At 68.5% G+C, this 46,899-nt stretch carries 50 protein-coding genes and 1 tRNA gene; 30 read left to right on the forward strand and 21 right to left on the reverse strand.

What is annotated here, in order from left to right; genetic code table 11:
- The 5 genes from AC07XS_RS10105 to AC07XS_RS10125 all read left to right on the forward strand — a co-directional run.
- Positions 1-784: metallophosphoesterase (locus tag AC07XS_RS10105; RefSeq protein WP_321208067.1), on the forward strand; the 784-nt coding region annotated here is incomplete at its 5' end.
- A gap of 65 nt (positions 785-849) precedes the next feature.
- Complete coding sequence (locus AC07XS_RS10110) at positions 850-1,332, forward strand: translation initiation factor IF-2 (protein WP_152949346.1); 483 nt, start codon at positions 850-852, stop codon at positions 1,330-1,332.
- Positions 1,333-1,409: 77 nt separating this feature from the next.
- On the forward strand, positions 1,410-2,027 hold the full coding sequence (locus AC07XS_RS10115; RefSeq protein ID WP_152949345.1) for a hypothetical protein: 618 nt from the start codon (positions 1,410-1,412) through the stop codon (positions 2,025-2,027).
- A gap of 60 nt (positions 2,028-2,087) precedes the next feature.
- Complete coding sequence (locus tag AC07XS_RS10120) at positions 2,088-2,726, forward strand: LysE family translocator (protein WP_182714335.1); 639 nt, start codon at positions 2,088-2,090, stop codon at positions 2,724-2,726.
- A 114-nt stretch (positions 2,727-2,840) separates the two neighbouring features.
- On the forward strand, positions 2,841-3,428 hold the full coding sequence (locus tag AC07XS_RS10125) for a CC0125/CC1285 family lipoprotein (protein WP_054764525.1): 588 nt from the start codon (positions 2,841-2,843) through the stop codon (positions 3,426-3,428).
- A gap of 45 nt (positions 3,429-3,473) precedes the next feature.
- On the opposite strand, the gene AC07XS_RS10130 is transcribed toward AC07XS_RS10125, so the two are convergent.
- On the reverse strand, positions 3,474-4,241 hold the full coding sequence (locus tag AC07XS_RS10130) for a DUF6065 family protein (RefSeq protein WP_152949343.1): 768 nt from the start codon (positions 4,239-4,241) through the stop codon (positions 3,474-3,476).
- Between the two features lie 53 nt (positions 4,242-4,294).
- Here AC07XS_RS10130 and AC07XS_RS10135 point away from each other — a divergent pair, with 53 nt between their 5' ends.
- On the forward strand, positions 4,295-4,804 hold the full coding sequence (locus tag AC07XS_RS10135) for a prolyl-tRNA synthetase associated domain-containing protein (protein ID WP_182714336.1): 510 nt from the start codon (positions 4,295-4,297) through the stop codon (positions 4,802-4,804).
- A 339-nt stretch (positions 4,805-5,143) separates the two neighbouring features.
- Here the strand turns inward: AC07XS_RS10135 and AC07XS_RS10140 are convergent, their stop codons facing one another.
- Positions 5,144-5,488, reverse strand: coding sequence for a hypothetical protein (locus AC07XS_RS10140; RefSeq protein WP_182714337.1), 345 nt, complete (start codon positions 5,486-5,488; stop codon positions 5,144-5,146).
- A gap of 115 nt (positions 5,489-5,603) precedes the next feature.
- On the opposite strand from AC07XS_RS10140, the gene AC07XS_RS10145 reads away from it, so the two are divergent.
- From AC07XS_RS10145 to AC07XS_RS10175, 7 genes are all read left to right on the forward strand, one after another.
- Positions 5,604-6,368, forward strand: coding sequence for an electron transfer flavoprotein subunit beta/FixA family protein (locus tag AC07XS_RS10145; RefSeq protein ID WP_182714338.1), 765 nt, complete (start codon positions 5,604-5,606; stop codon positions 6,366-6,368).
- A gap of 1 nt (position 6,369) precedes the next feature.
- Complete coding sequence (locus AC07XS_RS10150; protein ID WP_182714339.1) at positions 6,370-7,299, forward strand: electron transfer flavoprotein subunit alpha/FixB family protein; 930 nt, start codon at positions 6,370-6,372, stop codon at positions 7,297-7,299.
- A gap of 74 nt (positions 7,300-7,373) precedes the next feature.
- Positions 7,374-7,667, forward strand: coding sequence for a DUF167 domain-containing protein (locus tag AC07XS_RS10155; RefSeq protein WP_054764520.1), 294 nt, complete (start codon positions 7,374-7,376; stop codon positions 7,665-7,667).
- 110 nt (positions 7,668-7,777) lie between these two features.
- Positions 7,778-8,968 (forward strand): alkaline phosphatase, encoded by a 1,191-nt coding sequence (locus AC07XS_RS10160; RefSeq protein ID WP_182714340.1) that lies wholly within the window; start codon positions 7,778-7,780, stop codon positions 8,966-8,968.
- Positions 8,969-9,040: 72 nt separating this feature from the next.
- Positions 9,041-9,208: a hypothetical protein gene (locus tag AC07XS_RS10165; RefSeq protein WP_156314143.1), complete on the forward strand. Its 168-nt coding sequence runs from the start codon at positions 9,041-9,043 to the stop codon at positions 9,206-9,208.
- A 174-nt stretch (positions 9,209-9,382) separates the two neighbouring features.
- On the forward strand, positions 9,383-10,042 hold the full coding sequence (locus AC07XS_RS10170; protein ID WP_182714341.1) for a peroxiredoxin: 660 nt from the start codon (positions 9,383-9,385) through the stop codon (positions 10,040-10,042).
- Positions 10,039-10,458 carry an ArsR/SmtB family transcription factor gene (locus AC07XS_RS10175; protein WP_054764517.1) on the forward strand — a complete coding sequence of 140 codons (420 nt, stop codon included), beginning with the start codon at positions 10,039-10,041 and terminating at the stop codon, positions 10,456-10,458. The genes AC07XS_RS10170 and AC07XS_RS10175 overlap by 4 nt, the downstream gene beginning before the upstream one ends.
- A 61-nt stretch (positions 10,459-10,519) precedes the next feature.
- Here AC07XS_RS10175 and AC07XS_RS10180 read toward each other — a convergent pair whose 3' ends face one another.
- The 3 genes from AC07XS_RS10180 to AC07XS_RS10190 are packed head-to-tail and all read right to left on the reverse strand — an operon-like array spanning position 10,520 to position 15,133.
- Positions 10,520-13,741: an efflux RND transporter permease subunit gene (locus AC07XS_RS10180; protein ID WP_182714342.1), complete on the reverse strand. Its 3,222-nt coding sequence runs from the start codon at positions 13,739-13,741 to the stop codon at positions 10,520-10,522.
- A complete protein-coding gene (locus tag AC07XS_RS10185; protein WP_182714343.1) occupies positions 13,738-14,763 on the reverse strand; it encodes an efflux RND transporter periplasmic adaptor subunit in 1,026 nt (341 codons plus the stop codon). The genes AC07XS_RS10180 and AC07XS_RS10185 overlap by 4 nt, the downstream gene beginning before the upstream one ends.
- A gap of 31 nt (positions 14,764-14,794) precedes the next feature.
- A complete protein-coding gene (locus AC07XS_RS10190; protein WP_054764514.1) occupies positions 14,795-15,133 on the reverse strand; it encodes a rhodanese-like domain-containing protein in 339 nt (112 codons plus the stop codon).
- A gap of 117 nt (positions 15,134-15,250) precedes the next feature.
- Here AC07XS_RS10190 and AC07XS_RS10195 point away from each other — a divergent pair, with 117 nt between their 5' ends.
- The 3 genes from AC07XS_RS10195 to AC07XS_RS10205 are packed head-to-tail and all read left to right on the forward strand — an operon-like array spanning position 15,251 to position 17,774.
- Positions 15,251-16,528 carry an FAD-dependent oxidoreductase gene (locus tag AC07XS_RS10195; RefSeq protein WP_182714344.1) on the forward strand — a complete coding sequence of 426 codons (1,278 nt, stop codon included), beginning with the start codon at positions 15,251-15,253 and terminating at the stop codon, positions 16,526-16,528.
- 27 nt (positions 16,529-16,555) lie between these two features.
- A complete protein-coding gene (locus AC07XS_RS10200; protein ID WP_054764512.1) occupies positions 16,556-16,759 on the forward strand; it encodes a YgaP family membrane protein in 204 nt (67 codons plus the stop codon).
- Positions 16,760-16,778: 19 nt separating this feature from the next.
- Positions 16,779-17,774 carry a TolC family protein gene (locus tag AC07XS_RS10205; RefSeq protein WP_321208068.1) on the forward strand — a complete coding sequence of 332 codons (996 nt, stop codon included), beginning with the start codon at positions 16,779-16,781 and terminating at the stop codon, positions 17,772-17,774.
- 102 nt (positions 17,775-17,876) lie between these two features.
- Here AC07XS_RS10205 and AC07XS_RS10210 read toward each other — a convergent pair.
- The 3 genes from AC07XS_RS10210 to AC07XS_RS10220 all read right to left on the reverse strand — a co-directional run bounded on the left by AC07XS_RS10210 (position 17,877) and on the right by AC07XS_RS10220 (position 19,245).
- Positions 17,877-17,953 (reverse strand) — tRNA-Arg (locus tag AC07XS_RS10210).
- Between the two features lie 189 nt (positions 17,954-18,142).
- Positions 18,143-18,943: an SDR family oxidoreductase gene (locus tag AC07XS_RS10215; protein ID WP_054764511.1), complete on the reverse strand. Its 801-nt coding sequence runs from the start codon at positions 18,941-18,943 to the stop codon at positions 18,143-18,145.
- Positions 18,940-19,245 carry a 4a-hydroxytetrahydrobiopterin dehydratase gene (locus AC07XS_RS10220; RefSeq protein ID WP_182714345.1) on the reverse strand — a complete coding sequence of 102 codons (306 nt, stop codon included), beginning with the start codon at positions 19,243-19,245 and terminating at the stop codon, positions 18,940-18,942. The genes AC07XS_RS10215 and AC07XS_RS10220 overlap by 4 nt, the downstream gene beginning before the upstream one ends.
- Positions 19,246-19,411: 166 nt before the next feature.
- Between AC07XS_RS10220 and AC07XS_RS10225 the strand changes: the two genes are divergently transcribed.
- From AC07XS_RS10225 to AC07XS_RS10240, 4 genes are read left to right on the forward strand one after another with little or no spacing between them, the layout of a single operon-like run.
- Positions 19,412-20,170 (forward strand): Crp/Fnr family transcriptional regulator, encoded by a 759-nt coding sequence (locus tag AC07XS_RS10225; RefSeq protein ID WP_321208069.1) that lies wholly within the window; start codon positions 19,412-19,414, stop codon positions 20,168-20,170.
- A 10-nt stretch (positions 20,171-20,180) separates the two neighbouring features.
- Positions 20,181-20,969 carry a class I SAM-dependent methyltransferase gene (locus tag AC07XS_RS10230; protein ID WP_182714346.1) on the forward strand — a complete coding sequence of 263 codons (789 nt, stop codon included), beginning with the start codon at positions 20,181-20,183 and terminating at the stop codon, positions 20,967-20,969.
- A complete protein-coding gene (gene ubiB, locus AC07XS_RS10235; RefSeq protein ID WP_152949327.1) occupies positions 20,957-22,537 on the forward strand; it encodes a 2-polyprenylphenol 6-hydroxylase in 1,581 nt (526 codons plus the stop codon). Before AC07XS_RS10230 ends, ubiB begins: the two co-directional genes overlap by 13 nt.
- Positions 22,538-22,550: 13 nt before the next feature.
- On the forward strand, positions 22,551-23,030 hold the full coding sequence (locus AC07XS_RS10240; RefSeq protein WP_182714347.1) for a hypothetical protein: 480 nt from the start codon (positions 22,551-22,553) through the stop codon (positions 23,028-23,030).
- 7 nt (positions 23,031-23,037) lie between these two features.
- On the opposite strand, the gene arfB is transcribed toward AC07XS_RS10240, so the two are convergent.
- The 3 genes from arfB to AC07XS_RS10255 are packed head-to-tail and all read right to left on the reverse strand — an operon-like array spanning position 23,038 to position 25,300.
- Positions 23,038-23,442, reverse strand: coding sequence for an alternative ribosome rescue aminoacyl-tRNA hydrolase ArfB (arfB, locus tag AC07XS_RS10245; protein WP_054764507.1), 405 nt, complete (start codon positions 23,440-23,442; stop codon positions 23,038-23,040).
- Entirely contained in the window at positions 23,439-23,897 is a 459-nt protein-coding gene (locus tag AC07XS_RS10250; RefSeq protein ID WP_152949325.1) for a YaiI/YqxD family protein, read from the reverse strand. Before AC07XS_RS10250 ends, arfB begins: the two co-directional genes overlap by 4 nt.
- Before the next feature lie 44 nt (positions 23,898-23,941).
- On the reverse strand, positions 23,942-25,300 hold the full coding sequence (locus AC07XS_RS10255; RefSeq protein ID WP_182714348.1) for a PAS domain S-box protein: 1,359 nt from the start codon (positions 25,298-25,300) through the stop codon (positions 23,942-23,944).
- Positions 25,301-25,404: 104 nt separating this feature from the next.
- Between AC07XS_RS10255 and AC07XS_RS10260 the strand changes: the two genes are divergently transcribed.
- Positions 25,405-26,814, forward strand: a complete 1,410-nt coding sequence (locus AC07XS_RS10260; protein ID WP_182714349.1) for a coniferyl aldehyde dehydrogenase — start codon at positions 25,405-25,407, stop codon at positions 26,812-26,814.
- 62 nt (positions 26,815-26,876) lie between these two features.
- On the opposite strand, the gene AC07XS_RS10265 is transcribed toward AC07XS_RS10260, so the two are convergent.
- A complete protein-coding gene (locus AC07XS_RS10265) occupies positions 26,877-28,217 on the reverse strand; it encodes an amidohydrolase family protein (RefSeq protein WP_182714350.1) in 1,341 nt (446 codons plus the stop codon).
- Positions 28,217-29,686 (reverse strand): amidohydrolase, encoded by a 1,470-nt coding sequence (locus AC07XS_RS10270; RefSeq protein ID WP_182714351.1) that lies wholly within the window; start codon positions 29,684-29,686, stop codon positions 28,217-28,219. Before AC07XS_RS10270 ends, AC07XS_RS10265 begins: the two co-directional genes overlap by 1 nt.
- Before the next feature lie 193 nt (positions 29,687-29,879).
- Here AC07XS_RS10270 and trxA point away from each other — a divergent pair, with 193 nt between their 5' ends.
- The 7 genes from trxA to AC07XS_RS10305 all read left to right on the forward strand — a co-directional run bounded on the left by trxA (position 29,880) and on the right by AC07XS_RS10305 (position 37,825).
- Positions 29,880-30,785: a thioredoxin gene (gene trxA / locus AC07XS_RS10275; RefSeq protein ID WP_182714352.1), complete on the forward strand. Its 906-nt coding sequence runs from the start codon at positions 29,880-29,882 to the stop codon at positions 30,783-30,785.
- Between the two features lie 13 nt (positions 30,786-30,798).
- Entirely contained in the window at positions 30,799-31,455 is a 657-nt protein-coding gene (locus tag AC07XS_RS10280) for an LON peptidase substrate-binding domain-containing protein (protein WP_182714353.1), read from the forward strand.
- Positions 31,456-31,534: 79 nt separating this feature from the next.
- Entirely contained in the window at positions 31,535-31,729 is a 195-nt protein-coding gene (locus AC07XS_RS10285) for a Trm112 family protein (RefSeq protein WP_054764499.1), read from the forward strand.
- An 88-nt stretch (positions 31,730-31,817) separates the two neighbouring features.
- A complete protein-coding gene (gshB, locus tag AC07XS_RS10290; RefSeq protein ID WP_182714354.1) occupies positions 31,818-32,774 on the forward strand; it encodes a glutathione synthase in 957 nt (318 codons plus the stop codon).
- 60 nt (positions 32,775-32,834) lie between these two features.
- The gene (locus tag AC07XS_RS10295) at positions 32,835-34,439 is read left to right on the forward strand and encodes a YifB family Mg chelatase-like AAA ATPase (RefSeq protein ID WP_182714355.1); all 1,605 of its coding nucleotides are present in this window, start codon (positions 32,835-32,837) and stop codon (positions 34,437-34,439) included.
- A 71-nt stretch (positions 34,440-34,510) separates the two neighbouring features.
- Complete coding sequence (locus tag AC07XS_RS10300) at positions 34,511-36,031, forward strand: response regulator (protein ID WP_182714356.1); 1,521 nt, start codon at positions 34,511-34,513, stop codon at positions 36,029-36,031.
- A 39-nt stretch (positions 36,032-36,070) separates the two neighbouring features.
- Positions 36,071-37,825, forward strand: a complete 1,755-nt coding sequence (locus AC07XS_RS10305) for an AmpG family muropeptide MFS transporter (protein WP_182714357.1) — start codon at positions 36,071-36,073, stop codon at positions 37,823-37,825.
- Positions 37,826-37,870: 45 nt separating this feature from the next.
- On the opposite strand, the gene AC07XS_RS10310 is transcribed toward AC07XS_RS10305, so the two are convergent.
- The gene (locus tag AC07XS_RS10310; protein ID WP_054764494.1) at positions 37,871-38,008 is read right to left on the reverse strand and encodes an entericidin A/B family lipoprotein; all 138 of its coding nucleotides are present in this window, start codon (positions 38,006-38,008) and stop codon (positions 37,871-37,873) included.
- Between the two features lie 112 nt (positions 38,009-38,120).
- Here AC07XS_RS10310 and trmD point away from each other — a divergent pair, with 112 nt between their 5' ends.
- Both trmD and rplS read left to right on the forward strand, forming a co-directional pair.
- Positions 38,121-38,840, forward strand: coding sequence for a tRNA (guanosine(37)-N1)-methyltransferase TrmD (trmD, locus tag AC07XS_RS10315; RefSeq protein WP_182714358.1), 720 nt, complete (start codon positions 38,121-38,123; stop codon positions 38,838-38,840).
- 68 nt (positions 38,841-38,908) lie between these two features.
- Complete coding sequence (rplS, locus tag AC07XS_RS10320) at positions 38,909-39,331, forward strand: 50S ribosomal protein L19 (protein ID WP_054764492.1); 423 nt, start codon at positions 38,909-38,911, stop codon at positions 39,329-39,331.
- A 75-nt stretch (positions 39,332-39,406) separates the two neighbouring features.
- Here the strand turns inward: rplS and AC07XS_RS10325 are convergent, their stop codons facing one another.
- From AC07XS_RS10325 to infB, 7 genes are all read right to left on the reverse strand, one after another.
- Positions 39,407-39,892, reverse strand: coding sequence for a PA2169 family four-helix-bundle protein (locus AC07XS_RS10325; protein WP_182714359.1), 486 nt, complete (start codon positions 39,890-39,892; stop codon positions 39,407-39,409).
- Between the two features lie 92 nt (positions 39,893-39,984).
- Complete coding sequence (locus tag AC07XS_RS10330) at positions 39,985-40,782, reverse strand: tryptophan 2,3-dioxygenase (RefSeq protein WP_054764490.1); 798 nt, start codon at positions 40,780-40,782, stop codon at positions 39,985-39,987.
- Between the two features lie 40 nt (positions 40,783-40,822).
- Positions 40,823-41,353: a CHAP domain-containing protein gene (locus AC07XS_RS10335; protein ID WP_054764489.1), complete on the reverse strand. Its 531-nt coding sequence runs from the start codon at positions 41,351-41,353 to the stop codon at positions 40,823-40,825.
- Between the two features lie 48 nt (positions 41,354-41,401).
- On the reverse strand, positions 41,402-42,553 hold the full coding sequence (locus AC07XS_RS10340; protein ID WP_182714360.1) for an acyltransferase family protein: 1,152 nt from the start codon (positions 42,551-42,553) through the stop codon (positions 41,402-41,404).
- 82 nt (positions 42,554-42,635) lie between these two features.
- Entirely contained in the window at positions 42,636-44,114 is a 1,479-nt protein-coding gene (locus AC07XS_RS10345) for a carotenoid oxygenase family protein (protein ID WP_182714361.1), read from the reverse strand.
- A 41-nt stretch (positions 44,115-44,155) separates the two neighbouring features.
- A complete protein-coding gene (locus AC07XS_RS10350) occupies positions 44,156-44,572 on the reverse strand; it encodes a DUF2141 domain-containing protein (RefSeq protein ID WP_321208070.1) in 417 nt (138 codons plus the stop codon).
- Between the two features lie 230 nt (positions 44,573-44,802).
- On the reverse strand, positions 44,803-46,899 hold a 2,097-nt coding region (infB, locus tag AC07XS_RS10355), incomplete at its 5' end, for a translation initiation factor IF-2 (RefSeq protein ID WP_182714362.1).

Below are 46,899 nucleotides of genomic sequence, written 5' to 3' on the forward strand. Positions count from 1 at the left end.
ACCCCCTTCCTCCGCGCCTTCCCCCGCCTCTGGACAGACGCCCCAGCCGGGGCTGGAGCCGGGACCGGCCAAGAAGATGCGCGTCGCCGCCGTGGGCGATCTGCACGTCGGCGAGGACGCGCGCCGCCCCTATCGCGATCTGTTCGAACGTGTGTCGGAGGAGGCCGACGTGCTGTGCCTGTGCGGCGATCTGGTCAACTACGGCAAGACGGCCGAGGTGGAGCGGCTGCTGGAGGATCTGCGGCTGTGCCGCATTCCGATGGTGGGCGTTCTGGGCAATCACGAACACGAATGCGGCCAGCCCGATCAGGTCGCCAGGATGCTGGCGGACGCCGGGGTCCGCATGCTGACCGGCCAGGCCTATGAGATCGACGGAGTGGGCTTCGCCGGGGGGAAGGGGTTCGTCGGCGGCTTCGGCCGCTATATGTTGAGCGCCTTCGGCGAGGCGGCGGTCAAGACCTTCGTCCAGGAGGCGGTCGAGGACGCCAATCTGATCGAAAACTCCATCCGCATGCTGCGCACCGAGCGGTCGGTCGTCCTGCTGCACTATGCGCCCGTGGTCGAGACGGTGATGGGCGAGCCGCCCGAAATCCACGCCTTCCTGGGCTCGTCGCGCCTGGCCGAAACCATCGACCGATACGACAACATCAGCCTGGTGGCGCACGGCCACGCCCATCGCGGCGGGCCGGAGGGGCGCACCAATCGGGGCGTGCCCGTCTATAACGTGGCTCTGCCGGTGTTGCGGTCTCTGGGGGAAAAGCCGTATCGGGTGTTTGAAGTCTGAGCCTCACAGGCGACGGCCTCGTCCCTGCGGCGATCCCGCCGCCTCCAGCCCAAAGGTCCATGGCCATGCGTCTTCTGTCCTCCGTCGCGGCCCTGGCCGTTTTGACCCTCGCCGCCCCGGCGCTGGCCGCCGCCCAAGCCGCTGCGCCTGCCCCTGCACAGGCCCAAGCGGAGACCCAAGCGGAGGCCCAGAGCCCGGAAGAGGCGGCCCTGGAGGCCAAGGCTGAGGCCTTTGAGGCCGATCTGGAGCAGATGAACACCGAACTCGAGGCGATTCTGGGCGACGCCACGAAGGACGCCGCCGCCAAGACGGCCGCCGCCTACGCCGTGATCGACCGGCACGCGCCGGGGATGAACGCCTTCGCCGCAGAGGTGGAGGCCTTTTTCAAGGCCGAGGCCGAAAAGCCCGAAAACGCCGCGCGCAAGACGGAGCTTCTCACGGCGTCGACGGCGGCCGGCCAGTCGATCCGCGCCATTCCCGAACAGTTCCGCGAGGGTGTCCAGCAAGCCGTAGCCGGTAAGACCGAGCCGGCGCCTGCGGCCCAATAGTCGCCTTACCGCGATTTCACTTGAGACGGGGCGGCCGACGGCGGAGTTTGCGCGGGTCATTCAAAGGGAGATTTCCCATGATCCGCCTGCTCAGCCTGACCGCCGCCCTGGCCCTGTCGCCCCTGTCCTGCGCATTCGCCGGCGCCTTGGCCTCCCCTCAGGAAGACCGGGCCGAGGCCGCCGAGTCGAAGGCTGAAGCCCGTCTGGAGACGGCGGCCGCCGCCTTCGAGGCGCGGATGGAGGCCTTCGGCAAGCGCGCCGAAGCGATTTCCGAAGACGAGAGCCTGGACGAGGCCGTGCGCGGCCAAAGGATCGCCGCCCTCTGGTCCGAATATGCGCCGGACGTGGCCGCCTTCACCGCCGAGGCCACGCGCCACGCCTCCGAGGCGGCGGCCGAGGCCTTGAAGGACATCGACGTCGACGCCCTGGTTCAGGAGGCGCTGAACGATCCCGAGGTGAAACAGGCGATGGAGCAGGGTCTGGCGGCCGGAACCGGCATCGCCCGCAACAGCGCCTGGACCAATCCCGATCCCGAACAGATGGAGACCTATGGGCTGATCGCCCAATATGCGCTGGACCAGGCCCAAGACGCCGTGCTGACCGAGGCGGACGAAGCGCCGGAAGAGGCCGAAGCGCCCGAGGCCCCCGAGGCGCCTGAACCGCCCGCCCCGCCCAAGGCGCCTCGCGCACGATAGGACGCAAGGCGCGCCTCACAGGCCTTGACCACTGGTGCCGATGCAGCGACACGACGCCGCATGTCCGCCCTGCCCGTCGACCCGCACCTCTATCTGACCTTTCTGGGGGTGATGGTGGTGATGGCGATCACGCCCGGCCCCGCCAATCTGTTCGCCGTCGCCGCCGGGGTGGAGCGGGGGCGCGCCCCGGCCCTGATCGGCGTGGTCGGGATGAATACGGCGACCCTGGTCTGGTTCGGCGCGGCGGCCCTGGGCCTGGGCGCCCTGGTCAAGGCCTTCCCCCAGGTCTTTCACCTGATCGCCGTCCTGGGGGCCCTCTATGTGGCCTGGCTGGGGCTGAAGGCTCTGCGCGGCGCCTTCGCCACGGCCGCCGAGCCCGAGGCCGTCGAAATCCACAAGAGCCGCAACGCCTTTCTGGACGGTTTCATGGTCCAGATCGCCAATCCCAAGGCCATTCTGTTCTTCACCGCCGTCCTGCCGCCGTTTCTGGACATCTCCCGCCCTGTGGCGCCGCAACTGGCCCTGTTCGCCCTGGCCGTGATCGGCATGGACCTGACGTCGATGAGCGCCTACGCCCTGTCCGGCGCCGCCCTGTCGCGGCGGATGCAGACGCCCCGGTTCCGCCGCGGCTTCGGCCTCTTCGTCGGCCTCTTGCTGCTGACCGCCGCGGTCCTGATCGTTTCGCGCCTGCAAGCCTAGCTCCTGCAGGTCTGGACGCGGTCGAGCTTCGGTCTAGAGTGCCGAGGGAACAGGCTCGTTCATGCCCCGTTCAGCCGGCAGCGCGCCCGAATGGGCGATCAAGGAGTTGATTTCATGAAAGCCCCCTCAAGAACGACGTCCGCGCTCAAGGTGCTGGCGACGACGGCCGTCGCCGGCCTCGTCCTGGCCGCCTGCGCCACCGCCACCCCCTATCAGCCCGCCGGCTACAACGGTCAGCGCGGCGGCTATTCCGAACAGCGCGTCGAGAGCAACCGCTATCGCGTGACCTTTGCAGGCAATTCGGTGACCTCGCGCGAACAGGTGGAAATGTCCCTGCTGCTGCGCTCGGCCGAGCTGACGGTCGAAAGCGGCTATGACTGGTTCGCCACCGTCAACCGCGCGACCGAACGCGACACCCGCTTCGTCTCGACGCCCGACCCCTTCTACGGCCCCTATTCCCGCTTCTACGGCCCCTACTGGGGTCCGTCCTGGCGCTATTACCGGAGCGGTTTCTGGAGCCCCTGGGATCGCTGGGGCCCCTGGGGTCCGCAGGACATCGACACCCGCCAGATCGACCGCTACGAGGCCAGCGCCGAAATCATCATGGGTCGCGGTCCCAAGCCCGCCGGCGATCCCAACGCCTTCGACGCCCGCGAGGTGATCCAGAACCTGGGCTCGCGCGTCACCCGGCCCGGCGCCTGACGTCGAACCGCCCCGTCCGCCGCGCGGATGGGGCGGGCCTTTCGGTCAGCCGACGCGGGGCGATTTGAGCCGGCGCTTGTTGGAATGGGTGGCCGGCGCCGCGCCCAGATCCTCGGGCACCTCGCCCTTGAAATAATAGCGCTGCCACGCCTCCTTGGCCGCGTCCGGGTCGCCGCTGGCCAGACGCTGGTTGAAGTCCGTCCGGGCGCGGTTCCAGGCCTCGAACTGACCCTTCATGACGGGATTGGACTGCAGGGTCCGGATCACCGGCTGGAACTGTTCGACCTTCTTGTGCTCGATCAGATTGATGAAGCAGAAGGGTTCGCCCCGTTCGAAGGTCACGCGGCCCGGCCGGGTGAAGATCCAGTTCATCGTGAAGGGGAAGGGCAGCCAGTCGGTTTCGATCAGCCCGACCAGGGGCTGGATTCCGTCCTTCACATGGTTGGGCGAACCCGAACACATCATGCCCCAGCCCGGCGGGGTGCGGAACAGATACTGGGGATGCATGGTCAGAACCCCCCGCGAAAAGTGGGAGGTGACGAAATGGTCCAGGTCGTGCTGGGGCCGATCGGGCGTGATGACGATGTCTTCCTGACGCGGCCCGCCGTTCCATTCGGCCGAGAAGCCGAACGGGCACAGGATCTCCCAGCCCGTGGTGTTGGCCATGTTCAGCGGCAGGCACCGATAGGGATGGCGGCTGATGAAGGCGTCCATCCAGTTGCGCGACTGGCGGCCCGGAACGAGGTCCGGCGGCCGGGCCGTCATCGGATAGCATTCCAGTTCCAGTTGGCGGGCGGGCGCTGTATCGACCATGGCCCTGTTCCTAACGCCCGATCGGCGGCCACTCAACCATGAGAACGACCGAGATGAACGACCCGGCTTTCGACCGCCACCGCCTTCTGGCCTGGTTCGCCGAAAAGGGCGTCGCGCATCAGACCCACGACCATCCGGCGGTCTTCCGCGTCGAAGAAGGTCTGGAGCTGAAGGCCGCCCTGCCCGGCGCCCACACCAAGAACCTGTTCCTGAAGGATCATAGGGGCCGGCTGTGGCTGATCTCGGCCCGTCAGGACACGATGATCGACCTGAAACGCGCCGCCGCCGCCATGGGATCAGGCCGGCTCTCGTTCGGAAACGAAACCCTGATGTTCGAAACCCTCGGGGTCCGCCCCGGCTCGGTCACGGCGCTGGCGCTGATCAACGACGCCGAGCGGCGCGTGACCTTCGTCCTGGACCGGAGGCTGTGGGAGGCCGAGATCGTCAACTTCCACCCCCTGACCAACACCGCCACCACGGCGCTGGATCAGGCGGCCTTTCGCCGCATCCTCGCCCTGTTGGAGCGGGAGCCTCTGGTGGTGGACTTCGCCGCCCTGCCCTAGGTTCAATCGACATTCAGCCTACTGCGGTCAGGCCGCTCTTCCCGCGTCAGAGGCCTTGATGCGGCGACCGGGTTCATCACAGCGATCACGGCGGATTCACAGCGGTCACGACGCCGTCGGAACGCGCCGTGTTCGCCGTGACCTCGTCGTGCCCCGTTGTGATGAACCCGCCCTCAATCAGCGTTCCGCCGCCAGACGTTTTCCCTTCCGCTGACGCGGGAAGGAAGACCGACACTCAATGGAATAGTCTTCAACGCCCGAGGCGCCTCTCTTGGGTTGGCGGCTGCGCGCCGCCCGGCAGGACGGCGGCAGGCCCAATGTCGATTGGCCCTTAGGCCGTCAGTTCGCCGGACGGGCGGCGGCCAGGGCGGCCTTCTGGCGGGCGATTTCGGCGTCGCGGGCGCGGTCCTGGGCGGCGAGTTCGTGTTCGATACGGACCAGTTCGCGATTCTTTTCGGCCGAGGCCTGGGCGCGCGAGACGCCGTTGGGCCGGCCGGTGATCTGGGCGATGGAGATGGGCTGGGCGCAGATGCGGTTGTCCATATCGTACCATTTGCCCGCCGCCTCGCAGCGTTCGCCCGGCGTGACCCAATAGGCCTGGACCGCGAAAACGCCCGCCACGGCGACGCCGAACAGGCCCAGAAAGATCATCGACAGGCGGGGAAAGGTCAGAAAACGCTTCATCTCAGCATCCGTTAGGCGGGTTTTGCACGGGAGCTTGACCCCGCGTTACGTTGACAGGCCTTCGCGACCGCTCCATGTCCTGCCCCTACATTCAGGCGAATTCACGGATAGACCCATGAAGGTTCTCGTCCCCGTCAAACGGGTGATCGACTATAACGTCAAGGCCCGCGTCAAGGCTGACCAGTCGGGCGTCGACTTGGCCAACGTCAAGATGAGCATGAATCCCTTCGACGAGATCGCCGTCGAAGAGGCGGTTCGTCTGAAGGAAGGCAAGGAACACCACGCCGCCGGCACGGCGAGCGAGATCGTCGTGGTCTCCATCGGCGTGACCCAGGCCCAGGAAACCATCCGCACCGCCCTGGCCATGGGCGCGGACCGGGGCGTGCTGATCCAGTCGGACTCCGATCTGGAGCCGCTGGCGGTCGCCAAACTGCTGAAGGCCGTGGTCGAGGAAGAAAAGCCCGACCTGGTGCTGATGGGCAAACAGTCGATCGACGGCGACAACAATGCGGTGGGCCAGATGCTGGCCGCCCTGCTGGACTGGCCCCAGGCGACCTTCGCCGGCAAGCTGGTCATTGACGGCGGCAAGGCCACGGTGACGCGCGAGGTCGACGGCGGCCTGCAGACGATCGCGGCGGAACTGCCCGCGGTGGTCACGGTGGACCTGCGGCTGAACACGCCGCGCTACGCCTCCCTGCCCAACATCATGAAGGCCAAGAAGAAGGAGATCGCCATGAAGGCGGTCGCCGACTATGGCGTCGACGTGGCCGACCGTCTGAAGGTGGTCAAGGTCACCGAGCCGCCCAAGCGCGCCGCCGGGGTCAAGGTCGAGAGCGCCGCCCAGCTGGTCGAATCCCTCAAGTCCGCAGGAGTGCTGTAAGATGGCCGTCCTCGTCATCGCCGATCACGACGGCTCGGCCGTCCGCGACACCACCCACAAGACCGTGACCGCCGCCCTGGCCCTGTCGTCCGAGGTGGACGTTTTGGTCGTGGGCCAGGGCGCGCAGGCCGTCGCCGACGGCGCCGCCAAGATCGCCGGGGTCCGCAAGGTGCTGCTGGCCGAGAGCGCCGGCCTGGGCAAGGTGCTGGCCGAGGCCGTCGAGGCCACGGTCCTGCCGCTGGCCGGCGGCTACGACGCCATTCTGACGCCCGCGACCACGGACGGGAAGAATTTCGCCCCCCGGATCGCCGCCAAGCTGGACGTGGCCCCGATCTCGGACATCGTCGAAGTGGTCTCGGCTGATACCTTCGTGCGCCCGATCTACGCCGGCAATGCGCTTGAGACGATCCAGTCGGGCGACGCCAAGAAGGTGATCACCGTGCGTCCGACCGCCTTCGCCGCCGCCGCCGAAGGCGGCTCGGCCCCGGTCGAGAGCGTCGCCGGCGCCGAGGCCCCCAAGACGACCTTCGTCGCCGAGGAAATGGTCAAGTCGGACCGTCCGGAACTGGGCGCCGCCAAGATCATCGTCTCGGGCGGTCGCGCCCTGGGTTCGGCGGAAGAGTTCCACACCGTGATGGAGCCCCTGGCCGACAAGTTGGGCGCCGCCATCGGCGCAAGCCGCGCGGCGGTCGATGCGGGTTACGCCCCCAACGACTATCAGGTCGGCCAGACCGGCAAGGTGGTCGCCCCCATGCTGTACATCGCCATCGGCATCTCGGGCGCCATCCAGCACCTGGCCGGGATGAAGGACTCCAAGACCATCGTCGCCATCAACAAGGATCCGGACGCCCCGATCTTCCAGGTCGCGGACTTCGGTCTGGTCGCCGACTACAAGACCGCCGTGCCGGAACTGATGTCCGCCCTGGGCTGAGGCTCGGAGCGACGATCCGATAAGGAAAGGGCGCGACGCCGGACGTCGCGCCCTTTTGGTTTGGCGCAGGACCCATGGCCCGACTTCCGATCAAACTGCAGCCCGGCGCCTCGGGCGACCGGATCGACGGCTGGGACGCCGATCCCGAAGGCCGGTCCGTGCTGAAGGTGCGGGTGCGCGCCCGGCCGGTGGACGGCGAGGCCAACGCCGCCCTGGTGAAATTCCTGGCCAAGGCGCTGGGGGTGTCGCGGTCCTCGGTCGTGCTGGAGCGGGGCGGGCAGTCGCGGCTGAAGATGATCATGGTCGAGGGGCTGGACGAGGCCGGGCTGAAGGCGCGGATCGACGCGGCCACGGGCGAGGCGGGCTGAGCCGTCCGGAGCCGTGGCGGGCGACGGCGACTGTCACAGGTTCGCGGTAGACAGGCGGGGGCGGTTCGGGGGACGCGGGCGGCCTTGTCTGATTTGCTGGACCGACGCCCATGACCCCTGCCTCTCTCCGCCTGGTTTCCGCCCTCGCGCTTGCGATCGGTCTTTGTGCTTCGGGGGGGGCCTCTGGGGGCGCCTCGGCCCAGACGGCGGCCCGTCCGCCTGTCGAACAGGCCCAGAGCCGGGCCCGTGCGAAGAATGTGATCCTGTTCCTGGCCGACGCCGGGGGCGTGGCCTCGGTCCATGCCGCCAGCGTGCTGGCCTATGGCGAGCCGCTGAGGCTGCACGTCCAGCAGTGGCCGAACCTGGGGCTGAGCGAGACCTCGCCGGTCGACGCCTTCGTCTCGGACTCGGCCAACGGCATGAGCGCCATCGTCACCGGGGTGAAGACCCACAACGGGGTGATCAGCCAGGGGCCGGACGGCGAACGCGGCCGGCGCGACGGGACGCCGACCAAGACGGTGCTGGAATACGCCGAGGAGCACGGCCTGCTGACCGGGGTGGTGACCGACCGTCCGATCACCGACGCGACCCCGGCGGCGACCTACGCCCATTCCAATGATCGCGGCAAATGGGGCGAGATCTTCCCCCAGGCCTTTTCGCCGCGCTTCGGCGACGGGGTGGACGTGCTGATCGGCTCGGGCCGGGCGGAGATCGCCGAACAGATGGCGGCGAACGGGGTCAGCTTCGACAGCCTGGCCCGGGCGCACGACCGGCCGATCTATGCGACCCTGGAGGCGGCGCCGGCGGGGAACCGGCGGCCCGTGGTCGTGGCCGAAGAGGTCGACGTGCGGGCGGCGACCCTGAGGGCGCTGGACCTGCTGCAGGCCGGGGACAAGGGCTATCTGCTGGTGGTGGAATGGGACGCCCATACCGACGACCCGCGCGAGGGTCTGCAGAACATCGCCAATCTGGACCGGCTGATCGCCGAGGTGCAGGCGCGCGTCGATCTGGACGAGACCCTGATGATCTTCACCGCCGACCATTCCTTCGGCCTGCAGGTCGACGGCGGGCGGCGCGGAGAGCCCCTGCTGGAAGGCTATGAGGCCTGGAAGGCGCGGGACGGCGACGAGCGCGTGGTCCGGCTGGAGAATGTTACGGTCAACCGCACCCATACGGCCGAGGAAGTCCCGGCCCTGGCCGTCGGCGTCGGCGCCGAGCGGGTGCGGGGCTATTTCCCCAACACCCACCTGTTCGACGTCATGATGAAGGCCTTCGGCTGGACGCCCTCGTCCGGCGAGTGAAGGCTTCGCTTCGGGCGGGTTCAGAGACCGACCTCGGACGGAACGGAGCGGCGGCTCGCGGGTTGCCTTGGCATGCAGCCCGCCGACACCCCTGCGCCCGAGGCGCCCCGCCCCGAAGACATCGACGCCGTTGGCGACGAGGCCAACCGCCTGGAAGAGCGGGCTGAAGACGACGGCGTCCTGCCCAAGCCGGCTGAAGACGACGCGGGCGTCGGTCCGCAGACCGGGGTCGTCCCCTAGGTCGATCGCCGACAGTCTGCCGTCTTGGGCCAACCAGCCGCGTCCGGCCGAGGTCTTGGGTTCGGAAACAGCGCAGGCCGCTGTTAAACAGGCGCCGTGTTGATACCTTTATAGTTGACGAAACTATGTATCACAGGGTGGCGAGAGGGGCTGGGAATCGCTAGCGTAGGGTCCATGAATTCGACAGAGATCGCCCCCTCCCCCAGCGCCGCAGCCCTGCGCCCCCTTCGCATCAATGATCCGGCGCCGGACTTTATCGCGCGCACGACCCAGGGGGAAAAACGGCTCAGCGACTACCGGGGGCGGTGGCTGGTGCTGTTTTCGCATCCGGCCGATTTCACCCCGGTCTGCACAAGCGAGTTCATCGCCCTGGCCAAGCAGGCGGATGCGTTTGAGGCCCTGGGCTGCGACCTGATGGCCCTGTCGGTGGACAGTCTGTATTCCCACCTGGCCTGGCTGAAGGACATCTATCGCCGCTTCGGCGTCAAGGTGGCCTTTCCGATCATCGAAGATCCTTCCATGGCCATCGGTCACGCCTTCGGCATGGTGGATGCGGGCTGCAGCGACAGCGCCACGGTGCGGGCGAGCTTCGTCATCGATCCGGACGGAATCGTGCGGGCGGTCAGCTGGTATCCGATGAACATCGGCCGTTCGGTCGATGAACTGCTGCGGCTGGTGACGGCGCTGCAGACCGCCGACCGCGAACAGGCGTCGACCCCGGCGGGATGGTCCCCGGGCGAGCCCCTGCTGGAGCCGGCCGCCACCACCCTGGACGCGGCCCTTGCCGACGGCGAGGGCGAGACGCCCTGGTATTATCGCGAGCGCAGCGCATGAGCGACGACTCGATCGCCGCCATGGAGCGGCTGAAGGACAAGGCCCCCCAGGCCGCCGAACTGTTGCGTCAGCTGGCCAACGCCAATCGGCTGTTGATCCTCTGCCACATCGCCGCAGAGGAACGATCGGTCGGACAGCTCGAGACGGATCTGGGCATCAGACAGCCGGCTCTGTCGCAGCAGTTGGCCGAGCTGCGCCAGTACGGCCTGGTGAAGACCCGGCGGCAGTCGCGGTCGATCTACTATTCCATCGCCGATGATCGAGCCCAGGCGGTGATGGACATGTTGTACGACATCTTCTGCGGCGACGGACAGCCGGTTTCCACGCGCGCCAAGAACCCCCGCGTGGAAACGCCGGCGCGTCCCCGTGGGGATGCGGCCCAGTTCGCTCGCGTCGCGCCCGTTCTCCGCCGCTAGAGAATGATCCACGCTTCAATCTGAGCGGCCCCTCTGCGTCCCCGCCGCTCGCAGCACGGCGTCATCGGGTCGCCGGTTTTCCGTCATCCCGCAACACGACATAGATGGCGGGAATGACCAGGACGGTCAGCAGGGTCGAGGAGGCCAGGCCGAACAGCAGCGAGATCGCCAAACCCTGGAAGATCGGGTCCGTCAGGATCACCGCCGCCCCGATCATGGCCGCCAGGGCGGTCAGCAGGATCGGCTTGAACCGGATGGCGCCTGCCTCGATCAGGACGTCGCGCAAGGGTTTGTCGGGCGAAGCCGTGTGCCGGATGAAGTCCACCAGCAGGATCGAATTGCGCACGATGATGCCGGCCAGGGCGATGAAGCCGATCATCGAGGTGGCCGTGAACGGCGCGCCGAACAGCATGTGGCCGATGACGATGCCGATCAAGGTCAGGGGGATGGGGGTCAGGATGACCAGGGGCAGTCTGAAACTGCGGAACTGGGCCACGACCAGCACATAGATGCCCAGCAGGGCGACCATGAAGGCGGCGCCCATGTCGCGGAAGGTGGCCCAGGTGATCTCCCACTCGCCGTCCCACAGCAGCGAGGGGACGGACTCGTCCTCCGGCTGGCCGTTGAGACGGATCGCCGGCTTTTGCAGGCCCAGGGCGTCCCAGTCGTGGGCCTGAATGGCGCGATTCACCGCCAGCATGCCGTAGATGGGCGCCTCGTACTGGCCCGCCAGTTCGGCGGTCACCATGTCGACCGGTCGTCCGTCGCGGCGGAAGACGGCGTAGCTGCCGGTCTCGCGCCGGCCGTCCACGACCTCGCCCAGTTCGATCAGGCGCGGACCGGCGGGACCGGCCGTCACGGCGACCGGCGTCGTGGCCAGGGTGCGGCTCCAGCTGCGCGCCGACTGGGGCAGGGCGACGGTGATCGGCAGGGGGGCGCGACCGTCCCCGCGCGGGGCGTAACCGACCGTGGAGCCGCCCAGGATCGCGCCTATGGAATCCTGCAACTCGCGTTCGGACAGGCCGTAATAGTCCAGACGGTCCCGGATGGGGATCAGCCGCAGCCGCGGCCGTTCCTGGCCGAAGCTGTTGTCGACGTCGACGACATAGGGAACGGAACGGAAGAGCTTCTCGACCTCCAGGGCGGTCTTGCGACGGGTCTCGGCATCGGGTCCGTAGATCTCCGCCAGCAGCGTCGCCAGGACGGGCGGTCCGGGCGGCGTCTCCACCACCTTGATCGAGGCCCCGGCGGGCAGGGACAGGGCCTTCAGCCGGGCGCGCAGATCCAGGGCGACGGCATGGCTGGACCGGCTGCGCGCGTCCTTGGGCAGGAGGGAGATCATCAGATCGCCCATCTCGGGCCGGTCGCGCAGGAAATAGTGCCGCACCAGGCCGTTGAAGTTGAACGGCGCCGAGGCGCCGGCATAGACCTCCATGGCCTCGGCCTCCGGCAGGGCGCGGATCTGGGCCGCAGCCTCGTCCAGGGTGCGGGCGGTGGCTTCCAGGCTGGTCCCTTCGGGCATGTCGACCACCACCTGGATCTCCGACTTGTTGTCGAAGGGCAGCAGCTTCACCGTCACCGCCTTGAAATAGAACATCGAACAGGCCAGCAGGGTGGCCACGGCGACCCCGATCAGGAAGTTGCGGGCCGAGGCGCGCGTGCCGATCACGCGATGGGCCACGCGGGCGTACAGCCGCCCCAGCTTGCCGCCGCCCTCTTCATGGGCGTGATCGGGCCCGCCGTGGGCCAGGGTCTTTCGCGCGAACCGGATCATCAGCCAGGGCACGATCACCACGGCGACGAAGAAGGAGAAGATCATCGCCGCCGAGGCGTTGACCGGGATCGGCGCCATATAGGGGCCCATCAGCCCCGAAACGAACAGCATGGGCAGCAGGGCCGCCACCACGGTCAGGGTCGCCACGACGGTGGGGTTGCCGACCTCCGCCACCGCCTCGACAGCCGCCTCCGTTCGGCTGCGGCCGTCGCGCATCCCCCAGTGACGGGCGATGTTCTCGATCATGACGATGGCGTCGTCGACCAGTATGCCGATGGAGAAGATGAGGGCGAACAGGCTGACGCGATTGATCGTATAGCCCATGACATAGGAGGCGAAGAGGGTCAGCAGGATGGTGGTGGGAATGACCATGGCGGTGACGGCGGCCTCGCGCCAGCCGATGGCGAAGCCGATCAGCACCACGATCGAAACGGTCGCCAGGGCCAGATGGAACAGCAGTTCGTTGGCCTTTTCGTTCGCCGTCTCGCCGTAGTCGCGGCTGACCGCGACCTCGACCCCCTCGGGGATCAGCTTGCCTTTCAGGTTTTCGACGCGCTGACGCACGGCCTCTGACACCACCACCGCATTGGCGCCGGCGCGTTTGGCGATGGCGAGGCTGACGGCGGGCGCGCCGGCCCACTGACCGTCATGTCGGGCCCAGCGCCAGACGCGAGCCTGGTCTTCGCGGGGCCCCTGGGCCACGTCTGCGACGTCGCGCAGATAGACCGGCGCGCCGGTGACGGATCGGACGGTCAGCAGCCCGACCTCCTGGGCCGAGGCCAGGGTGCGGCCGGAGGTGACGGCGACGGCCTGACCGTCCTCGCGGATATTGCCGACGGGGAAGCTGCGGTTGGCCTGGGACGCCGCCTCCATCACCTGACCCAGGGGCACGCCGTACAGGTTCAGCTTGGCCGGATCGGGGGCGATGCGGATTTCGTCGGGCCGTCCGCCGGTGATGAAGGTCAAGCCCACGTCGTCGACCTTGGCGATCTCGGTGCGCAGCTTGTGCGCCAGGTCATAGAGGGCCTGATCGGTCCACTGGCCCGCCGCGCCCGGCTTGGGCGTGAGGGTCAGGACGATGGCCGGCACGTCGTCGATGCCGCGCACCGTCACCTTGGGATCGGGGACGCCCACGGGAATCCGGTCCTGGTTGGCGCGGAGCTTTTCTTCGATCCGTATGGCGGCGTCCTCGGGGTTCGATCCCACCAGGAAGCGCGCCGTCACCAGCACCCCGTTGTCTTCGGCCTGGGTGTAGACGTGCTCGACCCCGTTCACGCTCTTGACGATGGTCTCGAGCGGAACGCCGATCAGTTCGACGGCGTCGGCGGCCGCCAGGCCCGGCGCCGCCACCTGGATGTCGACCATGGGCACGCTGATCTGCGGCTCTTCCTCGCGCGGGATCGAGACCAGGGCCAAAAGGCCGACGGCTATGGCCGCCAGCAGGAACAGCGGCGTCAGAGGCGAAGCGATGGTGAAGCGCGTCAGACGCCCGGACAGGCCCAGTTTCATCCCTGCGTCCTCGTCGCGACCAGCCGGTCGCCGGCTCTGACGCCGCTCAGGATTTCCAGCGTGTCGGGATCGTTCGTCGGCGCGGTCTGGACCGGAACGGCGCTGCGCTTGCGGTCAGGAGAGACGACCTCGACATAGTCCAGGCCGTAGCGGGTCGTGACAAAGCGCCGGGGCACGGTCAGGGCCTGCCTTTGACCGATCTCGATCGAGGCGGCGACGCGACGACCGACCAGTTCGGTGGTCAGGCCCGGAACGGAGGCGTCGATCTGAACCCGCCCGCCGACGACGGCGGGATAGACCTGGGTCACCTGTCCCTGGCGCGCTTCGGCCGGAAGATCATCGGCCGCCAGCAGGACGCGGGCTCCGGGCTTGACCTGGCCGGCGAGCGATTCCGGCAGTTCAAGACGCAGGACGGGCGGACCGGCGGTGATGGTCGCGATGGACATGCCGGGGCTGACCGCCGACCCCGCCGTAACCTCGACCTTCAGCACGCGTCCGGCGGCGGGCGCCAGGATCGCGCCCTGCCCCGCCATACTGGCGCTGGCGCCCCGTTGCGCGCGAGCGGCGGCGGTCTGGGCGTCGGCGGCGCGGGCGGCGGCGACAGCCTGGTCCAGACGCGCCTTGGCGTAGATATTGTGGTCGTACAGATCCTGAATCCGCGCCAGGTCGGCGCGGGCACGGGTCGCCTCGGCCTCGGCGGCCGCGACCTGGGCGTCATAGGCCCGGGTCTCGAAACCGATCCGGTCGTCGACGACCCGGCCGATCTGCTGGCCCTTGCCGACCCTATCCCCTTCGCGCACGGACAGGGCGACGAGGAGGCCGGGAATGCGCGCCCGGGCTTGGGACTGGTCGCGGGTGGTGATCTCACCCGCCACCGTCTTGGTGTCGGCAAGCGCGTTCGACGTCAGAACAAGCTCCTCGCCGGCAGGCGCGGTCCGGGCGGCCGGCGTCCTGCTCTCTTCCGAGCCGCCGCAGGCGGACAGGGTTAGGGCGACCGCAGCCATGAGGGTCCACTTCTTCATCGGCGTCGTCCTTCCGTCGTCACCGCGCCGATCAACCGCGCTCGACCGGCAGGCCCGCCGACTTCCAGGCGCCCAGGCCCCCGGCCAGATGGGTGTCGATCGCGGCCTGAGCCTCGGCGCAGCGGTCCAGCGCCATGCCGGATCGCTTTCCGCCGGCGCACTGGAGGATGACGGTCTTTCCGTCCGCCGCAGGCAGGCGGGCCGGATCGAACGAGGAGAGGGGCAGGTTGACGGCGCCGGCGATGTGTTCGGCTGCGAACTCTCCCGGCTCGCGCACATCGATCACCAGCGCCTCGCCTTGATCGAGCAGGGCCTTCAGCTCGGCCGGGCCGATCTCGCGATGCTTTGCGCTCTTTCCAGATCCGAACATTCCAATCTCCCGAGGTCCGCAGGCTGCAGCCTCATACTTTTATGATTGTATATATCATGTAATCATTATATCCGGTCAAGCGCATAACGGTGATGGAAACGCCTGCTGGAGGAAGACATGGCCAAACCCAGGATTGTGATCATCGGGGCGGGGTTGGGCGGAACGATCGCCGCCTATGAGATCAAGGCAGCGGTCAAGGGGCGCGCCGACGTCCTTATGATCGCCGAGTCTGAGACGTATTCGTTCGTCCCTTCAAACCCTTGGGTGGCTGTCCGGTGGCGGGAGCCCGAAGCAATCCAGGTTCATCTGCCGCCGATCTTCGCGCGAAAGAAGATCGGCTTCACCGCCATCGGCGCGAAACGGCTTCACGCCTCGGAGAAGCGGGTCGAGCTCAATGACGGCGAGAGCGTTGATTACGATTATCTTGTAATTACGACAGGGCCGGATCTGGCCTTCGATGAGATCGAGGGGCTCGGTCCAGGCGGTTATACGGCCTCGGTCTGTCAGACGGCTCACGCCTCCCACGCCGCGACCCTGTTCGACGCCTATCTGGAGAACCCCGGCCCGATCGTGGTCGGGGCGGTCCAGGGCGCCTCCTGCTACGGCCCCGCCTACGAATTCGCCCTGATCCTGGACACCGAGCTGCGCAGGCGAAAGATCCGGGACCGGGCGCCGATAACCTTCGTCACCGCCGAACCCTATATCGGCCATCTGGGCCTGGACGGGGTGGGGGACACCAAGTCGCTTCTGGAAAGCAAGCTGCGCGATCGACACATCAAGTGGATCACCAACGCACGCGTCGCCAAGGTCGAGCCCGGCCTGATGCATGTGGAGGAGGTGGCCGAGGACGGGGCCGTCGCCAAGACCCACCAGCTCCCCTTCGGCTATTCGATGATGCTGCCGGCGTTCCGCGGCGTGCCGGCTGTCCGCGACATCCCCGGACTGACCAATCCGCGGGGCTTCATCCTGGTCGATGAGCACCAGCGCAACCCAGCCTTTCCGGAAATCTTCGCCTTGGGCGTTTGCGTCGCCATCGCCCCCACCGGCCCGACGCCCGTGCCGGTGGGGGCGCCCAAGACCGGCTTCATGATCGAGAGCATGGTGACGGCGGTGGCCGCCAATCTGGCCGCCCTCGTCGCCGGCGAGACCCCGACTGCGGAGGCGACCTGGAACGCCGTCTGTCTGGCGGATTTCGGCGACGGCGGCGTCGCTTTCGTCGCCCAGCCGCAAATTCCGCCCCGCAACGTCAACTGGGCCGCCAGCGGCAAATGGGTCCATCTGGCCAAGGTGGGGTTCGAGAAATACTTCCTGCGCAAGGTGCGCAAGGGCGAGAGCGAACCCTCCTACGAACGGCTGGCGATGCACATCATGGGCATCCGCAAGCTTCGCATGTGACCCTTCCTCTAGATCTGGAGCCTACCGATGAACCTCGATCGCGCCGTCATGATCTTCGCCGGATGCGTCGTGCTGGCGGGCGTGACCCTGTCCTACGCCGTCCATCCGTGGTGGATCGCCGTGACCGTCTTCGCGGGGTTGAACATGATCCAGGCCGGGTTCACGGGCTTCTGTCCGGCGGCCATGGTTTTCAAGGCCATGGGCCTGCGCCCCGGGAACGCCTTCCGATGAGCCTGAGACGCGCCGCCCCTTGCCTCGGGCGGCCCAGCTGACGCTGGAACAGCCCCTGTTCACCGGCGGTCGGGCGACGGCGGGAATCGCTCGGGCCCGCGCCGACATGGCCGCAGCCGAGGCCGGCGGCGAGGCCGTTCAAGGCCAGGTCGTCACGGCGGTGGTTCAGGCCTATGGCGACATGCTCGCGGCCGATGAAGTGCTGAGGCTGTATCGCGCGCTGGCGGCTCAGATGACGGAAATCGAGCGACAGGCGCGCGAGCGCTTCCGGGCGGGAGAAACCCCGAGCACGGACGTCGCCCAGGCCGCGTCGCGCGCCGCCGAGGCCCGCGCCGATCTGGCCCGGGCGGAGGGCATGCAGGTGTCCGCCCGCGCCCGTGATCGCAATCTGACCGGCCTGGAGCCGGTGGATCTGCAGCCGATTCCGCCCAATCCGCCCCTGCCCGCCTCCCTTGAGGACGCGATGGCGACTGCGCTCGGCGCCAGTCCCGCCCTGCGGCGGGCGCAGGCCGATCTCGCGGCGGCCGAGGCCGGCGCCCGCGCCGCGCGCGGCGAACGCCTGCCGACCGTCAGCGCCTTCGTCGAGGCGGGGTCGGTCCGAGACCAGTTTTTCCCCGACTATCGCGCCGACAGCGCGACCGTGGGGATCCGTGGACGCTGGACCCTGTTCAGCGGCGGCCTGACGTCGGGCAAGATCGCCGAGACCGGCGCCGATGTCCGCGCCGCCCTTGCGCGCCTGCGCGCCGCCCGCATGAGCCTGGAGGAACAGGTTCTCTCCGCCTGGCAGGACATCCACACCGCCGAACTGGTGGCCCAGGCCTCCGACGAACAAAGCGCGGCTGCGGACCAGGCCCTGACCAGCGTCCGGCACGAGGTCCGCGTCGGTCTGAAGCCGCAGATCGACCTGCTGAACGCCGAACGCGAAGCCACGGCCGCCGCCGCCGCCGCCGCCCAGGCCAGGACCGCCCGGATCGTCGCCGCCTATCGACTGAGGGTCCTGATCGGATCGGCTTGAGGTCAGAGGTGATGCGCTTCCCAGACCGAGCTTGCCCGGACCTTCGGCACGCGACGAGGGCGTCAAGCCGCCGCTGGCGGAGTTCTCGATTTTAAACCGAAGTGGCGCACCCGACACGATTCGAACGTGTGACCTTTGCCTTCGGAGGGCAACGCTCTATCCAGCTGAGCTACGGGTGCGTGGTCGGCGAGAAGGCCGGAAGAGGCCGCTTACAGCAAGCGGCGGGCGGCCTCAATCCCCGAATACGCAGATGAGGGGCGGATACCGTTCCAAACTGGCGTCGGTGCGAAATGCCGGAGCGCGCCCACGGCCTCAAGCAGCGCGAAGCGCGGTAGGCCCCCAAAAGAAAGCCATAGGGCGCCTGGGCCCTATTGCGCGGTCATGCCGCCGTCGATCTTGAATTCGGACCCTGTGACGAACCTGGATTCGTCGGAGGCGAGATAGAGGACGCAGTACGCCACGTCGTCCGGGTCGCCGATCCGCTTCAGGGGAATGCCGCGGGTCAGGCGTTCGTGGGCCTTGGCCTCGTCGCCGCCGGCCATGGCGATGAAGGGATCCAGGATCGGGGTCTTGATGAAGACCGGGTGGACAGAGTTGCAGCGCACGTTCCAGTCGGCCTTGGCCGCCTCGAGCGCCAGGGTCTTGGTGTACATCCAGACGGCGGCCTTGGTGGCGTTATAGGCGCCCATGCCGGGGGCGGCGACCAGGCCGGCGATCGACGAGATGTTGATGATCGAGGCCGGTGCGGCGGCGCGCAGGTGCGGCATGGCGTATTTGGCGCCCAGCATGATCGAGCGCAGATTGATCTCGTACTGACGTTGCCAGTTGTCGACCGTGTCCTGTTCGACGAAGGCCAGGGGGCCGCCGACGCCGGCGTTGTTGACCAGGACCGACAGGCCGCCGAGGTCGGCCACGGCGGCGGCGATCACCTGTTCCCACTGGGCTTCGTCGGCCACGTCGTGGGCGTAGGCGAAGGCGGCGCCGGGGATTTCGGCGTTGATGCGGGCGGCCAGGGCGGCGGCGCGGTCGCCGTCGATGTCGGTCAGGGCCAGGCGGGCGCCCTCGCGGGCCATCATGAAGGCCATGGCCTCGCCCAGGCCGCCGGCGGCGCCGGTGATCAGGACGGTCTTGCCGGCGACGCGGCCGGGGCGGGCGTGGGGAGCGCTCACGAGATCGCCCCCGTTTCGGCGGCGGCGCGATCGATGAACCGGGCCAGGGTCACGTCCTTGTCCGTCACCCCGTCGGCGTCATGGGTGGTCAGCAGCACCTCGACCCGGTCGTAGACGTTCGACCATTCGGGGTGATGGTCCATCTTGTCGGCCATCAGTGCGACGCGGGTCATGAAGCCGAAGGCGGCGTTGAAATCGGCGAACCTGAGCGAGCGCCCGATCGCGGGGCGGTCGCCGTCGTCGGCGCGCCAGGCGGGCAGGGTTTCGAGCGCTTTCGCGACCTCGATGCGGACGTCGGTCATGGGGCTTCCTCTTTTTTCCAAGGCGTAAGGCGTTCGGGAGAGCGCCGCAAGCGTACAGGCGACGCCGCAACATGACCCCGAAAGGGTCGCGGAACGGGGGATCAAGCTTGGGCGTTGGGCGTGGACGAAAAGCGTTGCTGCTGACGTCGGATGTAGAGGAAAGAGGATGATGGACAATCTGTGGATCGCCGCCCTCGATCCAGCGGACCGCGAGCGGATCGAACCCTATCTGGAGGAACGCGAGGTCGCGCGTGGCCAGATGCTGTACGACGCCGGCGAGGCGGTCGATCAGGTCTGGTTCCCGATCAAGGGGGTGGTGTCGCTGATGACCGTCCTGCCTGACGACAAGACGGTGGAGACGGCCGCCATCGGCCGCGAGGGTCTGGTCGGGGTGACCTGCGGCCCGTTCAACGCCCGGGCCGCCAGCCGCGCCATATCCCAGGGCGACGGCGTCGCCGCCTGCTGCTCGGCCGCGGCGTTCGGCGCGGCGCTGGACGCCAGCGAAACCCTGCGCCAGGCCCTGTCGCGCTTCACCGAAGGCCTGATGGCCCAGGTGCAGCAGGTCGCCGCCTGCAACGCCCAGCACCGGCTGGACGAGCGGCTGGCGCGCTGGCTGCTGACCCTGCACGACCGGGCCGAGGACGACCGGATCGACCTGACCCAGGCCGACATCGCCGGCATGCTGGGCGTGCGGCGCGCCACCGTATCCGAGGTGGGCACGGTGCTGGAGGACAGGAAGCTGATCCAGCGCGGCCGCGGCTGGGTGCGGGTGCGGGACCGCGACGGTCTGGAGGCGGCGTCCTGCGGCTGCTACGGCCTGATGCGCCAGGTGATGAAGGATTTGGCCCTGCCCCAGCCGGAAGCCGGGCCTGAAGCCGGATCCGAGGCGGCCGGATCGCGTGACGGGCGGCTCGCGACGCGCTAGACCCCCGATTATGACCGACGCCTCCTCCCACGGCCCGCATTCGTCGGGCGACCGTTCCTCCTTCGGTTTCCGCGACGTCGACGCGCGCGAAAAGGTGAAGATGGTGCGCGGGGTCTTCGACTCCGTCGCCTCGAACTACGATGTGATGAACGACCTGATGAGCGTCGGCGTCCATCGGGTGTGGAAGGACATCGCCGCCGCCAAGCTGAACCCGCGCCCCGGCGAGACCATCCTGGACGTGGCCGGCGGCACCGGCGACATGGCGCGGCGCTATTCCAAGATGGCGCGCGCGGCCCAGGAGCGTCGCGGCGGGACGGACGCCTCGGTCATCGTGCTGGACTATAACGCCGAGATGATCCTGGCGGGCGTGGCCAAGGGCGGCGAGCCGGAGATGAGCTGGTCGGTCGGGGACGCGATGAACCTGCCCCTGCCGGACGCCTCGGTCGACGCCTATTCGATCAGTTTCGGCATCCGCAACGTGGCCCATATCGACAAGGCCCTGGCCGAGGCGCGGCGGGTGCTGAAGCCGGGCGGGCGGTTCCTGTGCCTGGAGTTCTCGCGGCCCACGGCGGGGCCGGTGCGCAAGATCTATGACGCCTGGTCCTTCCACGCCATTCCGCGCATCGGCGGCTGGGTGGCCAAGGATCGCGACAGCTATCAGTATCTGGTCGAGAGCATCCGCCGCTTCCCCGACCAGGCGGCCTTCAAGACCCTGATCGAAGAGGCCGGGTTCAAACGGGTGTCGGTGACCAATCTGTCGGGCGGGATCGCCGCCATCCACCACGGGTGGGCGATCTGACCGGCCGGATCTATCGCACGGCTCCGCCGCCGCCCGCCGCCGTCGCGGTGCGCAACCCCGTGGCCGCCTTTCTGCGCCTGGTCGGCTGGCTGTGGGTGCTGGCGCGCCACGACGCCCTGATCCCGCGCGAGGTCACCCCCCTTCTGCCGGTCTGGACCCGGCCCTTCGCCCGGTTCGTGCAGATGCTGTCGGGCCGTGACGGGCGCGAGGGTCGGCCGGGCCAGAGGCTGGGCAAGGCCTTCGAGCATCTGGGGCCGGTGGCGATCAAGCTGGGCCAGGTCCTGGCCACGCGGGCCGACATCTTCGGCATTCAGTTCGCCCGCGACCTGGGCCGGCTGAAGGACGCCCTGCCGCCCTTTTCGCTGGAAGAGGCGCGGCGCGAGATCGAGAAATCCCTGGGTCGCTCGGTCGAGAGCCTGTTCATCGACCTGAGCCCGCCGGTCGCCGCCGCCTCCCTGGCCCAGGCGCACCGGGCGACCTTGGCGGACGGTCGGGCCGTGGCGGTCAAGGTGCTGCGGCCGGGGGTCGAGCGGCGCGTCGCCGACGGTCTGGACGCCATGCGGCTCGGCGCCGCCCTGGTGTACCGGCTGGTTCCCCTGTCGCGGCGGCTGGAGCCCCAGGCCTTCGTCGAGACCATCGCCAATTCGTTGGAGCTGGAGTTGGACATGCGGCTGGAGGCGGCCGCCGCCAGCGAAATGGCCGACGTCCTGGCCAAGGACGGCTATATGTCCGCCCCCGCCGTCGTCTGGGACGGGGTCGGCAAACGGGTGTTGACCCTGGAATGGGCGCAAGGTTTGCCCATGACCGACCCGGCCCTGGCCGAGCTGCCGGGGCTGGACACCGACCTCCTGGCCGACAATGTGGTGCGCGCCTTCCTGGTTCAGGCCCTGGATCACGGGGTTTTCCACGCTGACCTGCACGAGGGCAATCTGTTCGCCAGCGCCCCGGCCCATCTGACGGCCATCGACTTCGGAATCGTCGGGCGGCTGGGCCCGGCCGAGCGGCGCTATCTGGCCGAGATCCTGTGGGGCTTCATCAGCCGGGATTACGACCGGATCGCCCGGGTCCATTTCGAGGCGGGCTATGTGCCGCCGCACCATTCGGTGGAGACCTTCGCCCAGGCCCTGCGCGCCGTGGGCGAGCCGGTGATCGGACGCGCCGCCAGCCAGGTGTCGATGGGCCGTCTGCTGGGCCAGCTGTTCGAGATCACCGCCCTGTTCGACATGCGGCTGAGGCCCGAGCTGATCCTGCTGCAAAAGACCATGGTCTCGGTCGAGGGGGTGGCCCGCCGGCTTCAGCCCGACCACGACCTGTGGAAGGCCGCCCAGCCGGTGGTGGAGCGGTGGATTCGCCGCGAACTGGGGCCCCAGGCCCAGGCGCGCGACGCCCTGAACGAGGTGATCGCGGCGGCGCGGGCCCTTTCGCGCCTGATCCAGGATCCGCCCGCCCCGACGGCGATGGTCATCGAAAAGCCGAGAACTCCGGCTTGGGTCGCGGCTTCATTGACGGTCGCGGTCGTCGCGGCCCTGACGGCCCTGGGCCTTTCGCTCTGGCCCTATCTGCACTGACCGGAGCCTTCGCATGAAGACCATCCTGATCGTGGCCCTGGCATTGACCGCTGTCGCCGCGCCGCACGCCGCCCTCAGCCAGGTCGCGGCCGGCGCCGTGGCCAACACCTTCGACGGCGCAGCCCCGGCGGCCCAGGTCCCCCCCGTTCAAACGCCCGCCCAGGCCCAAGCCGAACCTCAGACCCAAGCCCAGGCGCCCGACATCGCTCGTGCGGAAGACGCGCTGCGCAACGTCATCGCCTCGGCCCAAGGCGCCGGTTTCAACTACGCCGTCTTCACCCCCGACCTGGGCGGGCGCATGCGCCAGTTGGCGCCCCAGCTGATCCCCCTGATCAAGAGCTTCGGGGAGGTCCGCTCCATCGACTTCGTGGCGGCCGAAGGCGACGCCCAGTTGTTCCGCATTACTTTCGACAACAAGGTGACCGAATGGATGATCCTGTTCGATCCCGAAGATCGGATCGCGGGCCTGCGTTTCCGCCCGGTCGAAGAGTGATCCGAGCCTAGTCGAGCGACGGTCGGCCCCGCCCCGACTTGATCGAGGCGCGGCTGGTCTTGGCCTTCAGCCGGCGCTCCTTCGACGCCCTGGTGGGCCGGGTCGGGACGCGGAAGACCGGCTTGATCGAGGCCTCGTCCACCAGGGCCTGCAGCCGTTGGATCGCATCGGCGCGGTTGCGCTCCTGGGTGCGGAAACGGACGGCGTTGATCAGGATCACCCCGTCGAGCGTCAGCCGACTGCCGGCCAGCTTCATCAGCCGCGCCTTGACCGGTTCGGTCAGGCTGGAGGAGTTCTTCACGTCGAACCGCATCTGGACGGCGGTCGAGACCTTGTTGACGTTCTGCCCGCCGGGGCCGCCGGCGCGATAGAAGCGGAACTCCAGCTCCTCCTCGGGAATGACGGTGCTCATGGAGCGGCCTTGCGCGCCTTGACCACGGCCTGGTCCAGGGCCTGGAGGAAGCGCGACCGGTCGGCGGCCGAGAAGGGCGGCGGGCCGGAGGTGGCCACCCCCATCGACCGCAGATGCTCGCCCACCATCCGCCCGGCCAGGGCCGAGCCGATGGAGTCCGGGGTGAAGGCCTGGCCGTTCGATTTCAGCGCCTGGGCCCCGGCCTTCAGGCAGCGGTCGGCCAGGGGAATGTCGGCCGTGATCACCACATCGCCCACACCCGCCCGTTCGGCGATCCAGTCGTCGGCCACGTCGGGGCCTGCGTCCACCACCACCTGTTCGATCAGGGCCTCGCGCGGCACCTGCATCCAGCCGTTGGAGACCACATAGGTCTTCAGCCCATAGCGCCGCGCCACGCGATAGACCTCCTCCTTCACCGGGCAGGCGTCGGCGTCGATGTAGAGGGCGGTCGGCATGGGCCTGACCTAGCGCGGACGGGGGTGGGGCGCCACACCCTCCCTCATGCGATCGGCGACGGGGGCTCCAGAGGGAAGACGATCTCCACCTCCAATCCTTCACTCGCCCAGTTTCGGCTCAAGGCGCCGCCCAGTTGCCGGGCCATATTGGTTTGCAGCGAAGAGCCGAAACCCTGGCGCGTCGGCGCACTGACGGGCGGGCCGCCAACCTCGCGCCATCTCAGGGTCGCCTGACCGTCCTTGATCGCCCAGTCCACGCGGATGCGGCCGCCGCTGCGGCTGCAGGCTCCATATTTGCTGGCGTTCGTCGCCAGCTCATGCAGCAGCATGCTGAGGGGCTGCACCTGTTCGGGGGACAGATCGACCGGCGGCCCCTCGACCTCCACCGCCTCTTTCGGACACAGGGCGTCCAGTTCTTCCCAGACCACGTCCTCCAGCCGCCCGCCCTCCCAGCGCCGGCTGGCCAGGGAGGTCTGGGCGCGGGCCAGGGCGCCGATTCGGCCGGCCAGGACCGACTTGTAGTCTTCCAGATCATCGGCCCGGGTCAGCTTCACCAGGGACTGGACGATGGCCAGAAGATTCCGCGCCCGGTGATCCACCTCGTGCATCAACAGGTTGCGAACCTCGGCGTTGCGCTTCTCCTCGCTGATGTCGCGCGCCTCGATCACGGTGCCGACCACCTGGGCGCCGTCGCCATAGATGGGGCTGGCGGTGAAGGCGACCGGATAGAAGGACCCGTCCTTATGCACGAACACCTCCTCCCCCTGGACGCCGGCCCGCTCGGGGAAGGCGCGGTCGATGGCGCATTCGGACAGTGGGAAGTGGGATCCGTCCGGACGGGTGTGGTGGATGACGTCGTGCAGCGGTCGCCCGGTGGTCTCCTCGAAGGCGTAGCCGGTCAGTTTTTCCGCCGCCCGGTTCATGAAGACGCAGTGCTGCCGGTCGTCCATCAGGAAGACCGCCATGGTGGTATTGTCGAGGATGACGTCCAGCCGCTGGGCCGTGTCGCGCAGCTGCTGCTCCACACGCCGGTATTCGGTCGTGTCCTGGATGGCGGCGTAGAAGACCGGGTCGTCGCCGTCGTCGAACAGCTGGAGCTTGACGGAGACGTCGTATTCGGACCCGTCCTTGCGTCGATGAACGGTGTCGAAGTCGAGCCGATCGACTTCGCCGGCGAGCAGCGGCCGGATCAGAGCCAGGAAGTCGTCGCGACGGATGCGGGGCTTCAGATCCCAGGGCGTCAGGCGGGACAGTTCGTCCGCGTTGTAGCCCAGGTTTTCCCGGGTGCCCTTGTTGACGAGTCGAAAATAGAAGTCCTCTACGCCGAAGACATAGACCTCGCTCGCGGCCTCCTCAACGATCCGCCCCAGGCGCTCGCTGGTCACCGCGATGGATCTGGTCATGCCCGGCGCCTGTCTCCGATGGTTCGGCGAACCTAGATAAGCCGCCTCTCTCTGGCAATGATTTTGATTATAAGGAGAAAATCAGTGCCAAGGATCGAAACAGGATGACCCAGGATCAGCTCTCGGACCGGTTCGGGCTTCAGCACGCGGCCTCGCGGGCGGAGGGGGCTGCGTCGGCCCAGGAGCGGCGCGGGCGGCTGGAGACGCTGAAGGCCCTGGTGCTGGAGCGGCGCGAGGCCTTTGCGCGGGCCATAGATGCGGATTTCGGGGCGCGGTCGGCGATGGAGACGGGGCTGCTGGAGGTCACGCCCCTGATCCGCAGCCTGGACCATGCGCGCGCCCGTCTGGGGCGGTGGATGCGCGACGAGCGGCGTCCGGTGGACCTGATGTTCCAGCCGTCGCGGGCCTGGATCCGGCATGAGCCCCTGGGCGTGGTCGGGGTGATCGCGCCGTGGAACTATCCCCTGCTGCTGGCGCTCGGGCCGACGGTGGACGCCCTGGCGGCGGGCAATCGGGTGATGATCAAGCCGTCCGAGCTGACGCCCGCCTTCGGCGCCCTGCTGGAAGCCGCCGTGGCCGAACGGTTCGATCCGGCGGTGCTGACCGTGGTCAACGGCGGCGTCGATACAGCCCAGGCCTTTTCGCGCCTGGCCTTCGACCATCTGGGCTTCACCGGTTCGACGCGGGTGGGGCGGGAGGTGATGCGGGCGGCGGCGGAAAACCTGACGCCGGTGACGCTGGAGCTGGGCGGCAAGTCGCCGGCCGTGGTGGCGCCCGACTATCCGCTGGACAAGGCGGCGCGGTCGATCGCCTTCGGCAAATTCCTGAACGCGGGCCAGACCTGTATCGCCCCCGACTACGCCCTGGTCCCGGCCGGTCAGGTCCGGGCCTTCGCCGAGGCCGTGATGGATCAGGCGCGGCGGGCCTATCCGACCCTTCAGGACAACCCCGACTACAGCGGGGTGATCAGCGACCGTCACCGGCTCCGGCTGCGCGAGGCGGTGGCGGCGGCGCGGGCGGCGGGGGCCGAGGTGCTGGAGCACCCGGATGCGGGCGACGGGAACAACGGCAAGATCGCCCCGACCCTGGTGCTGAACCCGCCGAGCGACGGCCTGCTGATGCAGGAGGAGATCTTCGGCCCGGTCCTGCCGGTGGTCGGATACGACAGCCTGGATGAAGCCCTGGCCTTCGTGGCCGCCCGGCCCCGGCCCCTGGCCCTGTACGGCTTCACCAACCAGGCCCGGACGCGCGACCGGATCCTGGGTTCCGGCCTGTCGGGCGGCGTGACCCTGAACGGGACCATGCTTCATATCGCCCAGAACGACCTGCCGTTCGGCGGGGTCGGCCCCAGCGGCCTGGGCGCCTATCACGGGCCTGAGGGCTTCAAACGCTTCAGCCATGCGCGGGCGGTCTATGACGTGGGGCCGGTGAACGCCTTTGAACGGCTGGGGCCGCCGTGGGACGGGGCGGCGGGCCGGCTGGCGCGCGCGGCCCTGCGGTTTCTGGCCCGGTAGGCGGAGACGAAAAAGGGCGGAACCCTGCGGTCCCGCCCTTTCCGTTCGGACCTGAAAGGCCGTCAGTTGCGATAGGCCGGCGGCATCGGCGTCTGTTGACGATAACGGTCGCGCAGCAGCAGGGGCCGGCTGGTCAAGGGTTGCTCGACCCCGTCGATGAAGACGGCCGAAGGCTGGCTGAGCGGCTCCAGCGGGTCGCCGGACCAGACCACGACGTCGGCGGCGGCGCCCGGCGCGATCTGGCCGAACTGTCCGGCCATGCCGAAGATCTTGGCCGGATTGACCGTCAGGGCGGCGATGGCGGCGCCGTAAGGCAGGCCGTGCGAGACGGCGTTGCCGGCGTTGTAGCGGGCCTCGCGGGCGCGGTGGGTCGAACCCTCGTTGCCCTTGATGGCGATGACGACGCCGGCCGCGTTCAGGGCCGCCGCATTCTCCATCCGCGCCGCCCGCATCTCGAAGTCGGCGGGCAGGTTGGAGATGGGGTTCAGCAAGACGGGCACGCCGGCCGAAGCGATCTCGCCGGCGACCAGCCAGCCTTCCTCGGCGCCGTCCAGGATCAACTTGATCCCTTCCTCGCGCGCCAGGCGCAGCACCTGCTGGATGTCGGACGCCCGGTGGACGGTGACGATCAGGGGCATGGAGCCGTTGGCGACCGGGATCAGGGCCTCCAGGTCGGCGCGCGACAGGCTGAGGTCGCGCAGGCCCGCCCGCTCATAGGCCGATTTGTTGCGGGCGTAGAGGCGGACCTCGGCCATCGTCTCCTTGAACAGGACGAACTGGGCGCCGCGCGCGCCGCCGGCGATGTCGGCCCCGGCCTCGCCGAACGGGGCGACCATGGCCACGCGCGGCTTGACCAGGATGTTCGCATCCTGACCCAGGTCGATGATCGCCGCCTGGCCGGCGAACAGGCCCGGCGTCTGATAGCCGCCGTCGCCGGCGCCGGCCGTCTCGTCCTCATGCACATGGCCGCCGGACGAGCCGGGGTGCTGGGGCACGACCACGGCGCGGGTGATCCCGCCCAGACGCGCCACCGGCAGGGTGAAGGACCAGGGGTCCAGGCCGTAGGAGATGTCGAAGGCGGCGCTGAGGGTGTTGGACGCGTTGCGCAGCTCGTTGGTGCCGCCGACGGCGCCGACCTCGGTCCCGGCCAGGCCGGAATCGACGGCGACGAAGCCGGGGGCGACCGTCTTGCCGGTCGCGTCGATGACGCGGGCGCCGGCGGGGGCGGCGGCCGTTCCGACCGAGACGATCTTGCCGTCGCGGATCACCACCGTGCCGCGTTCGATGACGGAGGTTCCGGTCAGAACCCGGCCGCCCGTGATCGCCACGGTGTCCTGGGCGACTGCAGGCGCGGCGACAGACAGGGCGGCCACTGCGGCCGCAAGGATGTGAGGCAGACGCATCAGCGGGCTCCTTCGGCGACGTTGGCGGCGGTCAGGCCATAGCCGGGCTGGCCCAGCTCGAAATCGCTGGTCGGCTGATAGGCGGGGTTCGTCCGGTCGAAGGTCAGGGCGCCGTCGATGAAGACCTGATCCGCGCGGGCGTAGATCGAGAAGGGATCGGCGCTCCAGATCACCACGTCGGCGCGCTTGCCGGGCTCCAGCGAGCCGGTCTGGTCGGCGACGCCGATGGCCTTGGCGGCGTTGGAGGTGATCCAGCTGATGGCGTGTTCTTCCGAGATGTTCAGGCCGGCGCGGCGACCGGCCGACAGGGCGGCGGCGGCCTCCTGGTTCAACCGTTGAGTCAGTTCGGCGTCGTCGGAATGGATGACGGCGCAGGAGCCTTCGGGCGCGTCCACCAGGGCGGCGTTCTCCTCGATGGCGTCGAGCGCCTCCATCTTGAAGCCCCACCAGCCGGTCCACATGGCGGCGCAGATGCCGTTCTGGGCCAGTTGCGGGGCCAGCTTATAGGCCTCGGTGGCGTGGTGGAAGGTGGTGATGCGGTAGCCGAACTCCTTGGCCATATCCATCATCAGCGCCATTTCGTCGGCGCGGTAGCAGTGGTTCTGGATCAGGATCGAGCCGTCCAGCACACCGGCCAGGGTCTCGTTCTGCAGGTTACGGGTCGGGGGCGAACCCTCGTGATCCGCCTGCCACTTGTCCCACTTGGCCTTGTATTCGCGCGCGGCGATGAAGGCGGCGCGGTAGCCGGCCATATTGCCCATGCCGGTCGCCGGGCTCTGGTTGCGGCCGCCATAGACCCGCGACGGGTTCTCGCCGCAAGCCATCTTGAGCGTATAGGGGGCTTGCGGAAACTTCATGCCCTGCATGGTGATGGAGGGCGTATTGCGGATGGTGACGCCCCGGCCGCCGAACAGATTGGCCGAGCCGGGCAGGATGTGGAGCGTGGTCACCCCGCCGGCGCGGGCGGTGTTGAAGCCCGGATCCTGGGGCCAAAGCGAATGTTCGGCCCAGACCTGGGCGGTGTTCGGGCTGGTCGCCTCATTGCCGTCGCTCATGCCCTGGACCCCGGGGGACGGATAGACGCCCAGGTGGCTGTGGACGTCGATGATCCCCGGCGTGACATAGCGGCCGCGCGCCTCGATCAGCCGATAGCCCGCAGGGACGGGGGTCGAGGCGTCGCCGACGGCGGCGATCTTGCCATCAGTGACCACGACCACGCCGTTTTCGATCTTGCGGTCCGTCCCGGTCAGGACCGTAGCCCCGACCACGGCGAAATTCTCGCGCGGCAACGGTTGATAGGTCGAAGGATAGGGGTCCGACCTCGTCGCCGGGTCCAGCCCGGCCGCCAGGCTCCTGTCCTTGGCCGGGGCGGTCCCGCCCTGGTCCGGCTCCGTCGTGGCGCAGGCCGACAGGCCCAAGGCGCACGCCAAGGCCGCGAGGCCGACGCCCCGCAGATGATGTCTGATCATCAGATCCCTCTCCCGACGACACGCCAGCCCCGGCGTGTCTTGCAGCTGTCATAGAAGGGGCTCGCCGCCCGGCCGTCAAAAGATTTCGACGTTCTTTCTCGATCGCGCCATGCTCGCACGGCTTGGGGAGTTGTGCTGGGCCGGTTAGGCGACCATCTGGGGTTCTAAGGCTCTTCGATACACGGACTTCCCCATGACCTTCGCCGACCCGACCCTGGACCCGCGCCCATCCGGCGACCTGATCAAGGAAGGCACGGACGCCTCCTTCATGAAGGACGTGATCGAGGCGTCGAAGACCCAGCCGGTGATCGTCGACTTCTGGGCCACCTGGTGCGGCCCCTGCCGGACCCTGGGCCCGGCGCTTGAGAAGGCGGTGCGCGCCGCCAAGGGGGCGGTCAAGATGGTCAAGATCGACGTCGACGCCAACCCGGCCTATGCGGGCCAGCTGCGCGTGCAGTCGATCCCGACCGTCTACGCCTTCGTCAACGGCCAGCCGGTGGACGGCTTCCAGGGCGCCATTCCCGAAAGCCAGATCAAGGCCTTCATCGACAAGCTGACCGGCGGCCAGGGCGGCTCCGCCGAGACGGCCCAGCTGCTGGAGCTGGGCGAAGAATCGCTGGGCCTGAACGACTTCGGCGGGGCGGCCCAGGCCTTCGCCCACGTCCTGTCGATCGAGCCGGAGAACGAAAAGGCCATCGCCGGCCTGGCGCGCGTCTACATGGCGGGCGGCGACGTCGAACAGGCGGCCCAGACCATCGCCATGGCGCCGGCCGAGTCCAAGGAACCGGCGGTTCAGAGCGTGCGGGCCCAGCTGGCCCTGGCGGCCAAGGCGCCCGCCGGCGCATCGGCCGAGCTGGAAGCCAAGGTCGCGGCCGATCCGAACGATCATCAGGCGCGCTTCGACCTGGCCGAAGCCCAGAGCGCGGCCGGCGACTTCAAGGGGGCGATCGACAATCTTCTGTCCATCGTCCAGGCCGATCGCGAATGGAACGATCAGGCCGCGCGCAAACAGCTTCTGGTCATCTTCGAGGCGGCCGGCCTGGGGTCGGACGTCTCCAAGGACGGGCGCCGCCGCCTGTCCTCCATCCTCTTCTCCTAGGGCGGACACCTCCATGCCCCAGGGCTATGTGCGCGCTTTGGACCTGCCCCAGGTCATTCCGGTGTTTCCGCTGGGCGGCGCCATCCTGTTGCCGCGCGGACAGCTGCCGCTGAACATCTTCGAGCCGCGCTATCTGAACATGGTGGACGACGCCATGGCGGGCGACCGGATCATCGGCCTGATTCAGCCCAAGGGCGGGACGCCGGCCCTGCCCGGCCTGTCTTCGGTCGGCTGCGCCGGACGGATCACCGGCTTCGCCGAGACGTCGGACGGGCGCTATCTGATCACCCTGACCGGGGTGTCGCGATTCCGCGTCGCGGCCGAACTGCCGACCAAGACGCCGTATCGACAGGTGCGGGCGGCGTTCGACGCCTATGAGGACGATCTGGCGCCCCCGCCTGAGGAGCCGGATTTCGACCGCCACGCCTTTCTGGACGCCTTGCGGGATTACATGGCCCACCGCGCCCTGGACATCGACTGGGACACCGCCGAGACCGCGCCTATGGAGGCCCTGGTCAACAGCCTGGCCATGGCCCTGCCGTTCGAACCCGCCGAAAAACAGGCCTTGCTGGAGTCGATGAGCCTGATGTCGCGCGCCGAGGCCCTGACCGCCCTGTTGCGGATCGACGCCGCCGACGGGGGCGACGACTCCGCCTCGTCGATCCAATAGGCCCGCCCATATGGCGCAAAGCGCGCCGTGACCCTAAACAGCCTTTCCGACCTGGTTTTCGCAGACGACAGGAGCCCTCATGAGCGACGCCTTCCAGACGCCGGTTTCCGTCGACCCTCGCCTGCTCGAGGTGCTGGTCTGTCCGGTGACGCGGGGCCGCCTAACCTATGACCGCGAGGCCGGCGAACTGATCTCGCCGGGCGCGAAACTGGCCTATCCGATCCGGGAAGGCGTGCCGATCATGCTGGCCGAAGAAGCCAGGCCGCTGGACTGAACCGCAACAGACGAAGACGAACCCTCGGCTCGGGCGCCTCGCGCCGATCGGGCCCAAGCAGCGCAAGGCGCGATAGGCCCCAGACACCATGACCCTCAAAGTCGCTATCCAGATGGACCCGATCGAGGCCGTCAATATTGAGACCGACACCACCTTTCTGATGGCCGAAACGGCCCAGGCGCGGGGGCACCGGCTGTGGGTCTATGATTTCCGCACCCTGGCCCTTGAGGAGGGTCGGCTCTACTGCCGCGCCCGTCCGGTCGCCGTTCGTCGCAAGGCCGGCGATCATGTCGATTTCGGCGACCCCGTTCGGCTGGATCTGGGACAGGACGTCGACGTGGTTCTGATGCGTCAGGACCCGCCGTTCGACATGGCCTATGTGACGGCCACCTATCTTCTGGAAACGATCCACCCTTCGACCCTGGTGGTCAACGATCCGGCCGAGGTGCGTTCGGCGCCGGAGAAGCTGCTCGTGACACGCTTCCCCGACCTGACCCCGCCGACCCTGATCAGTTCCGACCCCGTCCAGCTGGGCGACTTCCACCGGCGTCACGGCGAGGTGGTGCTGAAACCCCTGCATGGGGCCGCAGGCTCGGGCGTGGTGCGGCTGAAGGCGGATGATCCCAATCTGGACGCCCTGATCGAAATCCACGCCATGGGATCGCGCGATCCTCTGGTGATCCAGAAATTCATTCCCGCCGTTTCCAAGGGCGACAAGCGGATTCTGCTGGTGGACGGCGAGCCGGTGGGCGCCATCAACCGAATTCCGGCCAAGGACCAGGTCCGGTCCAACCTGCGGGTCGGAGGCACGGCCGCGCCGGTCGAGCTGACGCCGCGCGATCTCGAAATCTGCGCCGCCATTGGTCCGACCCTGAAGGAACGCGGCCTGATTTTCGTCGGCATAGACGTGATCGGCGACTGGCTGACCGAGATCAACGTCACCTCCCCCACCGGGGCCCAGCAGCTGAAGACCTTCACCGGCATCGACGCCGCGGCGCGGATGTGGGAGGTCATAGAGGCTAGGCGATCCGCTCGGGTTGCGTGATCGCCACTTGAATTAGAGTTCAGTTCATGGTTCGTTCCTCGTTCTAAGGGGGGCGGAGCCATGGTCGCGCGAGTCGTTACGGTCGCCTTTGACGGGGTCGAGGCGCGGCGTGTGGACGTGGAGGTCCAGCTGGTCGGCCAGGATCAGCAAACGGTGTTCAACATCGTCGGCCTGCCGGACAAGGCGGTGGCTGAAAGCCGCGAGCGGGTGCGCGGCGCCTTCGCCGGAATCGGTCTGGCCCTGCCCTCACGGCGGATCATCGCCAATCTGGCCCCCGCCGACCTGCCCAAGGAGGGCAGCCATTTCGACCTGCCCATCGCCCTGGCCTTGATGGCGGCCATGGGGGTGATCGGGCCGGACGCCCTGGACGGCTGGGCCGCCATCGGCGAATTGGGGCTGGACGGGCAGATCGCCCGGGTCGGGGGCGCCCTGCCCGCCGCCGTGGCCGCCGACGCCCTGGGCCTGGGTCTGATCTGCCCGGAAGCCACGGGGTCGGAAGCCGCCTGGGCCGGCGGGGCGCGTATTCTGGCGCCGCGGTCCCTGATCGCCCTGATCAATCATTTCAAAGGAACCCAGGTTCTGCGCGCGCCGGAACCGGGCCCCCTGGCCGGCGGCAAGGCCGTGCCCGACCTGCGCGAGGTCAAGGGGCAGGAAGGCGCCAAGCGGGCGCTGGAGATCGCGGCGGCGGGCGGCCACAATCTGCTGTTCATCGGCCCGCCCGGATCGGGCAAGTCGATGATGGCCCAGCGCCTGCCCGGCCTGTTGCCGCCCTTGACCTCGCAGGAGCTGCTGGAGACCTCCATGGTCTGGTCGGTCGCCGGCCTGATCGAGCGGGGCGCCCTGACAAGGGACCGTCCCTTCCGCAGCCCGCACCATTCAGCCTCGATGGCGGCCCTGACCGGCGGGGGTCTGCGGGCCAAGCCGGGCGAGGCGTCGCTGGCCCATAACGGCGTCCTCTTCCTGGATGAACTGCCCGAATACAGCGCCCAGGCCCTGGACTCGCTGCGGGCGCCCCTGGAGACGGGCGAGATCGTCGTGGCCCGCGCCAACGCCCATATCCGCTATCCAGCCCGGTTCCAGCTGGTGGCGGCGATGAACCCCTGTCGTTGCGGCATGGGCGGGGCCGGGCGCGGCGCCTGCGGCAAGGCGCCCCGATGCCAGCGGGACTATCAGAACCGGGTGTCCGGTCCGATGTTCGACCGAATCGACCTGACGGTCGAGACGCCGCCCGTCACCGCCGCCGACATGATCCTGCCGCCCCCTTCAGAAGGCACGGCCGAGGCCAGGGCGCGCGTCGCCGCTGCCCGCGCCCTGCAGGAAGACCGGGTGCGGGCCGCAGGCCTGGATCCCGCCCAGGGGCTGAACGCCCGGGCCTCCGGCGAGGCGCTGGACCGGTTCGCCACGCCGGACGAGGCGGGGCGGATGCTGCTGATGCGGGCGGGCGAGGCCGGGGGTCTGACGGCGCGGGGCTGGACCCGCACCCTGAGGCTGGCCCGCACCATCGCCGACCTGGACGGCTGCGACGGGGTCTTGCGACGCCATATCGCCGAGGCCCTGATCTATCGCCGCAACACGGTCGGCGCCGAGGCCGATTTCGACCGCCGCGTCGCCGCCCGCTCCAGCCTGGCCGAGGCCGCCGGTCGGGCGGCCTTCATCCATGATTGATCCAGGGCCTCTTGAAGCGTCCTTAACTCCGTTCGGCTTAGAGGTCGTCCCTCGCGGAGACGGAACAGACCATGGCGCGGCGGGCGGCGACGAAACGGACCGAAGGCTCGGCGGCGACGGCCGATCCGGCCCAGCAGTTCCTGCGCCTGATGAGTCACGAGATGCGCACCCCCCTGAACGGGGTGCTGGGCATGATCCATCTGTTGCAGCGGACCCGGTTGGACGGCGCCCAGCGCGCCTATGCCGAGAACGCCCGCCAGTCGGCCGAACATCTTTTGGGACTGGTCAACGACCTTCTGGACTATGCGCGGCTTGAGGCCGGGGCGCTGGAGTTCGACCTGGCGCCGGTCGATGTGGAGCCCCTGGTCCGCAGCGTCGCCGAACTGCTGAGTCCGCGCGCCCATGACAAGGGGCTGGAGATCGTCTGGTCCGTCGGCGCCGACGTCCCCGACATCAGGGCCGACGAGGGCCGGCTGAAGCAGGTTCTGTTCAACCTGGCCGGCAATGCGGTCAAGTTCACCGAGACCGGCGGCGTCTACATCGCGGTCGAACGGCGAAACGGCGCCGGCGGGGCGGCGCACCTGGCCTTCATCGTCGATGACACGGGCCCCGGCGTGCCGCACGAAGCCCGCACGCGCATCTTCGAAGAGTTCGGCCACGCCGACGTTTCCGACGCCGTGCGACACGACGGGGCGGGCCTGGGGCTTGCCGTCGTCCGAAAACTGGCGCGGGCCATGGGCGGGTCTGTCCAGGTCGCAGACCGCCCGGGCGGCGGCGCCCGCTTCTGTTTCGAGGCCGCCTTCGATGTCGTTCCCGGCACGCGAGACCAGCCTCTGGCGGGCCTGACCGTCGCCGTCCGCTCGCCCAACCCCTTCGTCCAGGCCGCCGCCGTCGCCCAGATCGAGGCGTCCGGTGGGCGGTTCGCCGCATCGGCGCCGGTCGTTCTGGTCGATCACGTCGGCGCCTTGTCCGGCGACTTGGCGCTTCCGCCATCGGACGGCCGGGGCGTGATCCTGCTGAAACCGTCCGAGCGCGATCTGATCGCGCGCTACCGCGCCCAGGGCTTCCACGGCTATCTGATCAAGCCTCTGCGCCGCGCCTCCCTCGCCGAACGGGTGCTGGCCGTCGCGGCCCAGGACGATCCCATGCGCGAGGCCGGCGCCGCCTCTCCGGCGGCTGAGGACGACCGGGTCGTCCCTGCCCGCTTCGCCGGGACGCGGGTCCTGCTGGCCGAGGACAATCCGGTCGGCGCCCTGCTGGCCCGCACCCTGTTGCAGCGCGAGGGCTGCATCGTCGAAACCGCCGCCCGCGGTCAGGAGGCCGTCGCCGCCCTGGCACGCGCCCGCTATGATCTGGTCTTGATGGACATGCGGATGCCGGGCATGGACGGCCCCGCCGCCGCCCGCGCCATCCGCGCCACAGGCGACGCCACCCCCATACTGGCCCTGACCGCCAACGCCTTCGCCGAGGACCGCCGCCTGTGCCTGGAGGCCGGGATGGACGACCATCTGGTCAAGCCGCTGGACGCCGAGGGGCTGCGCGCCGCCCTGGCCCGCTGGACGAAGCGCGACATCCGCGCCAAGGTCGGCTGAGTTAACGGCGTCCGTCTCCGGCCGCCGCCGGAGCCGTGCATGACCGACCAGACCACACCCGCCAAACCCGCAAGCCGTTTCGGCGGCCTGGCCGTCTATGGCGAGCGGCGCGTCTTCATCATGCTGCTTCTGGGTTTTTCGGCCGGTCTGCCCAATCTGCTGATCTTCGACACCCTGACAGCCTGGCTGCGGGAAAGCGGCCTGACGCTGGAGGTGATCGGCTTCTTCGCCCTGGCGACCCTGTCCTATTCGCTGAAGTTCGTCTGGGCGCCCCTGATCGACCGGACCGCCGTCCCTTTTCTGACGCCCCTCCTGGGTCACCGTCGCGCCTGGATGCTGGTCACCCAGGGCGTGATCGTCTTCGGCCTGTGGTCGATCTCCACGCTGAACCCGGCCGACGCCCTGATCGCCGTCGCCGGTTTCGCCGCCCTGGTCGGATTCTTCGGCGCCACCCAGGACATCGTCATCGACGCCTGGCGGATCGAGGCGGCCGACGACAGCCGCCACGGCGCCATGGCCGCCGCCTACCAGATGGGATACCGCGTCGCCATGATCGTCGCGGGCGCCGTGCCCCTGGTCCTGGCCGATCTCTACAACTGGAACCTGTCCTACGCCGTCATGGCCGCCCTGATGGGTCTCGGCATCGCCGGCGTCCTGTTCGCGCCCCGCGAAAAGGCCCATTCGATCCGCCCCATCCCCGTCGGCGACGTGCCGTCGCGGCCTAGGCTGGAGGTGCTGGAGTGGGTCGCCCGTCTGGCGATCATCGGCGTCGCCGCCATGTTCCTCGGCTCGGGCCTGACAGGCCAGTCCGCGCCGCTGAACGCCCTGTTCGGTCTCTTCGGCCTGGGGGCGGAGGGCCAGGCTGCGGTGAAGGCGGCGTTGTCGGCCAAGCCCGAAGGCGTCTATCTGCAGTTCGTCTCGGTCTTCCTGGGCCTGGGCGTCATGGTTCTGGCCTGCTGGCCTCTGCCGGGACTGAAGACCCGCCCCGGCGCCTATCTGGCCGGATCCTTCGGCCAGCCGGTGGCCGACTTCTACAAGCGGTTCGCCGGCGTCGCGACCCTGATCCTGGCCCTGATCTGCGTCTATCGCCTGGCCGACTTCGTGCTGAACATCATGCCGCCCTTCTATATCGACCTGGGCTTCACCAAGACCGAGCTGGCCGAGGTGCGCAAGGTGTTCGGCGTGGTCATGACGACGCTCGGCGTCTTCATCGGCGGCTGGTCGGTGGCGAGGCTGGGCCTGATCCGCACCATGGTCATCGGCGCCTTCATGAGCCCGGTCTCCAACCTGGTCTTCGCCTGGCTGGCGACCCAGGGGCACAGTCTGTCGGCCCTGACGGTGGCCATCGGCGTCGACAACGTCTCTGGCGGCTACGCGGGGACGGCCCTGATCGCCTATATGTCCAGCCTGACCTCGATCGGCTTTACGGCCACCCAATACGCCCTCTTCACCTCGCTGTACGCCCTGCCGGGCAAGCTGATCGCCTCGCAATCGGGCCGGATCGTGGAGGCCTCGGCCCGGGCGGCGGAAGGGAACGGCCCCTTCGCGGGCCTGCGCGGCCTGTTCGCCAATCTACAGGAGGGCGTGTTGACCACCGGCGCGGCGGCCAGCGGCGTGACGCCTGCGGCCCTGGGCGCCGGCTATGTGGCCTTCTTCCTCTATTCCTTCGTCATCGGCCTGTTCGGCATCGTCCTGGCCTTCGTCGTGGCCGGAAAACAGACCGCGCTTCAGGCCCGTCAGACGGCCGAAGACCTGGATCCCGCCGTGGCGGCGACCGAGGGCCAGCCGTCCTGAAATGCGAAGGCCCGCCGGTACGGACGGGCCTTGCGGATCATCCGATCAGTGTTTCGCCCGTTCCGCGCCCGAGCTGACGGCCGATCCGGCGGCTGAGACGTCGCGGCCGACGCCCGCGATAGTGTTGCAGGCCGAGACGGCCAGGGCGGCGGCGACGAGCGACAGGGTGATGATCTTGCGCATGGCGAACCTCGTTTATGGTCAAGCTCCGCACGAACGCCCAAGCTTGGCCTTGGTTGCGCATCCCTGTCGCAAACAATGGATTTTCGCCGTCGTTCGGGGCTAAAGGGCCGCCATGTCCTTCACCGCCCCCCCTTTTCTGGCCACCGTCCTGACCATGTTCCCCGAAGCCTTTCCGGGCCCGCTCGGGGTGTCGCTGATCGGCACGGCCTGGCGAGAGAAGGGGCTGTGGAGCCTGGATACGGTTGACATCCGCGCCTTTTCCACAGATACGCGCGGCTTCCTGGACGACACCCCTGCGGGCGGCGGCCCGGGAGCCGTGCTTAAGGCGGACGTGGTGGCCAGGGCGGTCGATAGCCTGCCGGGGCCAAAACGGCCGCTTTTGTACATGAGCGCCCGGGGTCGGCCCCTGACCCAGGCGCGCGTCAAGGAATGGGCGACAGCGGACGGGATCGTCGTGCTGTGCGGCCGTTTCGAGGGGGTGGATCAACGGGTGCTGGACGCCCGGGGGTTCGAGGAGGTCTCGGTCGGAGACGCGGTCCTCGCCGGCGGCGAGGCGGCGGCCATGGTCGTGATCGAGGCGTGCGTAAGACTGATCCCCGGAGTGCTCGGTTCAGGCGACAGCCTGTCGTCCGAAAGTTTCGAGGACGGGCTTCTGGAGCATCCGCAGTACACGCGACCGCGGACGTTCGAGGGGCTTGAGATTCCCGAGGTGCTGCTGTCGGGCGACCATAAGAAGGTCGCCGAATGGCGTCAGGCGCAGCGGGAGCAGACCACGCGGGAGCGACGGCCGGACCTCTGGCAGGCGCATCTCGCTCACCCCCGCAAGGCTTGACCTTGCGGACCAGCGGGCCCCGCCCGCCAAATGACAGGTAAAGAGCGCCAAGCTCGAGGAGAAATGACATGAACATCGTTCAACAGCTGGAAGCTGAAGAAAAAGCCCGCGTCCTGGGCGACCGCAAGATCCCGGACTTCCAGCCGGGCGACACCCTGCGCGTCAATGTGAAGATCAAGGAAGGCGAGCGCGAGCGCGTCCAGGCCTTCGAAGGCGTCTGCATCGCCCGCGACGGCGGCGGCGTGAACGAGACCTTCACCGTCCGCAAGATCTCGTTCGGCGAAGGCGTCGAACGTAAATTCCCCATTCTGTCGCCGAACGTCGAGTCGATCGAGGTGAAGCGCCGCGGCGTCGTGCGTCGCGCCAAGCTCTATTATCTGCGTGACCGTCGCGGCAAGTCGGCCCGGATCGCCGAGCGTCAGACGGTTCGTCCCGCCAAGGGCGTGGTGGTCCCGGAGACCGGCGCCGCCGACAAGGGCGACGAAGCCTGATCCCAGGCGCGTTCGCAAAACGATAAGGGCCCCGGCGGCGACGCCGGGGCCTTTTTTGTTCGTCCGGCGCGCCTCCTACTGCGGAAACAGCGGGTTGGACGCATCCCTTTGGCCTTCCAGACTGTGTTTCAGCCCCTCCATCTGATCATGGCCCGTCTTGATGGAGGCGTAGGCGCGACGAATGGTTTCACGGGTGGTGGCCGAGATGGCCGTGTCATCCAGAGCCTTGTCGAACTTTGCGGCGATGAACCCCTCGCCGCTGTTGATCGACCCCACCACGCTGTCGTCATTCCTCAACAGGGCGTGTTTGACGTCCAGAAAGGCGCGGTGGGCCTTGGCCAGGATGGAGCCGTGAGCCTCGGGGTCGCCGCCCAGTCCGGACACGGCGGCCGACAGATCCTCGACCACCTGGCGGCGCTCCTCGCTGCGGCGTTCGAACAGGCTGCGGAAATGGGGATCGGTCGTCTCTTCGGCCGCCTGGGCGTAGCCGTCGGCGCTGTCCAGGGTGGTCTCGATCAGGCCGTTCAAGACCTTGATGTCATGGGCGTTGGGATTGCTCATTGCGTCGGCTCCTCCGCTTAGGCGGTCAAGCGGACAATGGCCGGACGCGGCGAAGGTTGCCGGATGCGGCGCCGCGCCCGATCAACAGGCCGTCAGAGGGCGGTCCGCAGCGACCACAGCTCAGGAAAGCACCGCTTGGTCAGGGTCGTGGCCAGATAGGCCGCCCCTTCCGTTCCGCCCGTCCCACGGCGCCGGCCGATGATGCGCTCGACCGTGACGACGTGCTTATGTCGCCAGGTCAGCAGGGCGTCGTCCAGGTCGACCAGCTTCTCGGCCAGCTGATACAGGGCCCACCAGCGCTCCGTGTCCCGATAGACCTCGAGCCAAGCCGCCTCTACCGCCTCGGACGGTTCATAGGGCTGGGTCACGTCGCGGTTCAGCACGGCCTGCGGCACCGGCAGGCCGGCCTTGGCCAACTGGGCCAGGGCGTCGTCATACAGACTGGGCGACGCGATCGCCGCCTCCAGCGCCGCATGGGCCTGGGGTCGGTCCACATGGAACTTCAGGAAGGCGGGGTCCTTCAGCCCCAGCATGGCCTCGAAGCGACGGAACTGGTCGCTCTGGAAACCGGAGGACGCGCCCAGCACGCCCCGGAACCGCAGATAGTCGGCCGGGGTCATGGTCGCCAGAATGTCCCAGCTCTGGGTCATCACCGCCTGGATGCGGCTGACCCGCGCCAGGCTCTTATAGGCGGGGACCAGGTCGCCGGCCCGCACCAGGGTCTGGGCCAGGGCCACTTCGTGCAGCATCTGCTTCAGCCACAACTCCTTGGTCTGGTGGATGACGACGAAGAGCATTTCGTCGTGCTGATCCGACAGCGGATGCTGGGTCGAAAGCAGATCGTCCAACGCCAGATAGCCGGCGTAGGTCATGTCGCGGGATTGGGTCATGCGCCGCTATCGCCCGCGGCCGGGAAAGGCGCAAGTCCGCCTATTGCTGACCCTGGCCCGACACATTGGCGGCCATCTGGCGGCCGGCGTCGAAGGCGTCGCGCGCGCCCTTATAGATGAAGCCGTAGGTCGGATAGACGGTCGTGCCCAGGCCGTTGATCGGATTGTACCAGACCTTGACCTGGGACCAGTCGTTGGCGGGCGAGACGTCCACGACGGTGACGTTTTCCTCGACCTTGCCGCGGCTGCCGCCCCAGTTGGCGTGGGTCACGCGCACCACCCGGTCGGTCAGAATGTCGGAAACGACGGCGACATGGCCGCGGCTCATCCGGCCTTCCGGGCGGAAGACCAGGACCGAACCGGTCTCGGGCGCCTTGCCCGTGCGGAACTTCTCGGCGGCCTGACGCCACCAGGTCCAGGCGTCGCCGAAGATGTTGATGCCCGAGAACATGCGGGCGAAGGTCACGCACTGCCAGTACGGCTCGTCAGCCTTTGCATTGGAGGGAACTGCGCCCAGTGCAAAAAAACCGAGGGTCGCCGCAACCGCGGCGGCTTTGAGCCGTTTTGTCATGCTGAGGCCGTATCCCGACTGCCGATGGTGTTTTTAGAACACAGGCTCTCAGGATTCGACAACCGTTTTCGACATACCGCCGTCAGGCGACGGACGGTCTTCTGTAGCGCTTGACACGGATTTCGGCCGCTCGGCCAACCCCCTCAAAGCCTGTCGCGCCGGGCGTTCGACCAGGTGATAGGAGACCGCCGCCACGACGGGCAAAAGGGCCAGAATCGCCAGCCACACGAAAATTTGAAGTTGCTTGTCAGCGGCGCCCGTCAGCTTCGCCGCCAGGCCGACGGCCAGCAGATTCCACGGCACGCAGACCATATAGACCGAATAGCTGATCTCACCCAGATAGACGGCCGGGCGCGAGGCCAGCCAGCCGGCGCTTGCATTGGGAAGGACAGCCAGGGCGAGGATCAGAGCGCCGGCGCACAGGACGGTGATCCCATCCCACAGCCCCAGGGCCGCGCTGACCATCATCAAGACGAAGGCGATCGCCGCCGCCCCGCCCGCCAGGAGAGCGGACAGCCGCTGCCCCACCTTGCGATAGACCAGGTAGAGGGCGCACCCGAGGGCGAAACAGGGCACGATCCGAAGCGCCCCCCAGCGGATGGTGGCCTCCGTCAGAGGAAAACCCGCCGCCTGCTCGAAGACGAAATACAGCACCGTCAGAAAGGCCGCCGCCCCAACCACGGCCGCGACCGGCTTGTCGCGCAGACGCCAGAAGACGAAGGCGAACAGGGGAAAGCACAGATAGGCGAACCATTCCGCCGAGATCGACCAGGACGGATGGTTCCAACCGGCCACCGGCGCCAAGCCCCAGGCGTGGAGCATCAGCAGATTGGCGGGAAGCGACGACCAGGACAGGACGTTGGCGTCCACGCTCATTCCCGCGATCAGAGCCGCCGCCGCCAGCCCTCCGACCCCGATCAGGGTGGCGAGATGCAGCGGATAGACCCTGGCGATCCGCGCCCACAGGAAGCCGCGATAGGAAAACCGCTTCTCGCCCGCCGCCTGAAGATAGACGTGGCTCAGAATGAAGCCGGACAGGACGAAGAACAGTTCGACGCCCAGATAGCCTTTGGCGACCACGGTCGTCTGCGGCGCCCCGGCCAGATTGGGCCAGAAGGTGTAGACGGCGACCCACAGGGCCGCGGCGAACCGCAGGGCGGTCAAGGGGCGAAGATCGGCCGGCGTTTGAACGGGGGTCATGGTCTCACCTTGGCACGTCAGGCTTTGCGAACCATGAAGGCCGCAAGAACGGCGCCTGCCGCCTTTTGGCCCGGCCGGGGCACTAACCGACCCAGGCCCCGTGGAAGCCGGCGGGCAGAGCGAAGTCCGCAGCCCAGCTGACGACCGGCCCGTCCTCGATCCGGGCGGCGTCGAACACATGCAGTTCGGTGCGACCGGCGTCCAGATTGATGGAGGGGCCGATCAGCCAGGCGTCCCGCTCGGCCGTCGCGCCGGGCTTGGGCGCGAACAGCACCTCTTCGACGACCTGATGGCGGCCGAAGGTGAAGCCCTCGGATCGACCCGTCTCCCAGTCCTGCAAGGCCAGGCCGGTGGGCAGAGGCCGGCCGCGCGTTTCTCCGCCCGTATGGACGGTCAGGCGTCGCTTAAGCCCCCGACGACGCGGATCGCTCTGCGGAAACTCCCCGACGGCGTTGGAGCGCGTCATTTCGGCCCGCCCGTCAGGTCGAAGGGTGATCAAGGCCAGGGTCGCCGGATCCCCTGGAACTGTGCCCTGCCCCTCCACCAGCACCCTCGCCCCATCGACGGCGAAGCGCGGATCCTCGCCGGCGGCGACGTCGAAGCGAATGGTCCCGTCCGCCTCCGCCCAGGCGTCGCCCAGGTGGAAGTGGAAGAAGCCGGGCAGTTCATAGATCCTCCGCCGGCTCAGATCGTCCTTGTCCAGCACCATGACCTGGGTTCCCGCCTCAGGCCGCCAGACCAGGCCGTTGATGATCGGCGTCGCCTGGGTCTCGAACAGCCAGGGCTGCATCACCAGGATCAGATGCCGGTCCGTCGCCGTGAAATCGTGCATATAGCTGGCGCGCGGCAGACGCAGGACCTCCGCCTGATTCAGTCCCCCGTCGGGATTTAGCCGCCAGATCACCGCCCGATCGCCTGCCGCGCCGACGTTCCAGATCGAGCCGTCCGGTCCCCGACGCGGGTGGGCCTGGAAGGGCATGCCCTTCAGATCGCTCCGCAGGGTGACGAACGCCTGGGTGGACAGGTCGGCGGCGTCCATGGCCAGGGGCGACCCGCCCTCCCACAGGGCCCAGATCCGATCGCCCGCCGGCATGACCCCCGTATTGGCGGCGTTGGCGTCGTCATTGGAGCCGACGCGCGCGCGGGCGTCGCCGCGCGTGCCGAAGCCGGGAGTGACCACGGCGTCCAGCTCCGTCTCGGTGCGACGTTTGGGCGTATCGGCGAAACGGGCCTCCAGCGTGGCCTGACCGTCCTGAATCCGGAAGGCCCGCATCAGTCCGTCCCCGTCGAACCAGTGGGTCGCCGATCCGCCCGGGCGGCGGAAGCGCCCCGGCCCATTGCGATAAAGCACGCCCTCCAGACCCGCCGGCGCCCGGCCATGAATCAGGCGCAGGGCGTGACGGGGCGCGTCGGCCTCGACATCGCGCGTCGCCAGGGCCCAGTCGGCCTTCAGTTCGGCGACGGCGTTCAAGGCGGCGGCCGCGCGCGTCATTTCGGGCGTGGCCACGGCGGCGGACAGGACGGCGGCGCCCATCAGAAAGGCGCGGCGGGAGTGGATCATGATCAGGCTCCTGAATTTGAGACGGAGGGCGGCGGCGGGATCTACTTCAGGGTGATCGTCTGTTCGACCGACCCGGCCGCCGGGAAGCGGGCGCGGTCCCAGGAGGCCGGGCCCATATTGCCGACCGCATTGTTGGAGAAGGCGAAGGGCTCGGTCGGCATGCCGAAGGGATTGGTGTTCATCCGCCCGTCGGCGTTCAGATCGTGGAAGGCGCGCACCGCATAGTCGCCGTCGGGCAGGTCGTCGAAGGTGATGCGGGTCTCGCCTGCTGCGGCGTCCAGCTGGGCCGCCTTGGCCGGTCGGCCCGCCTGATAGGCCTCGGCGCTGTCGAAGACGGCGACCATGATCCGGCCTTCTGCGGCCGCGTCCGGAAAGACGACGGTCAGGTCGGCGGCGAAGGCGGGCGCGGCGGCGAGAGCGGCGACGGCGGCGGAAAGGATGAGGGCGGAGAACTTCACGGCGGCGATCCTGTTGGGTGAGAACCGACGGCCGGCTCTCGATGACCGGACCGTGCCGCCCGTCCGCAGCCGCCGCCAGCGGACTTGCGGCGCTGGACAGTCCGTTTTCGCCAGTGACCGTGCGCCGCCGCCGGCGAAGCGTGAACGCCCATGTCGGATCCGCCGCACAAAGAAAAGGCCCGGAACCTGGGTTCCGGGCCTGTCTCTCTGGGTGCTTTCGAACGCCGGACCTAGTCCAGGGTGCGCTTGATCTCTTCGACCGTGAAGCACTCGATGTAGTCGCCTTCCTTGATGTCCTGGAAGCCCTGGAACTGCATGCCGCACTCCTGGCCCGAGGGCACCTCGTTGACCTCGTCCTTGAAGCGTTTGAGCGTGTTGAGCACGCCCAGCTCCAGCACCACCACGTCTTCGCGGATGATGCGGACGCGGGCGCCCTTGCGCACGACGCCTTCGGTGACGCGGCAGCCGGCGATCTTGCCGACCTTGGAGATGTCGAAGACCTGAAGCACCTGGGCGTTGCCCAGGAAGGTTTCGCGTTGCAGCGGCGCCAGCATGCCCGAGAGCACGCCCTTCATGTCGTCCAAGAGGTCGTAGATGATCGAATAGTAGCGGATCTCGACCCCTTCGCGCTCGGCCAGATCGCGCGCCTGTTTCGAGGCCCGGACGTTGAAGCCGAGGATCGGCGCGCCGGCCGACTTGGCCAGGTTGACGTCGCTCTCGGTGATGCCGCCTGCGCCGGAATAGACGATGCGGGCGCGGACCTCGTCGTTGCCCATCTTCTCCAGCGAGGCGGCGATGGCTTCGCCCGAACCCTGGACGTCGGCCTTGATGACCACCGGCAGCTCGTTGATCTTCTTGGAGCCGAGCTTGGCCATCATGTCGACCAGCGAGACCGAGCCGCCCGAAACCTGGGCCTTTTCGCGCTTCACCCGCTGGCGATATTCGGTCAGCTCGCGGGCGCGGGCTTCGGAATCCACCACGGCGAAGACGTCGCCCGGCGACGGCGCCTCGTCCAGACCCAGGATCTCGACCGGGACGGAGGGGCCGGCGTCGGTCAGCTGTTCGTTGCGCTCGTTCAGCAGGGCGCGAACCTTGCCCCAGGCGCCGCCGGCCACGACGATGTCGCCGCGCTTCAGCGTGCCGCGCTTGACCAGGACGGTGCCGACGGGGCCGCGGCCCTTGTCCAGCTTGGCCTCGATGACCACGCCCTCGGCCGATCGGTCGGGGTTGGCGCGCAGGTCCATGACCTCGGCCTGGACCAGGATGGCTTCCAAGAGGCCGTCCAGGTTCATCCGCTCCTTGGCGGAGACCTCGATGATCTGGGTGTCGCCGCCCAGGCTCTCGGCGATCACTTCGTACTGCAGCAGTTCGTTGACGACCTTCTGCGAGGTGGCGCCGGGCTTGTCCATCTTGTTGACGGCGACGATCAGCGGCGCCTCGGCCGCCTTAGCGTGCTGGATCGCCTCGATCGTCTGGGGCATGACGCCGTCGTCGGCGGCCACGACCAGAACCACGATATCGGTCACATTGGCGCCGCGCGCCCGCATGGCCGAAAAGGCGGCGTGGCCGGGCGTGTCCAGGAAGGTGACCTTCTGGCCGTCTTCCAGACGCACCTGATAGGCGCCGATATGCTGAGTGATGCCGCCGGCTTCGCCGCCCGCCACATCGGTGGTGCGCAGCGCGTCCAGCAGCGAGGTCTTGCCGTGGTCGACGTGGCCCATGATGGCCACGACCGGGGCGCGGACTTCGGAGGCATCGGCGTCGTCCGCCTCGCCCAGGAAGCCGGTTTCCACGTCGGATTCGGACACACGCTTGACGGCCATGCCGAATTCCTCGGCCACCAGTTCGGCGGTGTCGGAATCGATCACGTCGTTGATCTTCATCATCATGCCCTGCTTCATCAGGAACTTGATGATGTCGACGCCCCGCACGGCCATCCGGTTGGACAGCTCCTGCACGGTGATGACGTCGGGAATGACCACTTCGCGCGGACGGTTCGGCGTATCGGTCGAGCCGCCCTTGCGCTTTTCCTTCTCGCGTTCGCGGGCGCGGCGGACCGAGGCCAGGGAGCGCATCCGCTCGGCGGCGTCGCCGTCGCCGACCACGGACTGGATGGTCATCCGGCCTTCGCGGCGCTTGGGCTCGCCGCGGGTGCGGCTGACCGCCTTGCCGGCGTCGGAGAAACGCTTGTCGCGGTCGTCGTCGCGCGCGACGGGGCGGCCGAAGCCGGCGCCGGGCGCGCGGCTGGGACGGGCCACTTCAGGGGTGGCGGGCGGGGCGTTCGGAGCCGCTCGGCCGCCGGGGCCGGTGCGCGGGCCGCCGGGGCG

The organism is Brevundimonas sp. GW456-12-10-14-LB3, assembly GCF_059424365.1.

Excerpts from the sequence above, each read along its gene's own strand:
- AC07XS_RS10285 (WP_054764499.1), top strand. The coding sequence starts at position 31,535 with ATGAGCGACGCCTTCCAGACGCCGGTTTCCGTCGACCCTCGCCTGCTC.
- rplS (WP_054764492.1), top strand. The coding sequence starts at position 38,909 with ATGAACATCGTTCAACAGCTGGAAGCTGAAGAAAAAGCCCGCGTCCTG.
- AC07XS_RS10145 (WP_182714338.1), top strand. The coding sequence starts at position 5,604 with ATGAAGGTTCTCGTCCCCGTCAAACGGGTGATCGACTATAACGTCAAG.
- AC07XS_RS10300 (WP_182714356.1), top strand. The coding sequence starts at position 34,511 with ATGGCGCGGCGGGCGGCGACGAAACGGACCGAAGGCTCGGCGGCGACG.
- AC07XS_RS10330 (WP_054764490.1), bottom strand. The coding sequence starts at position 40,782 with ATGACCCAATCCCGCGACATGACCTACGCCGGCTATCTGGCGTTGGAC.
- AC07XS_RS10345 (WP_182714361.1), bottom strand. The coding sequence starts at position 44,114 with ATGATCCACTCCCGCCGCGCCTTTCTGATGGGCGCCGCCGTCCTGTCC.
- AC07XS_RS10170 (WP_182714341.1), top strand. The coding sequence starts at position 9,383 with ATGAATTCGACAGAGATCGCCCCCTCCCCCAGCGCCGCAGCCCTGCGC.
- trxA (WP_182714352.1), top strand. The coding sequence starts at position 29,880 with ATGACCTTCGCCGACCCGACCCTGGACCCGCGCCCATCCGGCGACCTG.
- trmD (WP_182714358.1), top strand. The coding sequence starts at position 38,121 with ATGTCCTTCACCGCCCCCCCTTTTCTGGCCACCGTCCTGACCATGTTC.
- AC07XS_RS10200 (WP_054764512.1), top strand. The coding sequence starts at position 16,556 with ATGAACCTCGATCGCGCCGTCATGATCTTCGCCGGATGCGTCGTGCTG.
- AC07XS_RS10135 (WP_182714336.1), top strand. The coding sequence starts at position 4,295 with ATGAACGACCCGGCTTTCGACCGCCACCGCCTTCTGGCCTGGTTCGCC.
- AC07XS_RS10225 (WP_321208069.1), top strand. The coding sequence starts at position 19,412 with ATGATGGACAATCTGTGGATCGCCGCCCTCGATCCAGCGGACCGCGAG.
- AC07XS_RS10240 (WP_182714347.1), top strand. The coding sequence starts at position 22,551 with ATGAAGACCATCCTGATCGTGGCCCTGGCATTGACCGCTGTCGCCGCG.
- AC07XS_RS10110 (WP_152949346.1), top strand. The coding sequence starts at position 850 with ATGCGTCTTCTGTCCTCCGTCGCGGCCCTGGCCGTTTTGACCCTCGCC.
- AC07XS_RS10335 (WP_054764489.1), bottom strand. The coding sequence starts at position 41,353 with ATGACAAAACGGCTCAAAGCCGCCGCGGTTGCGGCGACCCTCGGTTTT.
- AC07XS_RS10325 (WP_182714359.1), bottom strand. The coding sequence starts at position 39,892 with ATGAGCAATCCCAACGCCCATGACATCAAGGTCTTGAACGGCCTGATC.
- AC07XS_RS10310 (WP_054764494.1), bottom strand. The coding sequence starts at position 38,008 with ATGCGCAAGATCATCACCCTGTCGCTCGTCGCCGCCGCCCTGGCCGTC.
- AC07XS_RS10120 (WP_182714335.1), top strand. The coding sequence starts at position 2,088 with ATGTCCGCCCTGCCCGTCGACCCGCACCTCTATCTGACCTTTCTGGGG.
- AC07XS_RS10265 (WP_182714350.1), bottom strand. The coding sequence starts at position 28,217 with ATGCGTCTGCCTCACATCCTTGCGGCCGCAGTGGCCGCCCTGTCTGTC.
- AC07XS_RS10270 (WP_182714351.1), bottom strand. The coding sequence starts at position 29,686 with ATGATCAGACATCATCTGCGGGGCGTCGGCCTCGCGGCCTTGGCGTGC.
- AC07XS_RS10155 (WP_054764520.1), top strand. The coding sequence starts at position 7,374 with ATGGCCCGACTTCCGATCAAACTGCAGCCCGGCGCCTCGGGCGACCGG.
- AC07XS_RS10295 (WP_182714355.1), top strand. The coding sequence starts at position 32,835 with ATGGTCGCGCGAGTCGTTACGGTCGCCTTTGACGGGGTCGAGGCGCGG.
- AC07XS_RS10260 (WP_182714349.1), top strand. The coding sequence starts at position 25,405 with ATGACCCAGGATCAGCTCTCGGACCGGTTCGGGCTTCAGCACGCGGCC.
- AC07XS_RS10115 (WP_152949345.1), top strand. The coding sequence starts at position 1,410 with ATGATCCGCCTGCTCAGCCTGACCGCCGCCCTGGCCCTGTCGCCCCTG.
- arfB (WP_054764507.1), bottom strand. The coding sequence starts at position 23,442 with ATGAGCACCGTCATTCCCGAGGAGGAGCTGGAGTTCCGCTTCTATCGC.
- AC07XS_RS10220 (WP_182714345.1), bottom strand. The coding sequence starts at position 19,245 with ATGACCGACGTCCGCATCGAGGTCGCGAAAGCGCTCGAAACCCTGCCC.
- AC07XS_RS10180 (WP_182714342.1), bottom strand. The coding sequence starts at position 13,741 with ATGAAACTGGGCCTGTCCGGGCGTCTGACGCGCTTCACCATCGCTTCG.
- AC07XS_RS10125 (WP_054764525.1), top strand. The coding sequence starts at position 2,841 with ATGAAAGCCCCCTCAAGAACGACGTCCGCGCTCAAGGTGCTGGCGACG.
- AC07XS_RS10255 (WP_182714348.1), bottom strand. The coding sequence starts at position 25,300 with ATGACCAGATCCATCGCGGTGACCAGCGAGCGCCTGGGGCGGATCGTT.
- AC07XS_RS10165 (WP_156314143.1), top strand. The coding sequence starts at position 9,041 with ATGCAGCCCGCCGACACCCCTGCGCCCGAGGCGCCCCGCCCCGAAGAC.
- AC07XS_RS10185 (WP_182714343.1), bottom strand. The coding sequence starts at position 14,763 with ATGAAGAAGTGGACCCTCATGGCTGCGGTCGCCCTAACCCTGTCCGCC.
- AC07XS_RS10140 (WP_182714337.1), bottom strand. The coding sequence starts at position 5,488 with ATGAAGCGTTTTCTGACCTTTCCCCGCCTGTCGATGATCTTTCTGGGC.
- AC07XS_RS10340 (WP_182714360.1), bottom strand. The coding sequence starts at position 42,553 with ATGACCCCCGTTCAAACGCCGGCCGATCTTCGCCCCTTGACCGCCCTG.
- AC07XS_RS10190 (WP_054764514.1), bottom strand. The coding sequence starts at position 15,133 with ATGTTCGGATCTGGAAAGAGCGCAAAGCATCGCGAGATCGGCCCGGCC.
- AC07XS_RS10130 (WP_152949343.1), bottom strand. The coding sequence starts at position 4,241 with ATGGTCGATACAGCGCCCGCCCGCCAACTGGAACTGGAATGCTATCCG.
- AC07XS_RS10250 (WP_152949325.1), bottom strand. The coding sequence starts at position 23,897 with ATGCCGACCGCCCTCTACATCGACGCCGACGCCTGCCCGGTGAAGGAG.
- AC07XS_RS10195 (WP_182714344.1), top strand. The coding sequence starts at position 15,251 with ATGGCCAAACCCAGGATTGTGATCATCGGGGCGGGGTTGGGCGGAACG.
- gshB (WP_182714354.1), top strand. The coding sequence starts at position 31,818 with ATGACCCTCAAAGTCGCTATCCAGATGGACCCGATCGAGGCCGTCAAT.
- AC07XS_RS10175 (WP_054764517.1), top strand. The coding sequence starts at position 10,039 with ATGAGCGACGACTCGATCGCCGCCATGGAGCGGCTGAAGGACAAGGCC.
- AC07XS_RS10305 (WP_182714357.1), top strand. The coding sequence starts at position 36,071 with ATGACCGACCAGACCACACCCGCCAAACCCGCAAGCCGTTTCGGCGGC.
- AC07XS_RS10230 (WP_182714346.1), top strand. The coding sequence starts at position 20,181 with ATGACCGACGCCTCCTCCCACGGCCCGCATTCGTCGGGCGACCGTTCC.
- AC07XS_RS10160 (WP_182714340.1), top strand. The coding sequence starts at position 7,778 with ATGACCCCTGCCTCTCTCCGCCTGGTTTCCGCCCTCGCGCTTGCGATC.
- AC07XS_RS10280 (WP_182714353.1), top strand. The coding sequence starts at position 30,799 with ATGCCCCAGGGCTATGTGCGCGCTTTGGACCTGCCCCAGGTCATTCCG.
- AC07XS_RS10150 (WP_182714339.1), top strand. The coding sequence starts at position 6,370 with ATGGCCGTCCTCGTCATCGCCGATCACGACGGCTCGGCCGTCCGCGAC.